The organism is Burkholderia sp. AU28863 (assembly GCF_002223195.1).
In the GTDB taxonomy this organism is placed as follows: domain Bacteria; phylum Pseudomonadota; class Gammaproteobacteria; order Burkholderiales; family Burkholderiaceae; genus Burkholderia; species Burkholderia sola.
Window position 1 is genome coordinate 510,436 of record NZ_NKFE01000006.1, and the last position, 57,540, is coordinate 567,975.

The 57,540-nt window shown below is 64.4% G+C and carries 48 protein-coding genes and 2 pseudogenes (1 of these 50 only partly in view); 30 read left to right on the forward strand and 20 right to left on the reverse strand.

The window, feature by feature from the left end; genetic code table 11:
* Positions 1 to 171: 171 nt before the first annotated feature.
* The 3 genes from CFB81_RS28955 (at position 172) to CFB81_RS28965 (ending at position 2,757) form a co-directional block, all read left to right on the forward strand.
* Complete coding sequence (locus CFB81_RS28955; RefSeq protein WP_089437424.1) at positions 172 to 1,209, forward strand: NAD(P)H-quinone oxidoreductase; 1,038 nt, start codon at positions 172 to 174, stop codon at positions 1,207 to 1,209.
* Positions 1,210 to 1,346: 137 nt separating this feature from the next.
* Positions 1,347 to 2,330 carry a LysR family transcriptional regulator gene (locus CFB81_RS28960; RefSeq protein ID WP_089437425.1) on the forward strand — a complete coding sequence of 328 codons (984 nt, stop codon included), beginning with the start codon at positions 1,347 to 1,349 and terminating at the stop codon, positions 2,328 to 2,330.
* A 49-nt stretch (positions 2,331 to 2,379) separates the two neighbouring features.
* A complete protein-coding gene (locus tag CFB81_RS28965) occupies positions 2,380 to 2,757 on the forward strand; it encodes a BON domain-containing protein (protein ID WP_089437426.1) in 378 nt (125 codons plus the stop codon).
* 108 nt (positions 2,758 to 2,865) lie between these two features.
* On the opposite strand, the gene CFB81_RS28970 is transcribed toward CFB81_RS28965, so the two are convergent.
* On the reverse strand, positions 2,866 to 3,021 hold the full coding sequence (locus tag CFB81_RS28970; protein WP_006483086.1) for a DUF3309 family protein: 156 nt from the start codon (positions 3,019 to 3,021) through the stop codon (positions 2,866 to 2,868).
* 200 nt (positions 3,022 to 3,221) lie between these two features.
* On the opposite strand from CFB81_RS28970, the gene CFB81_RS28975 reads away from it, so the two are divergent.
* The 6 genes from CFB81_RS28975 (at position 3,222) to CFB81_RS29000 (ending at position 8,827) form a co-directional block, all read left to right on the forward strand.
* Entirely contained in the window at positions 3,222 to 3,896 is a 675-nt protein-coding gene (locus CFB81_RS28975) for a histidine phosphatase family protein (protein ID WP_089437427.1), read from the forward strand.
* Positions 3,897 to 3,915: 19 nt separating this feature from the next.
* Positions 3,916 to 4,947, forward strand: a complete 1,032-nt coding sequence (locus tag CFB81_RS28980; protein WP_089437428.1) for a phosphotransferase — start codon at positions 3,916 to 3,918, stop codon at positions 4,945 to 4,947.
* A 79-nt stretch (positions 4,948 to 5,026) separates the two neighbouring features.
* Entirely contained in the window at positions 5,027 to 5,791 is a 765-nt protein-coding gene (locus tag CFB81_RS28985) for an SDR family oxidoreductase (protein WP_089437533.1), read from the forward strand.
* A 7-nt stretch (positions 5,792 to 5,798) separates the two neighbouring features.
* A complete protein-coding gene (locus CFB81_RS28990; protein ID WP_089437429.1) occupies positions 5,799 to 6,557 on the forward strand; it encodes an SDR family NAD(P)-dependent oxidoreductase in 759 nt (252 codons plus the stop codon).
* Between the two features lie 40 nt (positions 6,558 to 6,597).
* Positions 6,598 to 7,842: an acyl-CoA dehydrogenase family protein gene (locus CFB81_RS28995; protein ID WP_089437430.1), complete on the forward strand. Its 1,245-nt coding sequence runs from the start codon at positions 6,598 to 6,600 to the stop codon at positions 7,840 to 7,842.
* 79 nt (positions 7,843 to 7,921) lie between these two features.
* On the forward strand, positions 7,922 to 8,827 hold the full coding sequence (locus CFB81_RS29000; protein WP_089437431.1) for a LysR family transcriptional regulator: 906 nt from the start codon (positions 7,922 to 7,924) through the stop codon (positions 8,825 to 8,827).
* Between the two features lie 15 nt (positions 8,828 to 8,842).
* Here CFB81_RS29000 and CFB81_RS29005 read toward each other — a convergent pair whose 3' ends face one another.
* The 5 genes and pseudogenes from CFB81_RS29005 to kdgT all read right to left on the reverse strand — a co-directional run bounded on the left by CFB81_RS29005 (position 8,843) and on the right by kdgT (position 14,198).
* A complete protein-coding gene (locus CFB81_RS29005; RefSeq protein ID WP_089437432.1) occupies positions 8,843 to 9,964 on the reverse strand; it encodes a J domain-containing protein in 1,122 nt (373 codons plus the stop codon).
* 108 nt (positions 9,965 to 10,072) lie between these two features.
* Positions 10,073 to 10,222: pseudogene (locus CFB81_RS29010) on the reverse strand (DUF4148 domain-containing protein); the annotation flags it as partial.
* Between the two features lie 58 nt (positions 10,223 to 10,280).
* On the reverse strand, positions 10,281 to 12,665 hold the full coding sequence (locus CFB81_RS29015; RefSeq protein WP_089437434.1) for a DNA polymerase II: 2,385 nt from the start codon (positions 12,663 to 12,665) through the stop codon (positions 10,281 to 10,283).
* Between the two features lie 79 nt (positions 12,666 to 12,744).
* Positions 12,745 to 13,041 carry a hypothetical protein gene (locus CFB81_RS29020; RefSeq protein ID WP_089437435.1) on the reverse strand — a complete coding sequence of 99 codons (297 nt, stop codon included), beginning with the start codon at positions 13,039 to 13,041 and terminating at the stop codon, positions 12,745 to 12,747.
* 137 nt (positions 13,042 to 13,178) lie between these two features.
* Complete coding sequence (gene kdgT, locus CFB81_RS29025; protein ID WP_089437436.1) at positions 13,179 to 14,198, reverse strand: 2-keto-3-deoxygluconate transporter; 1,020 nt, start codon at positions 14,196 to 14,198, stop codon at positions 13,179 to 13,181.
* Between the two features lie 237 nt (positions 14,199 to 14,435).
* Here kdgT and CFB81_RS29030 point away from each other — a divergent pair, with 237 nt between their 5' ends.
* Positions 14,436 to 14,807 carry an SH3 domain-containing protein gene (locus tag CFB81_RS29030; RefSeq protein ID WP_089437534.1) on the forward strand — a complete coding sequence of 124 codons (372 nt, stop codon included), beginning with the start codon at positions 14,436 to 14,438 and terminating at the stop codon, positions 14,805 to 14,807.
* Between the two features lie 18 nt (positions 14,808 to 14,825).
* Here CFB81_RS29030 and CFB81_RS29035 read toward each other — a convergent pair whose 3' ends face one another.
* Positions 14,826 to 16,430, reverse strand: coding sequence for an EAL domain-containing protein (locus CFB81_RS29035; protein WP_089437535.1), 1,605 nt, complete (start codon positions 16,428 to 16,430; stop codon positions 14,826 to 14,828).
* Positions 16,431 to 16,854: 424 nt separating this feature from the next.
* Between CFB81_RS29035 and CFB81_RS29040 the strand changes: the two genes are divergently transcribed.
* Positions 16,855 to 17,151, forward strand: coding sequence for a hypothetical protein (locus tag CFB81_RS29040; protein WP_089437437.1), 297 nt, complete (start codon positions 16,855 to 16,857; stop codon positions 17,149 to 17,151).
* A gap of 22 nt (positions 17,152 to 17,173) precedes the next feature.
* Here CFB81_RS29040 and CFB81_RS29045 read toward each other — a convergent pair whose 3' ends face one another.
* Positions 17,174 to 17,482, reverse strand: coding sequence for a hypothetical protein (locus CFB81_RS29045; protein ID WP_089437438.1), 309 nt, complete (start codon positions 17,480 to 17,482; stop codon positions 17,174 to 17,176).
* 149 nt (positions 17,483 to 17,631) lie between these two features.
* Between CFB81_RS29045 and CFB81_RS29050 the strand changes: the two genes are divergently transcribed.
* Positions 17,632 to 18,315 (forward strand): YcxB family protein, encoded by a 684-nt coding sequence (locus CFB81_RS29050; RefSeq protein WP_256976360.1) that lies wholly within the window; start codon positions 17,632 to 17,634, stop codon positions 18,313 to 18,315.
* 89 nt (positions 18,316 to 18,404) lie between these two features.
* On the opposite strand, the gene CFB81_RS29055 is transcribed toward CFB81_RS29050, so the two are convergent.
* The 3 genes from CFB81_RS29055 to CFB81_RS29065 all read right to left on the reverse strand — a co-directional run bounded on the left by CFB81_RS29055 (position 18,405) and on the right by CFB81_RS29065 (position 22,326).
* Complete coding sequence (locus tag CFB81_RS29055; protein WP_089437440.1) at positions 18,405 to 20,024, reverse strand: histidine-type phosphatase; 1,620 nt, start codon at positions 20,022 to 20,024, stop codon at positions 18,405 to 18,407.
* 182 nt (positions 20,025 to 20,206) lie between these two features.
* On the reverse strand, positions 20,207 to 20,641 hold the full coding sequence (locus CFB81_RS29060) for a phosphatase (RefSeq protein ID WP_089437441.1): 435 nt from the start codon (positions 20,639 to 20,641) through the stop codon (positions 20,207 to 20,209).
* A 326-nt stretch (positions 20,642 to 20,967) separates the two neighbouring features.
* Positions 20,968 to 22,326 carry an NAD(P)/FAD-dependent oxidoreductase gene (locus CFB81_RS29065; RefSeq protein ID WP_089437442.1) on the reverse strand — a complete coding sequence of 453 codons (1,359 nt, stop codon included), beginning with the start codon at positions 22,324 to 22,326 and terminating at the stop codon, positions 20,968 to 20,970.
* 100 nt (positions 22,327 to 22,426) lie between these two features.
* Between CFB81_RS29065 and CFB81_RS29070 the strand changes: the two genes are divergently transcribed.
* Positions 22,427 to 23,380, forward strand: coding sequence for a LysR family transcriptional regulator (locus CFB81_RS29070; RefSeq protein WP_089437443.1), 954 nt, complete (start codon positions 22,427 to 22,429; stop codon positions 23,378 to 23,380).
* A gap of 22 nt (positions 23,381 to 23,402) precedes the next feature.
* Here CFB81_RS29070 and CFB81_RS29075 read toward each other — a convergent pair whose 3' ends face one another.
* Positions 23,403 to 23,597 carry a hypothetical protein gene (locus CFB81_RS29075; RefSeq protein WP_069617554.1) on the reverse strand — a complete coding sequence of 65 codons (195 nt, stop codon included), beginning with the start codon at positions 23,595 to 23,597 and terminating at the stop codon, positions 23,403 to 23,405.
* Between the two features lie 193 nt (positions 23,598 to 23,790).
* Here CFB81_RS29075 and CFB81_RS29080 point away from each other — a divergent pair, with 193 nt between their 5' ends.
* Complete coding sequence (locus CFB81_RS29080) at positions 23,791 to 24,714, forward strand: AraC family transcriptional regulator (protein ID WP_069617555.1); 924 nt, start codon at positions 23,791 to 23,793, stop codon at positions 24,712 to 24,714.
* A gap of 134 nt (positions 24,715 to 24,848) precedes the next feature.
* Entirely contained in the window at positions 24,849 to 25,742 is an 894-nt protein-coding gene (locus tag CFB81_RS29085) for an NAD(P)H-binding protein (RefSeq protein ID WP_089437536.1), read from the forward strand.
* A gap of 83 nt (positions 25,743 to 25,825) precedes the next feature.
* Here the strand turns inward: CFB81_RS29085 and tssE are convergent, their stop codons facing one another.
* The 6 genes from tssE to tssK form a co-directional block, all read right to left on the reverse strand.
* Positions 25,826 to 26,251, reverse strand: coding sequence for a type VI secretion system baseplate subunit TssE (gene tssE, locus CFB81_RS29090; protein WP_089437444.1), 426 nt, complete (start codon positions 26,249 to 26,251; stop codon positions 25,826 to 25,828).
* A 15-nt stretch (positions 26,252 to 26,266) separates the two neighbouring features.
* On the reverse strand, positions 26,267 to 28,990 hold the full coding sequence (gene tssH, locus CFB81_RS29095; RefSeq protein WP_089437445.1) for a type VI secretion system ATPase TssH: 2,724 nt from the start codon (positions 28,988 to 28,990) through the stop codon (positions 26,267 to 26,269).
* 136 nt (positions 28,991 to 29,126) lie between these two features.
* Complete coding sequence (locus tag CFB81_RS29100) at positions 29,127 to 29,612, reverse strand: Hcp family type VI secretion system effector (RefSeq protein WP_069617558.1); 486 nt, start codon at positions 29,610 to 29,612, stop codon at positions 29,127 to 29,129.
* A gap of 108 nt (positions 29,613 to 29,720) precedes the next feature.
* Positions 29,721 to 31,355 (reverse strand): OmpA family protein, encoded by a 1,635-nt coding sequence (locus CFB81_RS29105; RefSeq protein WP_089437446.1) that lies wholly within the window; start codon positions 31,353 to 31,355, stop codon positions 29,721 to 29,723.
* An 83-nt stretch (positions 31,356 to 31,438) separates the two neighbouring features.
* Positions 31,439 to 32,170 carry a DotU family type IV/VI secretion system protein gene (locus CFB81_RS29110; RefSeq protein WP_089437447.1) on the reverse strand — a complete coding sequence of 244 codons (732 nt, stop codon included), beginning with the start codon at positions 32,168 to 32,170 and terminating at the stop codon, positions 31,439 to 31,441.
* Positions 32,167 to 33,519 (reverse strand): type VI secretion system baseplate subunit TssK, encoded by a 1,353-nt coding sequence (tssK, locus tag CFB81_RS29115; protein ID WP_089437448.1) that lies wholly within the window; start codon positions 33,517 to 33,519, stop codon positions 32,167 to 32,169. Before tssK ends, CFB81_RS29110 begins: the two co-directional genes overlap by 4 nt.
* A 598-nt stretch (positions 33,520 to 34,117) precedes the next feature.
* On the opposite strand from tssK, the gene tssB reads away from it, so the two are divergent.
* The 15 genes and pseudogenes from tssB (at position 34,118) to tssJ (ending at position 55,390) form a co-directional block, all read left to right on the forward strand.
* Positions 34,118 to 34,630: a type VI secretion system contractile sheath small subunit gene (gene tssB / locus CFB81_RS29120; RefSeq protein ID WP_069230479.1), complete on the forward strand. Its 513-nt coding sequence runs from the start codon at positions 34,118 to 34,120 to the stop codon at positions 34,628 to 34,630.
* Between the two features lie 73 nt (positions 34,631 to 34,703).
* The gene (gene tssC / locus CFB81_RS29125; RefSeq protein ID WP_089437449.1) at positions 34,704 to 36,236 is read left to right on the forward strand and encodes a type VI secretion system contractile sheath large subunit; all 1,533 of its coding nucleotides are present in this window, start codon (positions 34,704 to 34,706) and stop codon (positions 36,234 to 36,236) included.
* An 82-nt stretch (positions 36,237 to 36,318) separates the two neighbouring features.
* A complete protein-coding gene (locus tag CFB81_RS29130) occupies positions 36,319 to 38,679 on the forward strand; it encodes a type VI secretion system Vgr family protein (protein ID WP_089437450.1) in 2,361 nt (786 codons plus the stop codon).
* 7 nt (positions 38,680 to 38,686) lie between these two features.
* Positions 38,687 to 39,634, forward strand: coding sequence for a DUF4123 domain-containing protein (locus tag CFB81_RS29135; RefSeq protein ID WP_124504620.1), 948 nt, complete (start codon positions 38,687 to 38,689; stop codon positions 39,632 to 39,634).
* Positions 39,635 to 39,688: 54 nt separating this feature from the next.
* A complete protein-coding gene (locus CFB81_RS29140) occupies positions 39,689 to 42,511 on the forward strand; it encodes a T6SS effector BTH_I2691 family protein (protein WP_089437452.1) in 2,823 nt (940 codons plus the stop codon).
* A 2-nt stretch (positions 42,512 to 42,513) separates the two neighbouring features.
* The gene (locus tag CFB81_RS29145; protein WP_089437453.1) at positions 42,514 to 43,287 is read left to right on the forward strand and encodes a putative type VI secretion system effector; all 774 of its coding nucleotides are present in this window, start codon (positions 42,514 to 42,516) and stop codon (positions 43,285 to 43,287) included.
* Positions 43,284 to 44,050 (forward strand): annotated as a pseudogene (locus CFB81_RS29150) (putative type VI secretion system effector). The gene CFB81_RS29145 and the pseudogene CFB81_RS29150 overlap by 4 nt, the downstream one beginning before the upstream one ends.
* Complete coding sequence (locus CFB81_RS29155) at positions 44,047 to 44,802, forward strand: putative type VI secretion system effector (protein ID WP_089437454.1); 756 nt, start codon at positions 44,047 to 44,049, stop codon at positions 44,800 to 44,802. Before CFB81_RS29150 ends, CFB81_RS29155 begins: the two are co-directional and overlap by 4 nt.
* Positions 44,803 to 44,929: 127 nt before the next feature.
* Complete coding sequence (locus CFB81_RS29160; RefSeq protein ID WP_089437455.1) at positions 44,930 to 45,181, forward strand: PAAR domain-containing protein; 252 nt, start codon at positions 44,930 to 44,932, stop codon at positions 45,179 to 45,181.
* Between the two features lie 10 nt (positions 45,182 to 45,191).
* Positions 45,192 to 46,436, forward strand: coding sequence for a hypothetical protein (locus tag CFB81_RS29165; protein WP_143328646.1), 1,245 nt, complete (start codon positions 45,192 to 45,194; stop codon positions 46,434 to 46,436).
* Complete coding sequence (locus tag CFB81_RS29170; protein WP_256976361.1) at positions 46,433 to 50,212, forward strand: ImcF-related family protein; 3,780 nt, start codon at positions 46,433 to 46,435, stop codon at positions 50,210 to 50,212. The genes CFB81_RS29165 and CFB81_RS29170 overlap by 4 nt, the downstream gene beginning before the upstream one ends.
* A gap of 8 nt (positions 50,213 to 50,220) precedes the next feature.
* On the forward strand, positions 50,221 to 51,801 hold the full coding sequence (gene tssA / locus CFB81_RS29175) for a type VI secretion system protein TssA (protein WP_089437457.1): 1,581 nt from the start codon (positions 50,221 to 50,223) through the stop codon (positions 51,799 to 51,801).
* A 9-nt stretch (positions 51,802 to 51,810) separates the two neighbouring features.
* Positions 51,811 to 53,625 (forward strand): type VI secretion system baseplate subunit TssF, encoded by a 1,815-nt coding sequence (gene tssF / locus CFB81_RS29180; protein WP_089437458.1) that lies wholly within the window; start codon positions 51,811 to 51,813, stop codon positions 53,623 to 53,625.
* Positions 53,622 to 54,731, forward strand: coding sequence for a type VI secretion system baseplate subunit TssG (gene tssG, locus CFB81_RS29185; RefSeq protein WP_256976362.1), 1,110 nt, complete (start codon positions 53,622 to 53,624; stop codon positions 54,729 to 54,731). Before tssF ends, tssG begins: the two co-directional genes overlap by 4 nt.
* Before the next feature lie 131 nt (positions 54,732 to 54,862).
* Positions 54,863 to 55,390 (forward strand): type VI secretion system lipoprotein TssJ, encoded by a 528-nt coding sequence (tssJ, locus tag CFB81_RS29190; RefSeq protein WP_256976373.1) that lies wholly within the window; start codon positions 54,863 to 54,865, stop codon positions 55,388 to 55,390.
* A gap of 148 nt (positions 55,391 to 55,538) precedes the next feature.
* Here tssJ and CFB81_RS29195 read toward each other — a convergent pair whose 3' ends face one another.
* Together CFB81_RS29195 and CFB81_RS29200 are read right to left on the reverse strand one after the other, a co-directional pair.
* A complete protein-coding gene (locus CFB81_RS29195) occupies positions 55,539 to 56,747 on the reverse strand; it encodes a benzoate/H(+) symporter BenE family transporter (protein ID WP_089437460.1) in 1,209 nt (402 codons plus the stop codon).
* Positions 56,748 to 56,922: 175 nt separating this feature from the next.
* Positions 56,923 to 57,540, reverse strand: the 3' portion of a protein-coding gene (locus CFB81_RS29200) for a fatty acid desaturase (RefSeq protein WP_089437461.1). It continues 408 nt past the right edge of the window; the window shows 618 of its 1,026 coding nt (coding positions 409-1,026); its start codon lies off the right edge, out of view; it ends in the stop codon at positions 56,923 to 56,925.

The following is a 57,540-nucleotide window of genomic DNA, read 5'->3' on the forward strand; positions in this document are numbered from 1 at the left end:
TTGCATTCCCCGACCGGTAATTCGCTGCGTGCCCGCACGCGGCATCGCCCATAGACTGGCTTCACATACATGGCGATGCCGCGATTCGGGGATGGCCCGCGAATCGGCCGCGCATCGACGAACGTTGAGGATCATATCGTGATGGATGACGCGAACCCCCTTCCCACCCACATGACCGCGATCGAAATCGTGCGGCCCGGCGGCCCCGACGTGCTCGTACCGGCGACGCGCGCCGTACCGGTGCCGGGCGCCGGCGACGTGCTGATCCGGATTCACGCGGCCGGCGTCAATGGACCGGACGTGTTCCAGCGCAAGGGGCTGTACGATCCGCCGCCCGGCGCGTCCGACATTCCCGGCCTCGAAATTGCCGGCGAAGTCGTCGCGGTGGGGCGCGACGTCACGCGGTTCGCCGTCGGCGATCGCGTCTGCGCGCTGATTCCCGGCGGCGGCTACGCGGAATACGCGGTCGCGAACGAGAGCAACACGCTCGCGATTCCCGATGGCCTCGGCATGGCCGAGGCGGCGGCGCTGCCGGAAACCTTCATGACCGTCTGGCTCAATCTGTTCCAGCGCGGCCGGTTTTCGGCCGGCGAAAGCGTGCTGATCCACGGCGGCGCGTCGGGGATCGGCACGACGGCGACGATGCTGGCGAAGGCGTTCGGCGCGTCGACGATCATCACGACCGTCGGGTCGGATGTGCAGCGCGACGCGAGCATGCGGCTCGGCGCGGATCTCGCGATCGACTATCGCAGCGAGGATTTCGTCGACGCGGTCGCGCGCTTCACGGGCGGCAAGGGCGTCGACGTGATCGTCGACATCATCGCGGGCGACTACGTCGCGCGCAATTTCGCGGCGGCCGCGATGAACGGCCGCATCGTGCAGATCGGCGTGATCAACGGGCCCGCGAAGGCGCTCGACCTGTTTCCGATGCTGACGAAGCGGCTCACGCACATCGGCTCGACGCTGCGCTCGCGCACTTACGCGGAAAAGGCGCAGATCATTCGCGAGCTCGAGGAGGCCGTGTGGCCGCTGATCCGGCAGGGCACGGTCAAGCCTCAGGTCTACCGGCTGTTCGATCTGCACGACGCGCGCGCGGCGCACGAGCTGATGGATTCGGGGCGACATATCGGCAAGATCGTGCTGGCGACGGCGGCCGCGGATGGAGCGATTCGGGCTGGCGTCGACGCAAACGCCAAGCATTCCACATGATCGGCCCACGCTTCAGCCCCCCGGTCGGGGGGCTGAAGCCGCGGCGCGGATGGCCCGACAATCGGTGACACCGAATGCGTCGCCGCGCCTGCCGGCGCGTCGCGTGGATGCAGCACCGGACTGGACGATGAGTCGAAATGGACATGCTCGAGAACATGCGGACGTTCGTGCGCGTCGTGCAGGCCGGCAGCTTCACCGCCGTCGCGAAGCAGACCGATGTGGCGACCGCACAGGTGTCGCGGGCCGTCGCGAGCCTGGAGGCGTATGCGCAGATTCGTCTGTTGAACCGGACCACACGGAAGATCGCGCTGACCGACAGCGGGCGCCGCTATTTCGAGCGCCTGCAATCGATCCTCGGCGATGTCGACCAGGCGAATGCCGAGGCGCGGAACGCGCGGGTCTGCCCGTACGGACGCCTGCGCGTGCATACGATGCCGGGGCTCGGACAGAGTCACGTGACCGCGTTGGCGGTCGCCTATCAGGCGCGCTTTCCCGAAGTCGCGATCGAGATGACCTACTCGCAGCGGATGCCCAATCTCGTCGAGGAGGGCTACGACGTATCGGTCGTCACGGCCGCGAGCTTGCCCGACTCCGCCTGCATCGCGCATCCGTGCGGCACGTCCTTCAGCGTGCTGGTCGCGTCGCCGGCATACCTCGCCCGCTACGGCGCGCCGTCCGGGCCCGCCGACCTGGCGCGCCATATCTGCCTGCGCCTCGATACGCCGGCGGAAGCGAACGACGAATGGCTGCTGCACGGCCCTGGCGGCCAGACTGCATCGCATGCGGTAACGGCCGCGCCGTTCCACGCGAATGCGCCCGAGGCGCTGTCGATCGCGCTGCGCGCGGGGCTGGGCATCGGCTCGCTCGCGATCTATTCGGCGATCGACGACCTGCGCAGCGGGCGGCTCGTGCGCGTGCTGCCGGACTACCGGTTGACGATGCTCGACGTGTACGCGATGTATGCATCGCGCCGCTTTCTGGACGCGAAGGTCCGCACCTTTGTCGATCATCTGCGCGCGGCGCTGTCGCCCGCGCTGAAAGCCGACGCGCGCGCGCTCGACGCGCTCGCGGCGCCGCACGGCCGCGAGCGTGCCCGCGCGGTGTCCGATGTCACGGCCTGACGGCCGGGCCCATCCGTCGTACCCATTCGTTCCTGTCGAGGAGAATCCGATGAAGTCCCGTTTTGCAATCGTCGTTGCAGGTTTCGTTGCGCTGGCGCCGTTGGCCGGTCACGCGCAGTCCGCCGCGTCCGCTGCGTCCGCCGAGCAGGCGCCGTCGGCCGCTGCGTCGCCGCGCGCGGCGAAGAAGGCCGAACGCGCGGCCGACCGCGCGTTCGCGAAGAAGGTTCGCCAGGCGGTCGTCAGGGCGCCCGGCGTGGGTAATGCGCAGATCACCGTGTTCGCGAAGGCGAAGACGGGCGATGTGACACTGGCCGGGCAGATCGCCGACGCGTCGCAGGATCGGGCCGCGGTGGACGCGGCTCGCCAGGTGCCGGGCGTGACATCGGTGAAGAGCAAGCTCCAGTTACGCCTGGAAGGCGGCCAGTAACGGGCAGGGTTGATGGCATCGGGTGCATGTCTTTGCGGGTCTCGTCGTGTAAAGAATCCACGTCGAAGGTCCGGGAAGGCGCGCACCCGTGTCGCCGGTGGCGCGGCGTCAGATGCGACCCAGCAGCACCAGTATCACGACAATGACGACGATCAGCCCGACGGTCCCCGATGGCCAGTAACCCCAGCTTCGGCTGTGCGGCCATGCAGGAAATGCTCCGATGAGCAGCAGAATCAGAACGATGATGAGGATCGTACCGAGCATCGCATCCCTCCAGAATTTATTCGACACGGTGTGCGCTGTCGCAATTCGCGTGCCGCGACGGCACGATGAAAACCGGCGCAAGCGCATCGTCTGGATCCGCATAATTCATGCGATGAATACTGATGGATTCAGAAAATAAATTTCAAAAATGTGCACGCGGTCGCTATGCTGGGCCTTCGGTTTTTCCTCGGGCGAGCGCAATGGCTGAACTCTTTCTGGTACGGCACGGGCAGGCGTCGTTCGGTACCGACGACTACGACCGGCTGTCCGGCGCCGGCGACCGGCAAGGCGTGTGGCTGGGCGAATACTTCGCACGGCAGGGCCTGACGTTCGACCGCGTGATCTGCGGCACGATGAACCGCCATGCGCAGACGGTCGCCGCGATCCTGCGCGGGATGGGCCGCGAAGGCGTCGCCGTCGATCGCCATCCGGGCCTGAACGAATACGATTTCCACGGATTGTTCGCGGCAGCCGCCAGCGACTACCCGGAGATCGCGCGCCTCGCGGCCGGGTCGATGAAGGATCATTTCCGCGCGCTCCGTCAGGTGCTGCAGCTGTGGGCCGAGGACAAGCTCGGCGATGCGGCCCCCGAAACCTGGGCCCATTTCCAGCAGCGCGTGGCCGACGCGCGCGCGGCGATCCGCGCAGGCGGCGGCCAGCGCGTACTCGCGGTGAGCTCCGGCGGCCCGATCGCGGTCACCGTGCAGCAGGTGCTCGCGGCGCCGCCGTCGAGCGCGATCGCGCTGAACCTGCAGATCCGCAACAGCAGTCTTTCGCAGTTTTTCTTCAACGCCGACGCGTTCCACCTCGCGTCGTTCAACGGCATCCCGCATCTGGAGGATCCCGAACGACACGCGCTGCGAACCTACGGCTGACCCACGAACGATCGCGACGATGACGAACCCTTCCCAGCAACTCGACGTAGCCCGCCTCACGCGCTATCTGGAAACGCACGTCCCGGGCTTCGAAGGCCCGGTCGACACGGAGAAGTTTGCCGGCGGCCAGTCGAATCCGACTTTCCTGCTGAATGCGAAGAGCGGCCGCTACGTGCTGCGCCGCCAGCCGCCGGGCGAGCTGCTGAAATCCGCGCACGCGGTCGACCGCGAATTCCGCGTGCTCGCCGCGCTGTCGGGCACCGCGGTGCCGGTCGCGCACCCGTATCACCTGTGCGAGGACCGCGACGTGATCGGCAGCCTGTTCTACGTGATGAGCTTCGAGGATGGCCGGATCTTCTGGGATCCCGCGCTGCCGGAACTGCCGAAGGCCGATCGCGCTGCTTGCTACGACGCGCTGCTGCAAACGATGGCCGCGCTGCACGATGTCGATGTCGACGCGGTGGGCCTCGCCGACTACGGCCGCCCGGGCAACTACTTCGAGCGGCAGATCGGCGTGTGGACGAAGCAGTATCGCGCGGCCGAAACCGGACGCCTCGACGCGATGGAGACGCTGATCGACTGGCTGCCGAAGGCGTGCCCCGAGGACACGGGCCGGCCCGCGCTGGTGCATGGCGATTTCCGGATCGACAACCTGATGTTCGCGCGCGACGGCTATCGCGTGCAGGCCGTGCTCGACTGGGAACTGTCGACGCTCGGCAACCCGCTCGCCGATCTCGCGTATTTCTGCATGTGCCTGCGGCTGCCGTCGGGCGGGCAGGTGCGCGGGCTCGCGGGCCAGGATCGTGCCGCACTCGGTATTCCGGACGAAGCGGCGATCGTCGCGCGCTACTGCGAATTGCGCGGGATCGCGCCGATCCGCGACTGGCACTTTTACCTCGCATTCAGTTTCTTCCGGCTCGCGGCGATCGCGCAGGGCGTGAAGGCGCGCGCGCTGCAGGGCAACGCATCGAGCGAGCAGGCGCTGCGCGTCGGCGAAATGGCCGGCCGGCTGGCCGAACTGGCCGTCGGCGTGATCGACGCGCATCGCTGACCTCGCCGCGAATTGCCACGAATCGCCACGGCCATCACGTGGCGGCACGACCACACAATCCATGGAGGAGCACAGCAACATGGCAACGAACCTGTTCGACCTGACGGGCAAGATCGCATTGGTGACGGGCGCGAGCCGCGGCATCGGCGAAGAGATCGCGAAACTGCTCGCCGAGCAGGGTGCGCACGTGATCGTGTCGAGCCGCAAGCTCGACGACTGCCAGGCGGTTGCGGACGCAATCGTCGCGGCGGGCGGCCGCGCCGAGGCGCTGGCGTGCCACGTCGGGCGGCTGGAGGACATCGCCGCGACGTTCGAGCACATCCGCGGCAAGCACGGCCGCCTCGACATCCTCGTGAACAACGCGGCCGCGAACCCGTATTTCGGGCACATCCTCGATACCGATCTCGCCGCGTACGACAAGACCGTCGACGTGAACATCCGCGGCTACTTCTTCATGTCGGTCGAGGCCGGCAAGCTGATGAAGACGCACGGCGGCGGCGCGATCGTCAACACGGCGTCGGTGAATGCGCTGCAACCGGGCGACCGGCAGGGCATCTATTCGATCACGAAGGCGGCCGTCGTCAACATGACGAAGGCGTTCGCGAAGGAATGCGGGCCGTTCGGCATCCGCGTGAACGCGCTGCTGCCGGGCCTCACGAAGACGAAGTTCGCAGGCGCGCTGTTCGCCGACAAGGACATCTACGAAGCGTGGATGACGAAGATCCCGCTGCGCCGTCACGCGGAGCCGCGCGAAATGGCCGGCACCGTGCTGTATCTCGTGTCGGACGCGGCGAGCTACACGAACGGCGAATGCATCGTCGTCGACGGCGGCCTGACGATCTGAGCGCGCGATGAAACTCGACAGCTACGCCGGCCAGGTCGTGATGATCACCGGCGCCGAGAGCGGCTTCGGCGCGCTGCTCGCGAGCGAGCTCGCCGCGATGGGCGCGCGGCTCGCGCTCGGCGACCTGAACGGCGACGCGCTCGAACGCGTGGCCGCGCCGCTGCGCGCGGCCGGCGCCGACGTCGTCGCGCAGCACTGCGACGTGCGCGTCGAAACGGACGTCGCCACGCTGGTGCAGGAAGCCGTCGCGCGCTTCGGGCGGCTCGACGTCGGCATCAACAACGCGGGCATCGCGCCGCCGATGAAGGCGCTGATCGACACCGACGAAGCCGATCTCGACCTGAGCTTCGCTGTGAATGCGAAGGGCGTGTTCTTCGGGATGAAGCACCAGATCCGCCAGATGCTCGCGCAGCGCGAAGGCGTGATCCTGAACGTCGCGTCGATGGCCGGGCTCGGCGGCGCGCCGAAGCTGGCCGCGTATGCGGCGTCGAAACATGCGGTGGTCGGGCTCACGAAGACGGCCGCGCTCGAATACGCGCGCCACGGCATCCGCGTGAATGCGGTGTGCCCGTTCTACAGCACGACGCCGATGGTCACCGACAGCGAGATCGGCGAGCGCCAGGATTTTCTGGCGCAGGGCTCGCCGATGAAGCGGCTCGGCCGCCCCGCCGAAATCGTCGCGACGATGCTGATGCTGTGCGCGAAGGACAACACTTATCTGACCGGGCAGGCCGTCGCCGTCGACGGCGGCGTCTCGGCCTTCTGAACCGAACGAACGGAAACACGAAAATCTCGAGGAGTCGATCATGGACTTTGGCTACACCCCGAAAGTGGAAGCACTGCGCGAACGCGTGAGCGCATTCATGGATGCGCTCATCGTGCCGCGCATCCGCCAGTGGAACGAAGAGGTGCACGCGGGCAAGTATCCGGTGTCGTTCATGGAGGAACTGAAGGAGCGCGCGAAAGCGGAGGGGCTGTGGAACCTGTTCCTGCCGCACCTGAAGGACGACGAGCCGGGCACGGGGCTGACGAACCTCGAATACGCGCCGCTCGCCGAAATCATGGGGCGCGTGAGCTGGGCGTCGGAAGTGTTCAACTGCAACGCGCCGGATACCGGCAACATGGAACTGCTGCACATGTTCGCGACGCCCGAGCAGCGCGAGCAGTGGCTGCTGCCGCTGCTGCGCGGCGAAATCCGCTCGGCGTTCGCGATGACGGAGCCCGACGTCGCGTCGTCGGATGCGACCAACATCACGACGCGCATCGAGCGCGCGGGCGACGAGTACGTGATCAACGGCCGCAAGTGGTTCATCACGAACGCCGCGCATCCGAACTGCAAGATCTTCATCGTGATGGGCAAGACCGATCCCGAGGCCGAATCGCACCAGCAGCAGAGCATGATCCTCGTGCCGCGCGACACACCGGGCGTGACGGTCGTGCGCAACATCACGGTGGTCAATCACTACGCGCCGGAAGGGCACTGCGAGATCACGTTCGACAACGTGCGCGTGCCGGCGCGCAACCTGCTCGGCGAGGAAGGCAGCGGCTTCGCGCTCGCGCAGGCGCGCCTCGGGCCGGGCCGCATCCACCACTGCATGCGGTCGATCGGCGCGGCCGAGCTGGCGCTGGAGCTGATGGTCGACCGCGCGCAGTCGCGCGTCGCGTTCGGCAAGCCGCTGAACCGGCACGGCACCGTCGGCGAATGGATCGCGCGCTCGCGCATCGAGATCGACCAGGCGCGCCTGCTGGTGCTGAAGGCCGCGTGGATGATCGACAAGGTCGGCGCGAAGGCCGCGCGCAAGGAGATCTCGATGATCAAGGCGCTCGTGCCGACCGTCTATACGGATGTGTGCGATCGCGCGATGCAGGTATTCGGCGCGGCCGGGCTGAGTCCCGATACGCCGCTGGCCGACCTGTGGACCTGGGGCCGCGCGCTGCGCTTCGCCGACGGCCCGGACGAGGTGCACCTGCAGGCGATCGCGCGGATGGAGATCAAGGACGGCGAACCCGGTTCGACCTCGCCGTACCTGACGCCGCCGCCGCGCGGCTGAGCGGGGCGCCGCGCGGGAGAGCGACGTGGGCGAACGGGAGGCGCACGCCGTATTAAGATGCCGGCAAGGAGATCCGGCGATGCGCCTTTCGAAGATTGATCTGAACCTGTTCGTCGTATTCGAGGCGATCTACAACAAGCGCAACCTGACGCGCGCGGCCGAGGTGCTGAACCTCACGCAGCCGGCCGTCAGCAACGCGCTGGCGCGGCTGCGCAAGACGCTGAACGATCCGCTGTTCGTCAGCACGCCGGCCGGGATGATGCCGACGCCGATGGCCGAGAACATCGTCGGCCGCGTGCGTGAGGCGCTGCAATTGCTCGATTCGAGCGCGCACGAAGGCGACGTGTTCGATCCGGCTTCGTCCGAGCGCGTATTCCGGCTGAGCATGAGCGACCTGACCGAGGCGCTGCTGCTGCCGGCGCTCGGCGAACTGCTGCAGACGCATGCGCCCGGCATGCACGTGCGCAGCTACACGATGGACCGCCGCGAGGTCGCGACCGCGCTCGCGAACGGCTCGGTCGACATCGCGATCGACGCGCCGCTGATCGGCGATCCGCATCTGCACCAGGCGCTGCTCGTGCAGGACCGCTACGCGTGCATGATCCGCGACGATCATCCGTTCAAGGGCGACACGCTGACCATGGACGACTACCTGTCGATGGGCCACATCCACGTATCGAGCCGCCGCAAGGGCAGCGGGCACGTCGACGCGGAACTGACGCGGCTCGGGCTGCGCCGCAACATCCAGATGCGCGTGCAGCACTACATGGTCGCGCCGCTGATCGCGATGCGCGGCGATCTCGCGCTGACCGCGCCGCTGCGGCTGCTGCAGCGCTATCCGGCGCGCATCCTCGAACTGCCGTTCGAGATGCCGGGGCTCGATTACTTCTGCTACTGGCATCGCAGCGCCGACCAGGATCAGGGCAGCCGGTGGCTGCGCGAGCAGTTGATGGCGTTGATGGGCGGGGTGGGGGAGGGGCGGTGACGTGAGCGCGCCCGCTCAATACGAATCGTCGTCGAAGCGAGACGACGCCGGCCGGCGCTTCATGTCTTTCAGCCAGCGCCCGACCTGATCCGGGTCCTCGAACTCGCGCAGCGCGACGCTCAGGTCCTGGTTGCTCCGCTGCGTGCCGGCGATGTCGCGCGCCAGCATGCGCAGCACGGTATCGGGCGCGACCTTGGTGGACGACGCGATCCCGTACGTGCGCCGGAAGTCGTTCTCGACGTGCACGATCTCCTGATCGAGTTCGCGCAACTGTTCCTCCAGGATGCCGTTGTAGCGCGTGAGTCGCGCTTCGCCGAGGCCGTCGATCGCACGCCGGTCGATCTGCTCGATCTCCAGCTGGAGTTCGAGCAGGTGCAGCAGGTTGCCCTTCTCGTAGGCGCGGTTGACCCGCTGCATCAGCACGGTCTTGCGCTGCTGTTCCTGCGGGTCGGTTTCGCGATCGGGATGCAGCGCGCTGGCGAGCTTGCGATAGATCTCGCGGATCGATTTGTTCGATTCGGCCTGCTCGGCTTCGATCCGGGCCTGGGCGGCCGATTGCTTCGTTGCTTTCTTGCGCTTCGCGCGCTGCGCCTCGCGGGCCGCGTGGGCGGCCATGTCGCGCTCGAACTGGGCGTCGAGTTCGGCCTGCATGCGCTCGGCAAGCTCGTCGGGCGAAAGGGCGTCGAGATTTTCTGGCTGTTCGGGCTCGGGTTCCTGTTCCGGCTTCGTCGGTGCAGGCGCAGCCGCCGCGCCGCCGCCATCGGGGGACGCGGCATGCCGGTTGTAAATAACCTTCAGCGCCGCATCGTCGCTGACGTTCAGCACATCACCCGCCATATCGGCGATCAAGTCCGACAGCGTGCGCTGCTCGGCCTTGCTCAGGCCCTTCTGCAGGAACGCGTCGTCGAGCAGATGGATCAGCCGGATGCGCAGCGCCGTCGCTTCCTGTTCGAGTGGCAACAGCCCGTCGACGAATTTCTTCTGGAACGCCGGCATCACGGCTTCCCACGCGCCGAGCCGCTCGCGCCGCTTTTCGATCTGCTCGACGAGCGTATTGAACGTTTGCTGGGCTTTCGACAGGCTGGCTGTCTCGTGGCCGGGGGCGATGGCGACCGCGGCACCGCGACGTGCGGTCATGATGAGTGTCCTCCGGCCGCGGCGGGACGCGCGGCAGGCCGTATTTTAGCCGCATGCCCGCGGGGCGGCGCGGAATGAGGGCGCTTCCCCGCGGCGATCGGCGGCGCGTCAGCGCTTCACGGCGGGCACGGCCGACGCGCTGGAATCCGCGCCCGGGGAGCCGTTCGGCCCGTAGGCCGCTTCGGCATTCCTCTGTTCGGCGAGGCGCTTCGCGGCCAGGCGTTCCTGCGCGGCGACGATGTCGTCCGGATAGCTGTTGCGCTGCCTGAAGGAAATCGGTTGCAGGCACAACCGGGGCAAGCTGGAGTGCGGTCCGTCAGTCGCCGAACAACTGCCCCTGCCCGGAGATCACGCGTTCGAAATCGTCGCGCAGAAACGGCAGGATCGCATCGGCGACCGGCTGAAGCTGGCGGCTCAGGTAGAACGCATAGTCGATCGGCGAGCGCATCGTCTCCAGCGGCTCGGGGCCGGCCGTCGTCATCACGTAGCTGATCCAGCCGCCGCGCTGATACTGCAGCGGCCGGCCCTGCGCGTGATTGAACTCGTCGGCGATCCGCGCCGCGCGCACGTGCGGCGGCACGTTGCGCTCGTATTCGCGCAGCGGCCGGCGCACGCGCTTGCGGTAGACGAGTTGATCGTCGAATTCGCCGGCCAGCGTGCGCCGCACGTAGTCGCGAATGAAATCCTGGTACGGTTCGCGGCTGAACACGCGCCGGTACAACTCCCGCTGGAATTGCTGCGCGAGCGGCGTCCAGTCGGTGCGCACCGTTTCGAGCCCTTTGAACACGAGGTCCTCGCCGCCGTCGGCCGTCGCCGCGAGGCCGGCGTACCGCTTCTTGCTGCCTTCTTCCGCGCCGCGCACGGTCGGCATCAGGAAGCGGCGGTAATGCCGCTCGTATTGCAGCTCCAGCGCGCTGTCGAGCCCGAACCGTTCGCGCAGATGGGCTTGCCACCAGCGGTTCACGTGCTCGACGAGCGCGCGGCCCTTGGCGCCGGCGTCGTCATCGTCATGCGCGCGGCCGAGCCACACGAACGTCGAATCGGTATCGCCGTAAATCACTTCGTAACCCTGGTCTTCGATCAGTTGGCGCGTGCGGTGCATGATCTCGTGGCCGCGCATCGTGATCGACGACGCGAGGCGCGGGTCGAAGAAGCGGCAGCCCGTCGAGCCGAGCACGCCGTAAAACGAATTCATGATGATCTTCAGCGCCTGCGACAGCGGCGCGTTGCGCTGCCGTTTCGCTTCGTCGCGGCCTTCCGACACGCGGCGCACGATGTCGGGTAGGCAGTGCGCGGTGCGCGAGAAACGCGCGCCGAGAAAACCGGGCACCGACGCGTCGTCGCCGGGATGCGCGAGCCCTTCGATCAGGCCGACCGGATCGATCAGGAACGTGCGGATGATCGACGGATAGAGGCTCTTGTAGTCGAACACGAGCACCGAGTCGTACAGCCCGGGGCGCGAATCCATCACGAAGCCGCCGGGGCTGTTCTGCCCCGTCACGTCGCCGAGGTTCGGCGCGACATAGCCGAGCCGGTGCATGCGCGGCAGGTACAGGTGCGTGAACGCCGCGACCGAGCCGCCGGTGCGATCGGCCGCGAGGCCCGTGACGCTCGCGCGTTCCAGCGCGAAGGACAGCAGGTCGGCCTTGTCGAAGATGCGCGTGACGAGTTCGCAGTCCTTCAGGTTGTAGCGCGCGAGCGCGGGCTTGTCGTGATCGAAGCGGCGCTGGATCTCGTCCATTCGCTGGTACGGGTTGTCGATCGACTTGCCTTCGCCGAGCAGCGACTGCGACACGTATTCGAGGCTGAAGGACGGGAAGGTCCACGTCGCGGATTTCAGCATGTCGATGCCGTCGAGGATCAGCCGGCCGGCCGCGCCGGCGAAGAAGTGCTCGGGCTGCTGGCCGTGCGCACGCCAGTCGAGCACGCTGCCGCCGCGCCCGAGCTTCAGCGGGATGCCGTATTGCTCCGCGTGCGCATGCAGGATGCGCAGGTCGAACTGCACGAGGTTCCAGCCGATCACCGCGTCGGGGTCGTGTTCGTTGAACCAGTCGTTGAGTCGCGCCAGCATCGTGGCCCGGCTGTCGCAGTAGTCGAGGTTGAAGTCCAGCGCGCTCGCGCTGCCGCTTTCGTCGCCGTTCGGCGGGCCGAGCATGTAGACCTGGCGCTGCCCGCAGCCTTCGAGCGCGATCGAGTACAGCTCGCCGTGGACGCTGGTTTCGATGTCGAGCGACACGCAGCGCAGCACGGGGCGGTAACCGGTTGCGGGCTTCAGCTCGCCGGCCGTGAGCGTGCCGTCGCGGCCGGGCTGGCCGCGAAACTGGACGCAGGCGGTGATGAAGCGCTCCATCGCGTAGCGGTCGGGCGGCTGCACGTCGGCTTCGTAGACGTCGACGCCGGCGGCGGCGAGCCGCTTCTGGAGCCCGGACAGATGGCGGTAGCGCTTGCAATAGAGGCCGACGACCGGGCGCTGCCGGAAGTCGCGCAGTGTGAGTGGGCGCAACTCGGCTTCGCGCTCGTCGGCCAGCATCCGTTCAGCGAGCGCCTGCTGTTCGGCCGGGATGAACGCGACGGCTTCCTGCGGGCGCAACCGCACGCGGCGCGGACCGTGTTCGGTGGCCAGCCAGAACTCGATCTCGATGCCGGATGCGGTATCCCGCCAGTGGCGGGTAAGGATGAAGCCCTGCTCGAACGCCGTCAAAACGCTTGCTCGTGGTGGATGCCCAGGGGGCGGATTTTAGCGCCTGGAAGCGCTTCGCGCCGGCGGCGGGCCTATGGCATCAGGTGGCAGGAAGGCGGCGCGTGATGCGCCATCCTCTGCGGGCCGCATCGATCGGCCGCAGCAACCAGCGGCGCGCGACGATCGCGTGGCGCTTCTGCGTGACGTATTCGTCTACCGCGAGTTCGAGAGTGTCGTCGCCGACGCGGGACAGTGTTGCGGGGGCGCCGGAGCCGTCTGCAAATTCGACGACGGCGGGATGCGGCTTTGCGGCGCGAGGTGCATCGCGGTCGAGCGTCACGATGCTGCCTGGGTAGAGGTGCGAATGGCTTGTACGCAGCAGGATGGCGGTGGGCATGGAAAGCGCTCCGGAAAACGTCGGCTTGGGCAACGTGAGCCCGATTCCGGAGCCTATGGGAAGGTGAGCGTGTGCAGCGTCATGGCCGGCGGATGCTGGGATGTTCGGTGCTGAGGCCGGACCCGAACCGGCACCCGTCAAACATGCCCCTCATGCTCGATCGCCCCGCCATGCCCCGCGCGTGCCGCGACCCTCACCGGCACCCCTGACGCCCTGGCCGCCCGCTTCGCCCACATCGCCGTGAGAATCGGCACGAGAATCGCCGTCACGAGGCACGCGGTCGCGACGATCGCCGTCGCCGCCGGCACCGTCGGCTTGAACTTCGGAATCATCTCGCCGATGATCGCCGGGTTCGCGACCGCGGCGCCAGCCGTCGACGACGCGGCCAGCCCGGCCGTCCCGTTGCCGCCGCCCACGAACTTGTCGGCGAGAATCAACGGTACACCCGTCACGACGATCACCGCGAGCCCGAGCGCGATGCCCGGCAGCCCGCTCTTCGCGATCACGTTGAGATCGATGCCGTTGCCGAGCGCGAAGCCGAAGAACGGAATCAGCGGGTGGACGCAGCGCCCGAACAATTCGCGCAGTTCCACATCGAGATTGCCGAGCGTGAAGCCGATCAGGAACGGCAGCACCGCGCCGACGAAAAGCCGTGTCTCGAACACCGCGACACCGGCCGCGCCGAGAATCAGCATGCTGACGAGCGGGCCCGATTCGATCGACATCAATACGAACGCACCGGCTTCCTCCTTGGTGCCGTACTGCTGCATCACGGCCGCATAGAGGCCGCCGTTGGTCATGTCCATCGATGTGGTGATCGCTAGCAGCGACAGGCCCGCGAACAGGCCCGTGCGGATACCGTCGTCGGGGATGAATCGTGCGGCGATCACCGTCGCGAGCCACGCGACCACGATTTTCGTCGCGAGCAGCGTGCCCGATTTGCGCAGCACGACGCCCGTCGCGCGCAGGTCGATCGTCGCGCCCATGCAGAAGAACCAGACGGCGAGGATCGGCACCGTGCCCGCGATCAGGCCGTTGGTGAACGAGCCGAAGTACTTCCCGGCATTCGGTGCGAACGTGTGCACGCACGCGCCCAGCAGCATCGGGACCAGCATGAGGCCGCCCGGAATGCGGTCGATAGCCTGTTTCAGCTTCACGTCTCCTCCGTGGACGTCGATGCGTCCCGTTGTCGAATGATGTCTGCTGACTGACTATAGGACAGGATTCGGAACGGTGGCCGGTTTTTATGCGTTTCGACGGTAGTCGTAACATCCCGAAGCAGTCGGCACCGTAGCGACGAGTCGAAGTGACGACGGTCGCGCAGGATTGCGCGTGCGCCGGCCCCGAACCGGCAAACCGAAAAAACGATAAGGCGTAGAGGGCGAACGATGAAGATGAAAATGACGATGCGCATGGGCATCGCGATGCTGGCGCTCGTCGCGAGCCTGGGTGCGAACGGTGCATACGCAAACAGCGCGGTCGATTGCGGGAAGCTCGACGCAGCCACGAGCGGCCCCGACGACAACTTCCGGCCGCCGGCGTTCGGCACGGTCATCGGCGCGGGGCGCGCGTATTTCCATTCGGCGCCCGACGCGCAGTGCGTGACGAAGCGGACCTTCATCGTCCCCGGCGATTCGGTGACCGTCTACAAGTCGCACGGGCGCTGGTACAACATCATGTACGTGAACGGCAAGACCGGCGACGACTTCGAAGGATGGGTCGAGCAGGGGCGCGTGCGCCTCGGCGGTCAATACGGCGCGCAGTAGTCGCCGCCGGCGTCGCGGCTACATCGGCGCCGATGCGACATCGCGCTTCAGGTTCTCTGCGCGCAGCGGCCGCTGGTACAGGTATCCCTGCGCGTACTGGATCCCGACCGCATGCAGCGCGCGATGCTGGGCTTCCGTCTCCACGCCTTCCGCGATGATCTTCATGCCGTAGTGATGCGCGACGGCCGCGATCCCCTCGATGAGCTGCGCGCTGCCGCTGTCCAGCTGCGAGACGAACTGTCGATCGATCTTCACGTAGTCGAAAGGGAAGCGCGACAGCATGTCGAGATTGCTGTGATGCGTGCCGAAATCGTCGATCGCGAACTTCGCGCCTTTGGATCGCAGCGCCAGGAAGATCTCGGTGGTGCGCGCGTTCTTCTCGAGCAGGATGCGCTCGGTGACTTCGAGCACCAGCGTGAAGCCGGGCGGCAGCGCGCGGATCGTTTCCTCGACGACGGCCACGAACCGCGTGCGCTCGAGATCCTGCGGCGCCACGTTCACGGCGATGCGCAGCGGCGCGGACGGCGTCAGCGCGGTCAGCTCGGACACCGCCGTGCGCAGCACGAATTCGGTGACCTTCGGCAGCAGCGTGCTCGATTCCACCTGCGGGATGAACACGGCCGGGCTGATGGCCCCCCACTTCGGATGGTGCCAGCGCAGCAGCGCCTCGACGCCGACCGTCCTGCGCGTCTGCACGTCGACGATCGGCTGGTACACGACATGGAACTCGTTGCGTCTGAGCGCGTGGCGCACGGCCTTCAGCAACAGCCGCCGCGGCGCCATCGCGAGCAGGTAGGCGGCCATCACGAGGCTGTCGGCCAGCAGGACGATCGTCGCGCAGATCAGCCGGTCGTGGCGCTGGACCTGTGACGCGTAGCGCGCCGATGCGACGACCGACACCGTGAACGGCCAGCGCTGCGACGCAATCGTGCTGCCGCCCGTGGGGCCTGCGTCCGTGTCCGGCGCGAACCTCCCGTGCTGATCGAGGCGGCCCGACCCCGCGATCGACAGCGTCGCCGTTTCCGCCCCGTTGGCGGTGCCGAGGGCGAGCGCGTCGGCCACGTAGTCGCCTTCGATCAGGTACAGGACGCCCGCGCCGCGCGCAGTGGCGCGGAACGCGTACAGCACCGGAATGCCGTGCTGGAACGCCGTCTGGCGCAGCAGCGTGACGGTCATCGATCCCGGTTCGGGCTCGCGCGCATACTTGATGAGCGGCACGTCGATCGAACCGAGCGCCGACGAGCACATGACGCGGCCGTCGTTCACCAGCGCGACCGCACGCAGATAGCGCAGGCGAGTGCTCACTTCGGCCAGCGTCCGGAACACCGTCGCGCACGGCTTCCCGACGAGCGCGGTCAGCTCGTCCGCGTGTCGGAGGCGCACGCCGTCCAGGATGCGGTCCACGGAAGCCACGATGTCGTTGGCCACGGCGCGCTCATGCGCGGTGACGGTATCGCGTGCGTAGCGGTCGGCCAGCACGATCGCGAACGCGGGCACGAGCACGCAAATGATCACGGCGGCGAAAAGGACGACGCGCGGCCACGCGCCGCCGCGGTGGAAAAGATGTGTCGAGCCGGGCGGGAGCGCCCGCAATCCCGCGGTTGCCTTTGGTGTTGTACGCATGGCGTGGCAAGTCGAACCAGTCGGTGCGCCGACGGCGTGCATGCCGCATGCCTGATTCGGACCATGCGGCTTGCGCGCCGGTTTCGGGACGCCGGCCGAGTCGACCGTCGCGACGGCATCCGCTCGGCCAGTCGCGATCAGCCATTCATCTGGCAGCATTCCTCAATAACATGCGTGCATTCGGCATGTATATCGACGCAACGTACCGAAAAAAGCCCCGGCCGCACGGTGCGTGCAGCCGGGACAAAGACACCGTCTCTTGGCACGAGGATGGTGCGCGGCAAGTATAAGATGTGGCGCGCCATTACGTAATATTGTTGTCTAAAAATTGATGCCGTTTCGGGATTGCGTATCGAAAGGAAACATTTCAATAGGGCGCCGTGGTCGGCAGTTTGCCGCCATCGCGTCAAACCGGAGCGTTGCGATGGAAGAAAATGCCGCACCGACGGTCATGGTGACCGATGGCGCCGCCGCGGCGGACGGCGGGTCACTGTGGATCCGGATTTCGGTGGACGGGGAGGCCCGCGACTATTCGCTCGATCGCGCGCTCACGTCGCGCGGTACGCCGCGTTACGACAGTATCCGCGGCGCGCACGGCGTGTTGTCGGAAGGAGAACGACGGGAATTGCGGGTGCTGCTGGCGCGCATCGCCGACCCCGCGATGTGGGCCGGCATCGTCGGTACGTTCATCCAGGTGCTGACGCGCCCCGACGAGCCGTGAACGATGCAGTGCCGGCGGCGAGTCAGAAATTGTTGCGCATCTGGTGGAGCAGGCCGCTGGGCGACTGGTGCGTATCCACGGCGGTGAGGACATCGGTCAGGAACCACGGCAGGTTCAGCTGCGTATCGGAATCGCCGACGCAGACTCGGATCGGCGGCGCGCTGGACGGTGAACGGGCGCCTTGCGCGGCATCCCGCGACGGCACGCAATTTTTCGCGTAGGCCTGAGCGTGAACCGGCGCGACGCCGGAGGACGCACCGGCGAATGCCGGCGCGGACACGCCGATGGTGGCAAACAGGGTCAGGGCAGCGGCAAGGGCGGCGCGTTTCATTAAGGTTCTCCGGCGATGCTCGTTCGACCATGCGAGCCGCCGCGAGTTCGTCGGCCAAGATATGAGTCACCTGCCCGAACAGACTGCTCGGCCGCGTGCAACGCCGGCCGCCCGCGTCGGTCGCTCGCCGCACTGGTGTCGTTCCGCGCATGTATATTGTCGCCGTGCATCGATCGGCCGACGACATCGCGCGGCTTCGTTTGCACGTCACCGCGCGCGCACTGCCAACCTGCCGGAGCGCGGTGCTCGCGGTGAAGCGCCAAGCGCCATTACAAGAACCAGAGAACGTTCCGAGCCCGCCCATGAGCGATACCGAAGCCGTTTTTCAAATAACCGCGGATGATCTCGTCCACGCATACCGCCTGCATCTTTGGCGCAGGTACAACGCGAAATACCTGCTCAAGTCATTTGCGATCGTTACGATCGTGTACGTTGTCCTGCTGGTCGGCGGCCTCCGGCTGGCAAGCGGACATTTTCCTGAATGGCGCTATGTCTGGATGGCCGCGGGAATCGCGGCTGTTGTCGCGATCGGCGTGCCCGTCCTGAATCATCTGATATTGCCGCGCGCAGGCCGCAAGATTTACGATCAGCAAAGGACGCTTCATCAGGTGCACACGGTCATTTTCCAACGCGACCGGTTCATTGTCGAAACGCCGACTTCGCGCGACGACATTCACTATGCGGATCTCATTCACTGGAGCGAGGATCGTCAAATGATCCTGCTGTATCAGTCATCGGTGATGTTCCGCGTGGTACCGAAGCGCGTGCTGGACGACGGACAAGTGGCGTTCCTGCATCGAGTGCTGCTTCAGAACGGCGTGCGCAAAGTCTAGCGCGCCGTGGAGCGCATGACGAAGTCCGGACGGCCTGCGCCGTCCGGGTTGCAAAGAGCGGTTCGGGTCAGAAAGCCCCGGACATCACATCACTGATACCCGTAACACTGCTTCAACCCCGCGTAGTCGTAGAAGTGGCTGCCCGGCGCGATCTTCGCGCCGTCGCACGCGGCCTGGAAATCCGTCTCGCGCTCGTTGTACAGCATCTTCACGATGAGCCGCGACCCGTTGCGATAGACGTCCCACTGCATGTTCGCGGCCATCGGCGACACCTGGTCGCCGCGCCACGGGTTGTTCGCATACGTGTACGTCTGTGCCTGCGGCGTCGGCACGAACACATTCTTCAGGTTCATGACCGACGCGAACGGAATCACGATCTCCGCGTGCGTGAAGCGCAGCTTCGCGGCGTGCGTCAGGTCGCCGCGCGCGATCGCGTCGACTTCGCCGAAGAAATCGTCCTGCAGCACCTTCGCCATCCGGTATGTCGCCGGGTTCGCTTCCTGGATGCCGGGGCCCTTCTGGTAGTAGTCCTCGGCATCCTGCAGATACGCGAGATACTGCGCCTGCGCCGCGCCGATGTACTTCTCCATCGTGACGCCGCCGGTTTCCGCGGTCATCGCCGGCGCGACCTGCAGCAGGTTGTACAGCACGTTCACCGCATCGACGGCGGTTGCGATCTTCGTCTTGCCGTCGCCCTTCAGCGTGTTGGTGAACTTGCCATCCGTCGACGTGAACGCATAGGTGCCGGTGTTCGCGAACGTGTAGCTGTCGGAGCCGAGCTTCGCGATGAAGGCCGGCGACACGAGCGCGGACAGCACCGTTTGCGCGACGTCGGCCGCCTGCGGCGCGGCCTTGATCGCCTTCAGCTTCGCGGCCACCGTCGCGTCGTTTGCATAGGCCTGGTACGTCTGGCTCGCCTGATAGGTCGCGTAGTACGGATCGCTGGTGTCGGTCACGAGATCGGTGGCCGGCTTCAGCGAATGGAAATACAGCAGGAAACGGTTGGTGCCGGCCGGCTGCGCGACCGGTGCGCTCGCAGGATAGCCGGCTGGCGCGGCCGGCAGCGTGATGGCCGACGCCAGTGCCGGCTGCGCGGCAACCAGTGCCGCCGAGAAATACGTCGAACTGTCGACCGCGCGATCCTGGCCGGAGTTGACGACGACTACCTGCCGGTTGCCCGTCGCGAACAGCGCGGGTAACCGCTGCGCGAGACGCGCGGCGAGTTGCTGATGCTCGCGGATGCCGGTTTGCGTGAGGTTGCCGTACCCGGGTGTCGAGATGCCTTGTACGCCATAGCCGAGCAGCGCATTGGCCTTCATCATCGCGTACGTGTCGGCCTTGAGCTGCACGCCGAGCGGCGTCAGCGCGCCGTCGGCCTCGGCCTTGACCAGCATCGCGTAGATCGCGCCGTCGTATTTGAAGCCCGACAGCCCGCGCGAGCCGTGACGGGCGACGAGTTCGGTATAGACGGGCGCATAGCCGGCCGGCGGTGCTTCGTACGTCGCGGCGTCCTGCTGCGGGCGGTACGGCGTCTTCGTCTGGTAGTAGGTCGCGGGTGCCGGGGGCGGCGTGGGTTGCGGCTGCGGTGCGGGCGCCGTGCCGTTGTTGTCGGCCGACGCGGCGGGCGGTGTCGAATCTTCACCGCCGCAAGCGGCGAGCAACAGGCAGGCAATCGCGAGGGCGGCGGCGGTGCGGGTCGGGCGTGTCATCGTGGCGGGCAACGGACGGGACGAAGCGCATGTGCGTCGTCCCGTCTTCGGGGGAAGGTAGTCGAGCCCCGAAGTGTTGCAAGCGACTTTGACAGCAGAATGTCAGGATGCGGTCGGGCAATCCTCGGATCGCCGCCGGATCGACGTGGATGGCCGGCCGCGGCCGGCCCGTGTGTCGGCGTTCAGTGCAGACCGGCCGACGCGATCGAGCGCACCGTATCGGTGATGTTCACGCAGCGCGACAGCCCGAAATGCTCGGCTTCACGGCGTTCCGGTTCGCTGCTCGCGATCCCGACCGCGCGCTCGCGCGGCACGCCGAGCGCTTGCAGCGCGACATCGAACGGATGCTGATTCGATCCGGAGTCCTGTTGATTCGTATCCGTGACGACGACCGAGAAACGGTCGAGGTTCGCGCGGCCGAACTGGCCTTCGAACATGTCGTTGAGCCGCGCGGCCGGCAGCGTCGTGACGAGGCCGAGCCGATAGCCCTCTTCCGATGCGCGGTCGAGCCACTGGATGATTGCATCGCGCTGATGGCGCGATTCGCGCGAATCCGGGGTTGCTTCGATTTGCGCGAATGCTGCGTCGAGACGGGTGACGATGGCTTCGATGACCACGGTGATTCCTTTTCAGAAACGTGATGATCCGTTCGCCGACGGGAATGCCACACACCTTAGCGTCGATCCGGAAAACGCGACCAATTAATATTTTTAGCCGACTCATACGATCCGACTAATGAATGAGGTGGCAAGCCAGAGCGGGCGCGGGTTGCGTGTCGCGCGGCATGCCCCGCATGAATGGCGTCATGTAGACGATGTTCTACGTGATGCACCAGCGTGGCGCGCATCGTGAATGCATCGCGCATATGCATATAAAAAAACGGCGTATCGAGCGATGCCCGCCCGATATGCCGCGTTGCGATGCCGTGCGCGAACCGATGCAATCAATGCAGCTTGATCGACGGCTGGTTACGGCTTTGCAGCCAGTGGCTCAGCGACTGGAACAGCGCGCGCTTCATGCCGACCACGCTGAACAGATGCTTGCGATACAGGAACTTGTACAGCCCGATCGCAGCGAGCCCGTCGACGATCAGCGAGCGCGAGCGTACGCCGATGTCCGCCTGATACGCGGCGCCCGCCTGCCCGAGCGACACGACGGTGCCTGCGTCGTGGAACGTGAAGCCGGCCACCGGCTTGCCGGCGATGCGGCGCGCCAATGCGTTGACCAGATACACGGCCTGCTGGTGCGCGACTTGCGCACGCGGCGGCAGGCACCCGCTTGCACCGGTCGACGGGCACGCGGCGCAGTCGCCGAACGCATACACGTGCGGATCGTCGGGCGTCTGCAGCGTGTCGGTCACGATCACCTGATTCGACCGGTTGAGCGCGATGTCGCCGATGTTTCGCAGCATCGCGGGGCCCGCGACGCCGGCTGCCCAGATCGTGATGTCGCTCGCGAGCCGTTCGCCGGTCGCGGTCGTCACGGCGTCCGCGCCGACTTCCGCCACGCGCGTATCGGTCAGCACGTCGACGTTCAGCGTGCGCAACTGCGCGTGCATCTTGCCGGCCAGCCGTTCGTCGAGCGCCGGCAGGATGCGCGGGCCACCTTCGATCAGCCGGATGTGCACGTCGCGCGCGGACACCAGCGCCTTGAAGCGATACGTCGTCAGTTGCTGGATCGCGTGCCGCAATGCGGCGGCCAGTTCGACGCCCGTCGCGCCCGCGCCGATCACGTTGATGCAGATGGGCGCCGCGCGCCGTGCGGGCTGCTGCTCGGCGACGTGATTTGCCTTCGTGCAGGCGGCAAGGAACTTGCGGCGGAAATCCTCGGCGTGGTCGAGGTTTTCGAGCGGCAGCGCGTGACGCTCGGCGCCCGGCACGTCAAAGAAGTTCGTCACGCTGCCGACCGCCAGCACGAGATCGTCATAGTCGAGTGCCCGCTGCGGCAGGATTTCCGTGCCGTCCGCATCGTGCACGGCCGCGATCGTTGCCGTGCGCGCCGCGCGATCGACCCGCTGCAGCGCGCCCTGCACGAAGCGGAAGCCGTGGCGCTTCGCCTGCGCTGCGTATTCGATCGTGTGGGAAGCCGGATCGCGATGGCCCGATGCGGCTTCGTGCAAGAGCGGCTTCCAGAAGTGCGTCGGATAGCGGTCGACGAGCACGACGTCGGCCTGTCCGCGGCGTCCGACCGTATCGCCGAGGCGCGTCGCGAGCTGCAGGCCGCCGGCGCCGCCGCCGACGATCACGATGCGCGGCACGCGCGGTGCGCGGTCCGTTGCAAGGGTGGGCGTGGTGTTGTCCATGTTGGGCTCCCGCTGAATGACGATTCGGATGACATTGCTCAAGAACCGACGATATAGTTTCGTACCCAGTCGAACAATTTAATGTTTATAAGCGACTCATATGTATTCACTTATAGGAAAGACCGCGACGTTCCGGCAGTTGAAGGCGCTGGACATGATCGCGCGGCTCGGCAGCGTGTCGCGCGCGGCGGAGGAGCTGAACCTGACGCAGCCGGCCGTGTCGCTGCAGGTTCGCCTGCTCGAGGAGGCCGTGGGCGCCGCGTTGTTGCAGCGGGTGGGGCGTGGCGTGCAGCTGACCGCGGCCGGCGAGATCGTGGCGCGCTACGCGCGCGAGATCCTGCACCTGTGGAGCGAGGCCGGCGACGAAGTGGCCGCGCTGACGGGCGATCTCGGCGGCACGCTGCGGATCGGCGCGATCACGACGGCCGAATACCTGATCCCGCCGCTGCTCGTCAAATTCACCGCGACGCGTCCGCACGTGAAGACGTATTTCAAGGTCGGCAACCGCGACGACATCATCCGCATGCTCGCGACGCATGAAATCGATCTCGCGGTGATGGGCAGCGCGCCGAAGGAACTGCGCACGCACGCGGTCGAGTTCGCGAAGCATCCGATGGTGTTCGTCGCGGCGCCCGGCCATCCGCTGATGCAGCGCAAGCGCGTCGCGCTGAAGGATCTCGAATCCGCGCACCTCCTCGTGCGCGAGCGTGGCGCGGGTACGCGCTCGACCGTCGAGAGCCTGTTCAAGAACGCGGGCTATCGCTTTCATGTCGGATCCGAACTGTCCAGCAACGAGGCAATCAAGCAGATGGCTGAAGCGGGCCTCGGCGTCGCCTTCCTGTCGTTGCACGCGTGTGCGCTCGAACTGCGGACCGGGCTGCTCGGGCAGTTGCCGTTTCCCGGCAATCCGATCGAGCGCGAATGGTATGTCGTCACGCTCGCCGACCGGCGGATCTCGCAGGTGACGGGGCTGTTCCGCGACTTCCTGATCAAGCTGGGCGCGCCGGTGATCGACGGCGCGACGGTGGCGTCGCACGAGCGGCGACGCAAATAGATCGAGTGTGTCGACCGGCCGGTCAGACGAGCCCGAAGTCGTCGTTGCTGTCGGGAATCGACGCGAGCAGCCGTTCGAGCCGGTACCCGCCGACGACGCGCAGGCACCACATGGCGATGGCGGTGCGGCCGTTGCGGGAGTCGGGGCCGGATGAAGGGCGGGCGGCGGACGGCGAGGGCGCGATGAACGCCGCGCGTAGCGGGCAGTATTGGGGCATGACGGGGCTCCGTAGGTGTCGGATGACGCGATCGTAGGCTTCGGGGCGCCCGCCGGCGCGCACGCAAGGATCGTCCCGAGCAGAAACGGATGATCTTTTTCTGCTTGATTCGACGGCGGCCGCGCACGGCCGGCACGCCGGCCCGAAACGCGTCACAATGCGCGTTCGGCACCTGATCTGGTGGAGACCATCAATGAGCGATCCGATTCTTGCCGCGCCGACGGACAACGGCGTCCCCGTCAGCCTGCGCTCCAGCCGCGGGCTCGGCTGGCGCGGCTTCGGCGCGTCGCTGCTGGAAATTCGCGCGGGCACGTACCGGATTCCGGCGGCCGAGCACCACCGGATCGGCGTGCATATCGGCGCACCGGTGCGCGCGGATTGCGTGTGCGACGGCGAGCGCGTGTCGCGCATCCAGGCGCACGGCGACGTCGACGTGATTCCGGCCGGCCTGCCCGGCCAGTGGACCGACAGCGCCGACTGCCGGATCCTGCACATCGCGCTCAGCGACACGTTCGTGCGGCGCACCGTCGAACAGCTCGAACTGAAGCCGTCGCACGCGCAGATCCGCCGGCGGCTGCAGGTGCGCGACCCGCGGCTGCAGCACATCGCGTGGGCAATGGCCGCCGAACTCGAAGCGGAAGACGCATCGGATCCGCTCTACGCGGAAAGCCTGTGCACGGCGCTCGTCGCACGGCTGGTCGACGGCCAGCCGGCGTTTCGCGAACGCCGGCGCACGCTGGCGCCGAAGGCCGCGGCGCGCGTGATCGACTATGTCGAGGCGAATCTCGACCGGCGCATGACGCTGGCCGAACTGGCGGCGCTCGTGTCGATCAGCGTGCCGCATTTCAAGGTGCTGTTCCGCGAAACGCTCGGGATGCCCGTGCACCAGTACGTCGTGCGGCGTCGGGTGGAGCGCGCGAAGGCGCTGCTGCTCGAAGGGCGGCTCAGCATCAGCCAGATCGCGCTGGAAGCCGGGTTTGCGCATCAGAGCCACATGGCGAACTGGATGAACCGCGTGCTTGGGGCGACGCCGACGGAGATCGCGCGGTCGGGCGCGCGGGGCGGGTTGCGGCTGGCTTATGACGGTGAGGATGGCGGGAAGCCTTCGCGTCGTTAGCGTGACGACGAAGGCGCGGGCCATGCCTGCGCTTGCATCGCGTCATCCTTTCCTGTTCGACTCATCCGTCCGTGCGCGCTTTCCCGGCCTCGCATGCCGACAATCACAACACTTTCATCCATCAGGAGCGAATCGTGTTCGTGATCTTCGGAGCATCCGGCAACGTGGGCCGGTCGACCGTGACAGCCTTGCGCGACGCAGGCCATTCCGTGCGCGCGGTGCTGCGCGACACACGCCATCGTGAACGTTTCGTGCAGCTCGGCTGCGATGTCGCGATCGCGGACCTGACGGACGCGAACGCGATCGCCGCGGCGATCGACGGCGCGCAGGCCGTGCAGATACTGTGCCCGGTGCCGACCGCCGATCCCGATCCGGCCGCGACGATGACACGGACGATCGATGCAGCGACCGCCGCGCTCGCCGCAAACCCGCCGCCGGCATTGCTTGCGTTGTCGGACTACGGCGCGGAGCTTGAAGGCAATACGGGTATCACGCGTCTGTTCCATGACTTCGAGGAACGGCTGAAGCCGATCCCCACTCGACTGACGCTGCTGCGCTCGGCCGAGCATCTGCAGAACTGGGCGCGTGTGCTGCCGGTCGCGCTCGGCACCGGCGTGCTGCCGAGCTTCCACCATCCGGTCGGCAAGGCGTTTCCGACGGTCTGGGCGCCCGATGTGGGCGTCGTCGGGGCGCGGCTGCTGCTCGATGCACCGGAAGGCGGGAGCGGGCCGCGCATCGTCAGCGTCGAAGGGCCGCGGCGGGTGAGCGTGACGGCGATCGCGGATACGTTGGGCGCGGCGGCGGGCCGCTCGATCGTCGCGCACGAGTTGCCGCGCGATACGTGGAACGCGGTGCTGTTGCGTGCCGGGCTCAGCGAACGTCATGCGCAGCTGATCGTCGATCTGTACGATGTGCATAACGCCGGGCGGATCGATGTGGAAGCCGACGTGTCGGAGCGGGTGTACGGGACGACGACGCCGGAGGAGGCGCTTGCTGTTCTAGTGCGCGCACATGCGGCGACGGCGTGACGCAGGTAACCGGCATCTGGCGTCGATTTCGATGGACCGGGATTCGCAAGTCGCGAAACCGGTCCGGACCTCGGGGAGCACTTTTAATCGTGCCCGGTACTCCGGCGTTTCAACCACATACGTCCGGGCGGCTCGAAATACGTGCCGAACCGCACGAGTCCGGCCTTCTTCAGATGGCATGTCATTTCAAAGCTCACCAGCACGCCGGGATCGTCGTTTTCGAGGATGGCGACGTCGATGGAGCGGATACGAGGCTCATATTTCAGGAGTGTCGCCTCCATCTGCTGCTTGAGCATGTGGGCTGACGCGGGCAGCGCCTTGTAAATGTTCGTCAGATCCGGCAGACCATAGTCCGGCAGATGCTTCAGCGCGCCGGCACGCGTGTTCAGGATGCGCTGCACATTCTGCTGGACGCTCATGCACTCGAGTGTTCGGTCGTCGTAGGCATCGAGCGGCTCACCGCCGATCTGGCCCAGCAGCATGTCGTGGAGAGAGGGGCGCGCCTGCATGGTCCTGGCCTCCGGTTACGCGGTCGCGCGGGTCGGCTTCGCCGCGCCCGCCGCGGCGTTGTTCCGGTCAATGAAATCGATCGTCACGCTCGCTTCGGCCGAGCTCGACAGCACGATCTTTTCCGGCGCGGTACCGGCAGCCATCCGCGCAAGCAGTTCACGCGACACGTTCGGCAGAATCCGCTGGTTGAGGAACGCATCGACGTTGCGCGCACCGGACTCGCGCGCGAGGCAAAGCTCGGCCATCGTGTCGATCAAGGATTCGTCGCACGCCAGCTCGACGCCGTGTTGCCGGCGCAGGCGGTCGGCGACCTTCGACAGCTTGAGCCGAACGATCGACGCGAGTGCGGCGGCATCGAGCGGCCGATAGACCAGCGACTGGAAGCGCGCGAGCAGCGCGGGCTGGAAGTGCGCCACAAGCTGCGGGTGGATCGCCTCGAGCAACGCCGCCTGGGAAATCTGCGGATCGTCGGCGGTCATCTCGTCAATCCGTGCGCTGCCGAGATTGGACGTCATCAGAATCACGCAATTGCGGAAGTCGATCTCGCGCCCTTCGCCGTCGCGCATCATGCCGCGGTCGAACACCTGATAGAACATGTCGAGCACGTCGCGGTGGGCTTTTTCGACTTCATCGAGCAGCACGACACCGTACGGCCGCTGCCGCACGGCTTCGGTGAGGATGCCGCCGCGGCCGTAGCCGACATAGCCTGGTGGCGAGCCTTTCAGTTGCGACACCGTGTGTGCTTCCTGATATTCCGACATGTTGATCGTCGTGAGCGCGACCTCGCCGCCGAACAGCAGGTCGGCCAGGGCCAGCGCCGTTTCGGTCTTGCCGACGCCCGATGGTCCTGCGAGCAGAAAAACGCCGAGTGGTGCATGTTCATGCTTCAGGCCCGCCTTCGCGGTGCGCAGGCTCTCCGCGAGCGCGGCGAGCGCATCGTCTTGTGCGACCACGCGCGTCGCCAATTGCTGTTCGAGGTTCAGCAGGCTCGGCAATTCGTCTTCGACGAGGTTGCCGACCGGCACACCCGTCCATTCCGCAACGACACGCGCGATGGCCGCTGCATCGACATCGACGGAGATCAGCGGGGCGTTGCCTTGCCGGTCGGCCAGTAGGCGCTTGATGTCATCGAGCTGGCCGTGGCTGGATGCCGAGCCGCCGTTGGCGATCTCCTCCCGACGCTGGTGAACGAGGCGAACCAGCTCGAGTTCGCCGACATGGCGCGCCTGCAGGCCGGTCAGGATGTTCCGCGCGTCGGTCAGCGCGTGCTCCAGCGCTACACGCCGCGGCGCAACGTCATCGATACCGGCCTGCGCGTCCGCGTCGAGCGTCGCCAGTTCGAGTTCGAGGGCAGAGACTGTGGCGCGCGCACGCTGCAGTTCCGCTGGCGGGGATTCAAGCCCGATTCGCACCCGTGCGGCAGCGGTATCGATCAGATCGACCGCCTTGTCCGGCAGCTGACGCGCCGGAATATAGCGTCGAGAGAGTTTCACTGCCGCGGTCAGCGCTTCATCCCGAATGTGCACGTTATGATATTCCGCATAGCGGTTCTTCAGGCCTCGCAACATCAGGCAGGCCGCATCGTCGTCGGGTTCGCCGACCTTGATGATCTGGAAGCGGCGCTCGAGCGCGGCGTCGCGCTCGAAGAATTCCTTGTACTCGGACCATGTCGTTGCCGCGATCGTCCGCAGTTCGCCGCGCGCGAGCGCCGGTTTGAGCAGGTTCGCGGCGTCGGCGCCGCCGGCGGCATTGCCCGCGCCGATCAATGTGTGCGCCTCATCGATGAAGAGCAGGATCGGTTCGGGTGAAGACTGAACCTCGTCGATGACGTTCTTCAGGCGTTGCTCGAATTCCCCTTTCACCCCGGCACCGGCCTGCAGCAAGCCCAAATCGAGTGTCAGGATGCGCACGTCGCGAATCACGTTCGGGACGCTTGCCTCGGCGACGCGCAGCGCGAGCCCTTCGACGAGCGCGGTTTTGCCGACGCCGGGCTCGCCGACCAGGATCGGATTGTTCTTGCGCCGACGCGCGAGCACGTCGACCATCTGCTGGATTTCGCGATCGCGGCCGAATACCGGATCGATCGCACCGCGTCGAGCCTTGTCCGTCAGATCGATCGCGAAGCGGGAAAGGGCATCACCGTCCGTGGTTCGCCGGGGCGCGAGCATTGCTGCCGCGACGGGTGCGGCCGATTCCGGCGTCTGATTGGCTACGGGGACGAACGGAGGGTCATCCGCACCGGTTTCGACATCGTTCGCGTGCGAGCGCTCGCATGAACGATGCGCAAGACGCGGCAGGACGCGCTGGATCTGCGTGCTGCTGACGGACAGCAGGGGCCACGCGTTTTGCGCACGCAGTACGTGGGGCCGATCGACGATCGCCTGCAGCAGATCGCCAGACCGGATGGTCGCGTCGTCTGTCTCGGACGCTGCGCGCACCCATGCGTCCTGCAGCACGGTCGCCAGTTGCGGAGACAATGCCGGCTTGCCCCGAAGATTACGTGGAAGATGTTCGATCGATGCGAGCAGCGCATCCCAGACGACGTCGAGGTCGATACTGTAATGCCGCAAGATCGCCGGGATGTCTCCGTCGCCGGCCTCGATCAGTTTCAGCAGCCAGTGCTCGACGGTGATCTCGTCCGCGAGACGCGTCAGGCATAAGCTCACGGCCGCTTCGAGCGCCTTCGCGCAGTGCGGATTGAGTCGGCGGAGCAGGTGGGTCGTGTCGCGCGGGGTCATGTCGATGTCCGAAGAGGGGAGGGGCGACGCGCAGTCGTTGGCCGGACTGGGTCTCGAGAACATGAAGGCCAGCCTGACCCGGCCAGGCTGGCAAAGGAACCGCGCGAGGAGCCGGCGGTTCGACCATCGATAGGGATCAGGACCGCTCGTTCCAGGTGTCCTTGTGGATAATGTTGCCGTCCTTGTACGACCAGGTGATCGTTTCGTAGCGAAGCTCCACGTTTTCGAGGTGGTTGTGCTTCTCGTAGGCCGGATTCTTGATGTCGTGCATGACCGGATTCACGGCGACGATCTTCACGTTGTCGAGCTTCGTGTTGAAGTATTCCTTCTCCTTGCCCGCGTCGTCGATCTTGTACCACTTGATCTCGACCGACTTGAGCGTCTGGCCGCTCGTCACGGCCTTGTACAGATACGGCGTCGACGCGTCGGTTTCCTTCGTCAGCGTGATGGGTTTGTGGACGCGCGTGCCTGTCAGCTTGCCGGTATTGCCGTCGGTCGGGATATGCACGCCGTGATCGAATGCGACGAGTTCGACGCTGCCTTCGCGTTCCTGAACCGTCACCGAACCCTTGATGTCGGCGCCGCCGTCGTCCTTGAGCCACATGTAGGCCGGAATTGCCATTGCCTTGCTCCTTTATATTTCACTGTACGCACTACTAAACTCGCCAGGAGCGAGCCCCTGAGCTTGAGAATCCCGAAGCGGGTTGCTTCGGGGGCTGAACCTGGATCGCTACCTTCCCGTGTCGGGTACCAGGGTAATTTCCACGCGACGGTTTCTCGCGCGTCCGTCAGGCGTGTCGTTGCTCGAGAGCGGGCGCGTCATGCCGTAGCCTTGAATCGCAAACCGGGTTGCGGAAATACCGGATGCGTCGACCAGCCAGTCGCGCACGGCTTGCGCGCGGGCGGCCGAAAGCTTCAGGTTGCTGTCCGGATTGCCCACGTTGTCGGTGTAGCCGGCGACGAGGATGCGTTTATCGGGGTGCGCTTGGATCATCTCCAGTGCGCCGACCATCGCACGGTTCGACCCGGGCTTCAGCAGCGCCTTGCCACTGTCGAACAGCGACATGCTGTCGAGCGAGACGACAGCAGGAGGAGGTGGCGGCGGCTCGTACGAGGCGATCGCGCTGTTCAGCACGGGCATCAAGTGCGCGCCCCGATACATGCCGAACGACAAGCGCAGCGGAACACCGGTGCGCGCGTAGCGATCGAGTTGATCGCGATCGGCCACGAGCGCCTGCAGTGCGTCCCGCTTTGCCGCGTCGTGCTTTGCCGGGATATTCGAATAGCGGGCGAGATCGGCGGCGATGCGATCCAGCAGCGCTTCGTTGTTCCTGGCCGCACCCCAGAATGCGATGGCAGCGGCGCAGGCGAGCACGGCGAGTGCGTGGCCCGTGGCGGCCCGGCGCGGAGACATCCAGTATCGTCGCGGCATCGCTTCGATCAGCGACTGCGGGAGCGGCCACGGCGTCGGCGAGGAGATGGCGTTGACACGCGCCACGTGCGTCCGCATTTCGACATCGCGTTCCCACAGGTTTCGGGGCGTACTCGCCGGTCCGCAGTCGATCCAGCCGGTGCCGAACAGCGCCCATGGTGCCGCCGGCTGTTGTCGGTCCGTCAGTGGGCCGACAACCACGCGTTGCGTCCAGCCGACGATTGAGGCCAGCGCGGCGGCGCGTGCCGCCGCGACGCAATCGCCGGACGCGCGCTGGACCTGGTTTTCCGCCGCGCGGACCACGGATTCGAAACGTTCGCCGACCGCCATGCGGGCGGCCGACGACACGCCGTACCACTCTGGCGTCGAGGGGTCGACGGGGCCGGTGGTGAGCCGCTGGTAGACCGCGACATAGCCCGGTAGTCGCGTACCCAGCACGCGGGCGGCATCGGCGACGGCCTGCCGTACGGCACGCAGGTTGTGGGTCAGCGTGTCGATTTCCGCATGCAGCGCAGGCGCGACCGACAGCACGACGCCGTCCGGGGCTCGCCCGTCGCGCCACTGCCTGACCGCAACGGCCAGGCGCGGCAGATCCTGAGGGCGATCGACGCGCAGCCAGATGCCGCCGTCGCCCACGTGTGCGTGCCGGACTTCTCCGGCACGGTCGAACAGCGCGGGCAGACCATCGCCGGTCACCAGCACGAGCGGCATGCGTGTGCGCAGCTTCACCGGAATGTCGGCCGTCGCTTCGCCCAGCGCGGTCAGCACATGTGCGCCCTGGCGACGCGCGCGGGCAAGCTTGCGCGTACACCAGAGCATCAGCGCGAAGGCGGCACTCCCGGCAATGGCCGAAAGTGCCCAGGCGGCGTCGGAGCCGAGCGGAAGTACCAACCAGATCACCGCGAACGCCAACACGGTTGCAAACGCGACCATGAGCCGCGACGGATAGCCGAGGCCTTCGTGCGTGCAGTCAGGTGGCCGCTTCGATTCCGCGGACCGAACAGGCGGGGTGGATCTCACGGGCGAACGGCTTTTGCCGCCACGAGATGCGCGAGCTGCCCGTCGAGCGTGGCCGACCAGACACCCCATACGATCGCGGCCGCGGCACAGGTGAGCCCCGCGATCGCCCACGGGGACAGCCGGTAGAACCAGTCGGACACACGGCGTCCCGCGCGATCTGTGATGAACGGCTGATCCAGGGCGGGCCGCAGCGTTTCCAGCCTCGCATTCAACGCCGCGATCAACGCAGTCCGCTTGGCTTCACCATCGCGCGCGTACCGGCCGACGAATCCCAACCCAAGGATGGCGGAGTAGCATTCGAGCAAAGCGACGGGCGGGGCGGGCTCGCTCATCCGGATGTCCAGGCGCTCGAATACGCGCTCACCGGCTTCATGCAGGTTGAATTGTTCCACTTGCAGCGGTTCGCGCTCCCATGCGGATCGGAATTCCCCGGGAAGGTGCCGCAGCGCGACCTCGTCGAGCAGCCCGCATTGGGCAATCAGTGCGTCGTTGCGCACGTCGTCCGAAAAGCCTCGGTGCCGCAGCGCGCTCGCAAATTGCTCGACCAGCTGCTTGCACCGAGCACGCAACGCGACCGCGTCCTGAGTCTGTCCGCCGGAGGCCAGCGTCGTCACGAGCAGTGCGGTGTCGCGCAGCAGATCGCGCATCCGGTCGCCGTGCGGGTTGCCGGCGCCCGTCGCGTTCGGCAGCAGGGCGGTGTCGCTTCGATTGGAGGTCAGGGCATTCATGAACGCAACACAGCGTAGAGTTCGAGCGACGCGTCCGGTATCGACGCGGGCAGATAGATTTGACAGGCTCGCGCGGCGAGCATCTTCGCGTGCACGGCACTGGACGCGTCCAGCGCGAAATAGTGATTGTCCAGACGCACCGGGATCGCGCCGGGCACGCGCTGGACGGCCTTGAGCGGGACGCCTAGCAAGGCCGAATTGATGATGTGTTCGACGTCGTCGGGGGCGCCGATCTTGCATAGCCGTGGAAACTGTTCGACCAGTTCGAATGCGGGCATTGGCGCGCTGACCGACAGATACCAATCGACGGAATCCGCGACGATCCGTTCGTCGAGGAACTGGCCGGTCCATGTGGTCGGCCCCTTGCGGATGAGGCCGATCGACACGACTCTTGACGGAATGATGGCGTCGAGCAGCGTGCGGATCAGCGATTCCAGTTTCGCGAATACCTCGTCGGCGTGCACATGGTCGTACACCGGAATGTCGGTGAGCTCCGCTTCGGTCGAGAACGTCATCAGCGCGCTCGTCAGTTGCGCGAGTGCCGTGTACAGATGCTCCGGAGGGCGGCTCGGATGCGTGGCGAACAGTCGCAACTGCGGCCATGCCGCGTGGATGCAATGAAGCAGCCAGAAGAGTTGCACGTCGGCCACGCCGTATTCCGCGACGTCGGTCATGCGCTCGCTACGACGCGCACCGAGCGCGAGGGTCCTGGCGTGAAGGATGTCCGTCAGACGATTGATTCGCTCGACGTGCAGCGGATGGCTGGCGAGCGTCAGGCACGGCGGCACGAAGTGTCGATCGACCTGGAACTGGCCGCCGGCGCCGCGCGTCAGTCGCGCGATCGCACAGACCGTGTCGTCGGCGTGCGACTCGAAGTCGAACACGAGCCGTACTGCATGCCGTTCGACTGCGATTTCGGCTTCGGCGGTCCCGTTCAGGTCCGTGACCTTGACGAATTCACGGTAAGCGCGCCGCGGGCGGGCGAGTGACGTCTCGTCGAAACGGCAGTTGCTGCCATTTGCATCCGGCAACGCGAGCGCTGCGAACACGACGACGCTCTGCATGTCCGCTGGCACGCCTTGCGTCAGATCGCGCGCCGGCGGCAGCGTATCGGCGACGGTCGTATCGATCGGCGTGCCGTCCGGAAAACACAGCCGCAGGCCAGCGAGTTTCAGGCGCCCTGTCGACAGCGCTTCTTCGTCGACCTCGACGGCAAGCGTTCCCCATGGCTGTGCGACAGCCGTGCAGGCGTACTGACGTAGCGCAAATTCAGCCCATCTATCCTGTTGCTGAAAATGCTGTTGGGTCAGGATGAGGCCCTCGTGCCATAGCGGCTTCGCGATTCGCATGGTCTCTCGTGTGGTTTGTTTGTTCGTTATTCGGGTCAAGGGCGTAACCTATACACGACCTCTTTTTGAACGTGCAACCAATTTTTCGAATAACCATATTGTTCGGTTTACTAATTGAAAGGTGTAAAGTGTGAACGAATTTCACAATCGGTCGGGTGGTTATTTTTGGGATATATGGTTGCGTGGACGAATGTGAGAGGCGCGGAAAACGATGGCAAGCGATCGATTGGAAACGCATGAGCCGCCATGTAACAAGGAAGTGCGGCGGAATTGCCGGTCGATTTGAGTATCGTCATTCGGCTCGACCGAAATTTATCTCGAAAATATCGGATGTCTTTTGAATTGCAAATTGTTTCAGAATGTTTGCGATTTTTTGCATTTGATCGTTGTGGTTTTTTGAACAACGCGCTTTGACTCACTCGGAATTTGCCGTGTATAAGTCCCATGCGATTTCGTCGCGCGAACGGAGACCATGCGATGAAATATCGATCGGGACACGGTGCACATTGCATCCACGCGCGACATATCGAAGAGACCATCGTGCCGAACACGCGGTGCGCCCGACCTATGCTTGACCATCACTAAATAAGGATTGCAAATGGATAGCTTCCAGAGAGAAATTCCGAAGAGTCGCGTCTCGATTACGCTGGATTTGCATACGGGCGGGGCCCAGAAGAAGGTCGAGCTGCCGTTGAAGCTGCTCGTCGCGGGCGATTTCAGCGCGGGCCGCGAACAGGCGCCGCTGGCGGAGCGCAAGAAGGTCAATATCGACAAGAACAACTTCGACGCGGTCCTGGCCGACCATGCACCGGATCTCAAGATCGCCGCGGAGAACACCCTGGCCGGCGACGGCTCCGAACTGCCGGTGAATCTCTCGTTCCGTTCGATGAAGGATTTCGAGCCCGAGCAGGTTGCTCGCCAGATTCCGGAACTGCAAGCGATGCTGGCGATGCGCAATCTGCTGCGCGACCTCAAGTCGAATCTGCTCGACAACGGCATGTTCCGGCGCGAGTTCGAGAAGATCCTGAAGGACAAGCGCCTGTCCGACAAGCTGCGCGGCGAACTGGGACAAATCGCGACGGCCACCCTGCAACAGGAAGGCCATGCGTGAGCGCGGCCGGCCCAAGACGGCCGTCACCGCCTCCCGCAACCACGCAGCCATACCAAACGTGACTGAGAGAAACATGAACCAGAATGAATCGCGCCAGGGCGCCACGGAAACCATCGCGCTCGACAACGACAGCGTCTATGCCGCGCTGTGCAACAAGATCAACCTGAAGCCGGTCGCCGAGGCGCGGCCGATGGAAGCGTTCCGCGACAACGACGCGTTGTCGGAAGCGTCGGCCGACGAACGGGTCGCACGCGGCATGGACGCGCTGCTCAACCTGATCGCGAAGGAAAGCAAGCCGGTCGACCGACTCGACAAGTCGCTGCTCGATTTTTACATCGGGCAGCTTGATCGGCAGATCAGCCGCCAGCTCGACGCGGTCATGCATGCACCGGATTTCCAGGCGCTCGAAGGTCGCTGGCGGGGCCTGAAGATGCTCGTGTCGCGCACGGACTTCCGCAAGAACGCCCGCATCGAGGTGCTGGATGTATCGAAGGATGCGCTGCAGCGCGACTTCGAGGATTCGCCGGAACTGATTCAGAGCGGCCTGTATCGTCTCACGTACATCGAGGAATACGACACGCCGGGCGGCCAGCCGATCAGCGCGATGATCAGCGATTTCGAATTCGGGAACGCGCCGATGGATGTCGCGCTGCTGCGCAATATTTCGAAGGTCGCGGCTGCGGCGCACATGCCGTTCATCGGCTCGGTGGGCGCCGCATTCTTCGGCAAGAAGTCGATGGAAGAAGTGGCGTCCATCCAGGACATCGGCAACTACTTCGATCGTGCCGAGTACATCAAGTGGAAAAGCTTCCGCGACACCGACGATGCGCGTTACGTCGGCCTGACGATGCCGCGCGTGCTCGGCCGTTTGCCGTACGGCAAGGATACGACGCCGGTGCGTGCATTCAACTACGAAGAAGCGGTGAAGGGCCCGGACCACGACAAGTATCTGTGGGTCAACGCGTCGTTCGCGTTCGCGGCCAACATGGTACGCAGCTTCGTCAGCAACGGCTGGTGCGTGCAGATTCGCGGCCCGCAGGCGGGCGGCAAGGTGGAAGACCTGCCGGTTCACCTGTATGACCTCGGCACCGGCGTGCAGCCGAAGATTCCGACCGAGGTGCTGATCCCGGAAACGCGCGAGTTCGAGTTCGCGAATCTCGGCTTCATTCCGCTGTCGTTCTACAAGAACCACGATTTCGCGTGCTTCTTCTCGGCCAGCTCGACGCAAAAGCCGGCGCTGTACGAGACGAAGGAGGCGACGGCCAACAGCCGCATCAATGCGCGCTTGCCGTACATCTTCCTGCTGTCGCGCATCGCGCACTACCTGAAGCTGATTCAGCGCGAGAACATCGGCACGACCAAGGACCGGCGTCTGCTCGAGCTCGAGCTGAACAACTGGATCAAGGGGCTCGTGACCGAGATGAAGGATCCGGGCGACGAGCTGCAGGCGTCGCACCCGCTGCGCGAGGCGAAGGTGACGGTCGAGGACATCGACGACAACCCGGGCTTCTTCCGCATCAAGCTGTTCATCATCCCGCACTTCCAGGTCGAGGGCATGGACATCGGCCTGTCGCTCGTGTCGCAGATGCCGAAGGCCAAGGGCTGATCCGCCGTTTCATGCATGACCCGCCGGGACGCTGATGGCTGCCCGGCGGCGCCGTGGTGTTCGTGCACCTGAGAGAAAATCCATGTCGATGATACTGCCGTCGCAGGCTTATGAATTGAAGCTGGCGCCTCATCCGGCGCCGACGTCCGTGCTGCGGTTCACGGGCCGGGACGCCGTGAGCGAGCTGTACCGCTACGACATCGAATTCACGAGCCCGATGGCCGGTATCCCGATGGATCAGGTGGTCGGCCGTCCCGCTAAATTCATCATCGCGCCGGTCGATCCGAACCTCGACTATCTGCGCAGGATGTTTGGCGAGAATGCAGGCCAATTCAGCACGATGTCGCCGGCTTATACGATTCACGGCGTCATCACGCAGTTCGACGAGTTCGGCAGTTCGGCCGATCAAACCCACTATCGCGTGCGGCTCGAGCCGAAGCTCGCCGACTTGAACCGGGGTGTGACGAACCGGCTGTTCCAGAAGCAGTCGGTCGAGGAGATCGTGACCGACACGCTACGTCATTACGGCTACCGGGCCGGTGTCGATTTCCTGTTTCGGCTGCGCGGCGAATACAAGCGGCGCGAGTACATTACCCAGTATCACGAAACGACATTCGCGTTTATTCAGCGCCTTTGCGCGGAAGAAGGAATCTGGTTCCGCTGGGAGCAGAAGAAGGATCACGCTGTGATCGTGTTTGGCGATGATCTGGATGCCTACGCACGCAAGCAACGTACCGTGTCGCACCGGCGAGACTCGGGGCTCGAAAGTTCCAGTGCTGACGCGATCAAGACGTTCGAGAAGCGGACCCGCCGTGTACCTGAAGCTGTTCGTCTGCACGACTACAACCATCGGCAGGCCGGTGTGTCGCTGCTGGTCGAGGAAAATGCCGCGCGCGACGACACGACGACGAGCGGCGTCGATTACCGCTGGGGCGAGCATTACGAGACGCCGGAAGAAGGTAAGGGTGTGGCCCGCCGACGTCACGAGGCGCATCTCGCCGCACAGATCACGTTCAAAGGAACGGGTAACCCGTTCTGGCTCGAAGCCGGTGAAGTCATGCGGATCGAGCCGAACCCGGCCGACGCGAAGCATGGGGTCTTCATCACGGAGGTTCAGTCGCAGGGCGGTCGCGATCAGTCGTATTGGATGACGTTCGAGGGGATTCCGTCCGATCGTGTGTGGCGCACGTCCATCGATGCGATCAAGCGACCGGCGATTGACGGGATTCTGCCCGCGCGAATTACCTCTCCTGGGGATTACAAGTACGCATATCTGACCGAACAGGGCTGGTATGTGATCAAGCTGCCGTTCGATCTCGATGAGTGGAGTCCGGGCGGCACGAGCCGGCCGGTGCGGTTCGCGAAGCCGTATAGCGGTGACGACTATGGGCATCATTTTCCGCTGATCGATGGGGCGGAGGTGGCTGTTGTTTTCACGCAAGGTCATCCGGATCGGCCGGTGATTATCGGGGCGATGCATGACAGCCTGCATCCGGATCTCGTCAACAGTCGGAACCATACCCGGAACCTGATCCGTACCGCCGCGCGGAACGAGATGCGGATGGAGGATAAGGAGGGTGTCGAGCATATTCATCTGACGACGCCGTTTCAGACCAGTGAGCTCAACCTTGGGCACATGGTCGACGAACACCGGGAGGAACGCGGGCAGGGTGCCGAACTGCGAACGGACGAGCATGTAGCGATGCGGGGCGCGAAGGGAATACTGATTTCGGCCGATGCCCAGTATGCGGCACAGGGCAAACAGCTTGCCATGGAGCCGGCCGAGGGACTCCTCGAACAGGCGTTGCAGCAAATGCAGTCACTGGCCAGCGCAGCGGAAGCGTCTCAGGCCATTGCGGCCGATTACGAAAAGCAAAAGGCGTTGTTCGACAAGACCCTTAACCAGCTTAGGAGGGCCGGCATTCTCATCAGCGCACCAGCGGGTGTTGGCCTTGTATCGGGGGACCACATGCAGTTGAGCGCCGACCAGAATCTCATTGCTACGGCGGGTGGCAATGCCGACTTCGGGGTTATCAAACGCTTTACAGTCGCTGCCGGCGAGGCGATTTCCCTGTTCGCCCAGAAGCTCGGCCTGAAATTCGTCGCGGCGAAGGGGAAGGTCGAAATTCGCGCCCAGACGGACGCAATCGACATGACCGCGATGAAGGACATCACGATTTCGAGCGCCGAGGGGCGGCTCGTCATTTCGGCGGCCAAGGAGATCTGGATCGGAGCGGGCGGCTCGTACATCAAGATCAACGCGAACCGCATCGAGAACGGCACGCCGGGCGATATCCTCGAAAAATGTGCGTCGTGGGACAAACCCGGCGCCTCGTCGATGCGCCTTCCTGCGCCGCAGCTTGCCGCTGGCGATCTCAAAGGGTGCGCGTGGCGGTCTGCCACCGCAGCGGCTGACAGTGCATCCAGCGTCGTGTTGGACTGAGGTGGTCATGCACATCGAAAACGAGACGATTGCACCGATGGCCGGCGCTCAGGGCTGTGATGATCTCGTCCACACTTTGCACAAGGCAATCGTGACGCACGGGGGAAAGTGTTTGCTGGTCGTTGATCCGTCATTGCGGGCGCTCGATGACAACCCGATCGAAGGAGTCCTCTTCAGCCAAGCGAAGCGCGCTTCGGTCCCGGTTGAGCACAACGCCGTTGCGCCGGAACATTGGCCCTGCCTGATCGAGCTGGATCTTACATCTGCGACCGGCGCCGCGCTCCTCGCGAAAAGCGTGCGAGTGGCCCTTGCCGACCGTCTGCCGGAATCCGTTGCACGCGGTCAAGGGCAGCGGATTGGAGGATGGCTGGTGGGTACGGAATCATTGCAGGAGGTGGTCGATCACTGGTCGGACAGCCTCCTCCAGGTTGATGACCAAGGCCGTCGATGCCTGCTGCGATTCTACGACGCACGCGTGCTGGCGCTGATGTGGCCGGCCCTCACACCCACGCAGCGTCGGCGCCTGCTGGGTCCGGTTCAGACGTGGTACGCCCTTGACGCGTGCGCCGAGCTTGCGACTTATGCCGCGCCCGGCCGCTCGCAATCGGATCTCGAGATTGAAGACGCACAGTGGATCGAATTTCATCGGCACGCCGTTGTTAACCGGGCGCTGGCGCTGTTCATGAATGACGTCGAACGCCAGCCCGTCCGGCAGGAGGTTCAGGCGGCAGTGGACAGTGCCGGTCGCGCCGAACAACACGGTTTGCGGGACCGCGAGGACAAGATCGCGTTCGTGGGTCATGCGCTCGCCTGGCACCCGAGCTTCGACGCGCATCCAGCTATGGCGGCCGTGCTCGAGAAGGTCTCCCGGGGCGATCTGTACTGCGCCGCGGCGAGTGAACTGGATCCACGCGTCGTCGAGGAGATTCGGCGCGGGACCTGGTTCCTGGCCTGAATAGCCGGACATCCATCAATGCAGCCACTTCGATCTACCCGCACGCATACTGATATGGCAACGAACTCGAGACCTCCCTGCAACAACTGCGAAAAGGGGGGCCTGCCGATCCTGCCGGTTCGCTATACCGTGCTGCCCAGGACTATCTCCGCGAAATTGCCCGCCGGCATTACGGGGGAGGGCATCACTGGCGTTGCGTTGACCGAGCACAACTATGGCTTACGCACATTGCGCGAGGGCTGGCTTTACCTTTTTTACGCCCAAGGGCCACGCGGGAAAAACTACTGGGAGGCCTACCGAATCACGGCGGATGGTCGCCTCTGGAAGCAGTCGCTCCCGCTGCCTGTCGAGCCGGTCACGCACCCGGCCTGCGCGAAGTCCGGCCACGCCGTCCCGATGGATATGATCGCCATCGAGCAACCGGAAAAATGTGGGGAAGTCTATCTCGCCTTCTCCGAGCATAGCTGGCACACGAAGATCTTCGATCTCTACGCCCAGAACGCAACACTTCGCAAGGAACGGATGCAATGTATCGAGCCGGCGAAATGGATTGCCGGCGGCACCAACAAACACGCGGCAGTGGCAACCGAGCAGAGCGTCGATACCGTCGTCGAATATATGCCCGGCTTCAATCCGGCGTTGTTGCAGCCTTCGATGACCGAGAAGCTCAGCGACGAAACGGGGCGATACGACCCGAAGCTCTTCAGACGCGAGGCGACGCGCTATCCGCTTCACATCCGACAGGCGACACCGGATTCGGCGAGTAAGGCGTTGGTGGCGATGATGCACGACGTCGGCAAGATTTCGGCGGCCCGGCACTATCCCCCGATGGTATTCGCGCTGTGGGATGCGATTGGAAACGTGCACGAGCTGAACGGCTTCCGAAACGATGCCGGCAGCATGCTCGGCATTTACGTGCGCGAGCGTGCCGTGCAAATCGATGCGATGCAGTCGATCGACGCGGCGGAAGTCGCGGTGCGTAATGGCGCAGTGGCCTTCAAGAGCAAATGGCGCTCAGCGATGCAGGCCGGCGTGGAAGGTCTCATGCGGTCGGGCGGAGGCGACGGGATTCCGGTATTTCAGTCGACGAAAGAGATTGAGGCGTCGCAGAAGCGTATCGAGCAGGCGGGTGTCATCAGTCCAGCGGAAGCCAAGGCGATCGGTGAAGCGGAATGGCCGAAGTACGTGAAAAAGCTGCATCCGTCCAAACTGCCGTCGTTCCGGCCGTGGTTTGCGTCGGTGCAAACGGCGGTCGCTGCGATACAGGCGAACCGTAGCGCGGACGTCGGTGCCTGGTTGAAGGCCCCGCTGCTGTTGACGACGCTGCACGACTACTACGAAGACCACGTAGAAGATGGCAAGGCGTTCGCGGAGGTCGTCAGCGACGCGATTACGGGCCTGCCGTCGGAGGAAAAGGGCGAAAAGCTGGTGTCCGATCTGGTCGACAACATGGACCCGACTCAGCCGGCAAGTCTCGTGTGGCGTGCCTTTGCGGGCAATCAAAAGCAGGCCAAGGTCGAGATCAAGCAATTGTTGGCCGAGGCCACGCAATACAAGACTACGACGATGGAGAACGTCGCCGAGTGGTCGGAGAGGATTGCGAAATACCTAGAGAAGGTGAAGTCATTCGGGGAATACTGGGAGAAGATGAAGGAGGTGAAGGAGCACGAGCATCCCGTCTCCGCTACCGAGGCTGGACTGAAGAAGCTGAACGTGGATGGGCTTATGACCGGAATCGCGCCTTCATTGTTCAAGTGGACCGGGTTCGGGGTGGTTGGCGACTGCGCAGGGTGGTGTCTATTGCGTGGGGCGATGGCGATGCGCATCGGATTTAGTCGGGCCGATGCGATTGATCTGATGAAGACAACTGTAAAGGTCGAGGGACCCATGCGCCTGAAGTTCCAGGGCGAATACATGGCGCTTCGTCTACAGGGCGTTCCGGCCGCGAAAGCTTCTGCACGGGCATTGGAATCCCTGGCGTCCGACGAAGGTGGCAAGGTCCTGCGGGCAAAGTGGGCCGCTCTCAAGGTTACTGACGCGGGCCCGGAAGCAGCGGGCGGCGCGCGGCTCGCGGGCACGCTGGCTGTGATCGAAGTAGTGTCATTCGGAGCGGCGCTTGCAAAGAGGAATAAGTCCGGCGACGACTATGTTGCGCTGTTTGCCAGTGGCTTCTCGTCGACATCGGCCTGTCTTCAGGTTTCAGCCAAGGTGACGACAGCATTGGCGAATGATGCCGTACGGTCGCTTGCTAATCTGAAAGCAATCACTGGATGTTTGAGTGGAGTTTCCTCGTTGCTTGGTGTCTATACAGATTCGAAATCTGCGTATCTGAGCGCGAAGGAAGGCAACGGAACATTGGTTTTCCTCTACCTTGTGAAGGCTGCTCTAGGGTTCGCAGCAGGGGGGGCCAGCTTCCTGACGGCCTTGACTTCGTCAGCGCCGCTTATTGCTCGCATTGCGGGGCCAGGCGCGACAGTTTTTATCGGTAAGGCAAGTGCCGGGATCGCAGGGGCAACCGCCTATGCAAAGGCCGCCGCCAAGGGGGTCGAATCTGGCGCTCGGAAGGCTGCCGCCGAGAAGGCATTTGATGTTGCGACGAAGGTTGGTGTGCAAGAGATTGTTGTGGCTGCCGGCGAACGCACATTTCTAATCGGTACCGGGCGCATTGTACTTTTCCTGGCCGGATGGGAGGTGGCGGTCGTGATAACGATAGTGCAAATCTTGATCTGGTATTTCTCGGACAACGACCTCCAATCGTGGATGAAGAACTGTTGGTTCGGTAAGTCACCGAACTCGCCACCGTGGGAAGCAGAAGAACAGCATAAAGGATTCGAGAAGGCGATGGAATCTATGGGACTTCAGGCACGCGAGGGCTAGGAATGACAACGGAAAGTATTTCATCTGCGCCGACGCGCCTATTGAAAGGTCGAATTCGTAACCTGAGAAAGACGCGCCGCAGTCAGGACTTTTTTTTCACATCTTCTGACCGCGCCAGAATGGGCGCAACGGCAATTGCCGCCGGGCTTGCCGGTCTGGGTGGCATCGCCACCGGCCTCAGTGGTATGGCTATGGATACGACGGAAGAAGCGGACTTGCTGGAATTCGATCTGGACGGAAAGCCCATCCGGGCGTGGGTATGGCAGTCAGTCTTTAACGAGGGCGATGAGGTTGAGGTCGTGGCGGAGCAGGCCGAAACGCACTGGCAAGGCTATGGTCTATACCGGCCAGGTGATGCCATCGTCGCGTTGCATCCCCATTGCTCGCGCGGGCGCTATGCCCACTACAGGGCAGCATTCAGGATATATCTGAAATGTGTAGTCCCGCTTCTTATTGCTACTTTGACGATGATTTTCGGTGTGGGCTATTTGATGGATGGCAGTAAGTCAATTATGGTGTTGGTGAATGTGTTTCCAGAACTTTTGGGAGGGACAGTAGCTAGCGCGTTGATATTTGGCGGTATTGCATACAGTGTATCCAGAAAGTTAATGGGTTTCGTTAAATTGGCGGAAGGTATTTTTGAAGGCTTCGGATGGCACAACGTCAAGTCAATCGATCTCCCGGCTAGTACAAAAAGGAGCAAGGAGCCGGGAGATCCAGCAGCGCTCGGAGTGCTGTATTTTCGATATTCTGATGCGCAACCGGATAAAGAATGAAGTTTTCTGCCATAGATGCGTCCTCGACTCGCCTGCTGAGAGGTCGAATCCGTAATCTGCACAAGACACGGCGCACTCAGGATTTCTTCTTTACGGCTGCTGACCGCGCCAGAATGGGCGCAACAGCGGTTGCCGCTGGGCTTGCCGGTCTGGGTGGCGTCGCAACAGGCCTCAGTGGTATGGCTATGGATACGACGGAAGAAGCGGACTTGCTGGAATTCGATCTGGACGGAAAGCCCATCCGGGCGTGGGTATGGCAGTCAGTCTTTAACGAGGGTGATGAGGTTGAGGTCGTGGCGGAGCAGGCCGAAACGCACTGGCAGGGCTATGGTTTATACCGGCCAGATGACGCGATCGTCGCGTTGCACCCCCATTGCTCGCGTGGGCGCTACGCGCACTACCGGGCGGCATTCAGGATATATCTGAAATGCATGATGCCACTCATTATTATTTTTTTATGACTGTCCTCGGTGTTGGTTATTCAATGGAGGATAAGGGTTTTGATTGGCTGGGTCTTTTGCCGATGTTTTTGGCAAGTGCCTTGACTGGGTCAATGATATATGGCGTCATTGCCTATCGCATCACTCGAAAGCTCATGGGTTTTGTCAAATTAGCAGAGGGAATTTTTGAAGGTTTCGGATGGCGCAACGTCAAGTCAATCGACCTCCCGGCTATTTCAAAAAGAAGCAAGAAGCCGGGAGATCCAGCAGCGCTCGGAGTGCTGTATTTTCGATATTCTGATGTGCAACAGGATAAAGAATGAAGCTTTCTGCCATAGGTGCCTCCTCGACTCGCCTGCTGAGAGGTCGCATCCGTAATCTACACAAGACACGGCGCACTCAGGATTTCTTCTTCACAACTTCTGACCGCGCAAAAATGGGAGCGACTGCGATTGCAGCCGGACTTGCTGGGCTAGGTGGAATTGCGACCGGCCTAAGCGGTATGGCTATGGACACGACGGAAGAAGCCGACTTGCTGGAATTCGATTTAGACGGGAAAGCCGTGCGAGCATGGGTATGGCAATCCGTGTTCGACGAGGGTGACGAAGTCGAAGTAGTGGCGGAGCAAAGTGATGGATTATGGCAAGGATATGGAATATTCCGTGTCTGTGATCGAATTGTCGCGCTGCATCCTCATTGCAGCAAAGGTCGGTATGCACATTATAAATCGACATTCCGTTTGATTGTAATGTCTTTTTGTGTTTTGTATGCGGTTATGTGGACTATTGGGATTTTTATGATGCTTGTGAAGCATGATGGCGATTATAGGTCGTTTATTGAATTTATGCTGGTTGGTGGAGTTGCGGCATTCGGTGTATATGGGTTCATAGGGTACAGAGTGTCGAGGAAGTTTATGGGATTTGTTCGATTGGCGGAAGGATTTTTTGAAGGCTTCGGGTGGCGTAACGTCAAGTCCATCGACCTCCCAGCTATTACAAAAAGGAGCAAGAAACCGGGGGATCCAGAAGCGCTCGGAGTGCTGTATTTTCGATATTCTGGTGAGCAGGCTCGATAGAGAATAATGGTTTCTGCCATATTGGTCTATCCGATGCGCCTGATTTAGGCGCCATTCTGCAATAAGGCTGCACGCGAGGCTGCGCATTGGCACGCCTTTTAATACATAAGAGCAATGGGGAATATTTATGATCGATCTTATTCGACTGGGCGATTCTACCGATCACGATGGCAAAGTCGTCAGCGCATCCGAGGCCATGCGCTTTGACGGTCGCTGGGTTGCCCGCAAGGGCGACGAAGTGTCATGTCCCAAGCATCCTGACATCAAGCCCAACCTCATTATCGATGGCGACGAGTCGATGACGGACGACGGTGTGCCCGTTGCACGGCACGGCTATCGGGCGATGTGCGGTTGCCGCTTGATTTCCAGTCTCATCTAAACGAAATCGCATGCCAGTCATTCTTCCGCTTGAGCCCGGAGTTGATTCGGACTCGCCACGCCCACCGAATGCGATCGTCTGGATTGCAATTTTCGCGGTGTTCATGGTGGGCGGAATCGTCATCGCACTCCTGACGTGGCCCAAGACCGATCCCACCAACACCCCCTGGTTCTGGATTCGACTGCTCGTATTGCCTGCGGTCGTATTCGGCCTGGTGTTCGGATTGCGGCTCCTCTACTACGAACAGGAACTGGAGCGGTTGAAGGCCGAGGCCGACGCGCGCACGAGGGATACGGAGAAAGCCATCCGGTTTGCAAGCGAACCACTGGCCGTACTGGGATGCGCTTACCTGAGCGGACTGGGTAGCACCGATCTGGCGAGCAAGGTCGTGCACGGCGACACCGCGCTCGAAGCGCAGACTGCCGCTAGTGGTGCTGAAGGTGTGCGTCATACCGCGCTCGAATCCATCCAGGGTGAAACGCTCGCGGCGCGCTATCGAGCCTGCTTTGACGAACTGGTTGCCATGATGAAGTCGAAGATCGAGGCGCTGCCGCACGATGTCCCGCTGGACGTCCGACTACATGTTCCGGATGGGCCCGAGCGTGACGTGCAGCTAGACGAATGGCGCGAAAGCTGGCGTCAGTCGTCGCTCCGACGTGCGGAACCGACGCTGCTGCCTGCGGAGCAAGGCCTCATGGCGCTCGACGAATGGCTGGATATCAAAGGGGGGCCCTCGCTCGAAAAATTCGCGTTGTTCGTATCGGTGCAACTCCACGACACGCCGCCGGAAGGAAGCGGGGAAGCCGCGGTTGCAGTCCTGCTGGGCTGGGCTCCTCTCGCGGCGAGGCGCGGATTTGATGCGGCCGCGATGCTGCATCGGCCGGTCGATACGCTGGCCGATGATCTGCCTCGGGTCATCTCGAAGGCGGCGTTGTGGGGCAATGCTGCGGTGCAGGACGTGAAGGATCTGTGGGAAGCAGGACTGGACAACGGGGATGCATCCGCCCTGCTCGACGCGGCATCCGCGGCGAAATTGGGCGCGACCGTGGGCACCGGGTTCGAAGGGCTGCGCGATCTCGACGCCGCCGCTGGGCATCCCGGTATATGCGCCGGGTGGCTCGCGGTTGTCGCCGCAATTGAACACGGTGCGCGGGCGGGCAGTCCGCAATGCATTGCCTGGCGCGAAGGCGCGCTGCGACTCGCGGTCATTCAGACCATCGCACAAGCAGGAGAACAAGTGGAAACAAACGCATGAAGGTACGCAAAATCTCCGGCTACTGGGTTGTCGTGCTTGCCGCGACGATCGGCGCGGCAGTCATTGCCTGGTTCAACGGTTCGACCCTTGATCCGTCGCCGGTTCGTCGGATCGTTGCAGTGGCGTTCATCGGCGTGCTCTTGCTGGCGCTACGGGGACAGTTGGCAGGCGGATGGCGGACCGTGGCCAGCCACGCGCCTGGACGATTGGGCGCTCGATATGACCGCGATCCCGCCGCTCGCGTTGGAGCCCCGCAAAAGGAAAATGCGAATACCCTCAACGCACGCAGAGGTGCGAATTTGCGCGATGCACTGCGCGACCGCCATGGATGGCGCTGGCGCTATCGCGCGCGATGGGTGCTGATTGCCGGTGATGAACCGCTCGTGAAGCGTCTCGCGCCGGGTCTGATCGAAACCGGCTATGCAATATCCGGCGGTACAGTCCTACTGTGCGCCAAGCAAATCCGCGACACGCTCGATACCGAATGGCTCGACCAGATCCGCCGCCTGCGCCGTCGTCGTCCGATCGATGCAATCGTGGCAGTCACACGTAACCGCAGTTCCGTCGATACCCCATTCGACACCGACAATCTGTCGCAGCGGCTCGCACGCCACGCGCGTGCGCTACGTTGGGCCGCGCCGGCCTATCTACTCAATGTGACGGATTTCGGCAGCGAAGCGTCGAGTCCCGACGAGGCGATCGGCTTCACCTGGGCCAACGCGCGCGTCAGCTCGGATGCGATCGACTCGTCGCTGCAAGAGTTGACTGACAACCTTGCGGATGCCGGTGTCGTGCGCCTCACGAAGGATGCAGGCGACCGCTACCCGGCTGAGCTGTCGCAGCACATTTCGAACCTTGGAAGTGCGCTGTCGGGCCTGGTGCTACAAACCTCCCAATCACGCATCTGGCGGCACGCGGTCCACGGCCTTCTGTTCGCACCGCTATTCAAGGAACGGGAACTCGCACCGCCGCAGGCACCGGCCAGCGCGAACGATGACGACCCGCCCGTCGACCCACCACACCGCACGATATGGCAAACCGTCGCTGAACACAGTCGCAAGGTCCACGGCCGCCGCGTAGGCTTCTCGTTGTCGACCGCGGCCGCGTGGTTAACAACCGGCCTGCTCGGCTGCTGGATCGCCGGCACGATGCTGTCTGGATTCGTCAACCGTGCAACGATCCAGAGCACCGCAGACACGATCGCCAATCTCTCCACGGTTCAGGACCGTACACAGGCGTTGCAATCCCTGAACACGTTGGGCCAACAGATCGATACGCTCGAAGTCCATCAGCGCGAAGGCGCACCCTGGTCATCGCGATTCGGCCTGAATCGCGACAGCGCGCTTCTCGACGCGTTGTGGCCGAGCTATGCCGGCGCGGCGAACCGCATCCTCATCGCCCCGATCCGCCAGACGCTCGAAGCGCGCCTGCAACAGCTCGCATCCCTGTCCGACGCTCAGATTGCTGACGGCGGCGGCGCACAGACCCAGGCCGCCTATGACACGCTCAAGGCCTATCTGATGCTCGCGAAGCCGGAGCGCGCCGTCGCTGCCTTTCTGATGCCGCAGCTTACCGCGACGGCCGTGCCCGCGCGCCCGTCCAATTCGCCTCTGTCTGCGGGCGCTTGGGAGGACCTGCGTCTTCACGCTATCGCGTTCTTCGCCAATCATCTCGGCCGCGCCCCCGCATCAAACGCTTCGGCGTTCGCAAGCACACCGAACGCCAACCTGATTGCGTCAGCCCGCCAGACAGTGATTGGTGTGCGGGGCATCCAGAATTCGACGGACGCGCTCTACCAGCAGATCATCGACGAAGCGACGCCGAAATATCCGCCGGTTTCTCTCGCGACGCTGCTCGGCGACACGACCAGCCGAGGCCTGTTCAATACGACCGCGACCATCCCCGGTGTTTTCACGCGTGCGGCATGGGACGAGCGCATCTCGAAGGCGATCGACGACGCAAGCGCCAAGCGCGACGTGTCTGGCGACTGGGTGTTGCGGCCCGAAGGACACGCCGTTGGCGCATCCGACAATAAGGACAGCAACCACCCTCCACCGACATTGAAAGCCGAATTGCGCCAACGCTACTTCGACGACTACGCGCGCGCATGGGCAGTGTTCCTCAACAGCTTGCGCTGGCAATCCGCGCCAACGCTGTCAGCCACGGCCGACCAATTGACGCTGCTGGGCGACTCGCAACGTTCGCCGCTCGTCGCGCTGATGAACGCGATCGTCTACCAGGCGGGCGCGGGTGCGAGCGCCCAGTCGCTCTCCGAGAGCCTGATCAACAAGGCGCAACAACTGGTCGGCGCTGACGAAAAGGATCCGTCGAAGCAGGCTCAACCGCCGCTCGCGCCGCTTGCCTCGGCCTTCGGCCCGATCCTGCGCCTGACCGGCAGCGATCTGGCATTCGGCGCGCCTGCCAACGGCAAGGCCGCCACGCAACTGGCCGCGACCGGCGACCTCAGTCTCGCTCGCTACCTCGAGCGGGTCACCGCGATGCGCCTGAAGGCATCGCAGATCGTCTCCGGCGCCGATCCGGACGCGATCGCGCGGCTGGCCGCTCAATCGGTCCTGCAGGGCAAGACGTCCGATATCTCGGACAGCCGCGACTACGCGAGCCGTGTGGCTGCAAGCCTGGGCGAGCAGTGGGCCGGCTTCGGCGCGCTGTTTCGCGCGCCGTTCGATCAGGCGTGGCAGGTCGTCGTGCAGCCGGCCGCATCGAGCCTGAACGAAATCTGGCGGACGGCGATCCTGGCCGACTGGAACAAGTCGTTCGGCGGCCGATATCCGTTCTCGGACGCCGACAACGACGCGTCGCTGCCCGAGATGGCGCGCTTCATGCGGCCCGACAACGGCGTGATCGCACAGTTCGTCGCCACGCAGCTCGCCGGCGTGATCGAGCGGCAGGGCGATCGGTGGGTCGTCGCGCAAGGCGCCGATCAGGGCGCGCTCACGATCGATCCGGTCTTCCTGAGCGGTCTGAACAAGCTCACGCGGATTTCGACCGTGTTGTTCCCGTCCGGAGACGCGCGCGTACGGTACGAACTGCAGGCCGTACCGACGCCAGGCGTCACCGGCATGAACTTCGTGCTGTCCGGGCGCGAACTGCGCTACTTCAACCAGAAGCAGGAATGGGTGCCGTTCGAGTGGCCGGGCCAGTCGCTTGAGAACCTGTCGCATATCGAATGGCAGACCGAGCAGGGTGGATTGCGCACGGCGCTCGACTCGCAGGGGCGCTTCGGCCTGATCCGGTTGCTGGAGCGTGCGAAGGTCGCACAGCAGGACAACGCGCGTTACTTGCTGAGCTGGATGCCAGACACGAGCCGGGGCATTCCGCTGAAGGTGCAATTGCGCGCCGAAGCGGGCGCCGGGCCGCTCGACGTACTCCAGTTGCGCAACTTCGCGCTGCCGGCACGGATTTTCGTGACCGGGGCGGCGGGTACCGGGCCAAAGCTGTCGACAGCCAGTCCGCCGCCGTTGCCGGCTGCGGCAATCGCCGCGGCAAAGCATGCTGCCGTACCGTTGCCGCCGGGACTTCCGGTGGCGATGTCGTTGCAGGATGAGCCGATACCGGCGACGCCGGCGCCTCGTCGAACTGCCGCGGCGGAATCGGCGCGAGCGAACGCGCAACCGGCTACGTCCGGCATGAAGTCGCCCACGGCCGATCCGGGGATGACGGTGTCGTCTCTGGCGACAACGTCGATGTCCGCCGACGCTTCCTCCAAACCATTCGGACACGCCCTCCAGTTGTTGGGCGACGCATTTGCGTTTTGAGACTTGCGATGACGCTAGCCAATTTCGTAAAGACACTCGTCGGCGGTCCACGCCTCGATTCGCTGCATGAAGCGCGCCGGAATACCTGGGCGGCATGGCTTGTCCCGATACCGGGGGAGCACGCGCATGGCCGCGATCCCGGTTACGAGGATGCATTCTTCGAACTGAAGGACGAAGCGACCAAGCTGTCCGGAATCGACGACGGCCTGATTACCCGAGCATGCGAACAGCTTCTCAAGGAAACCGGAAAGGATCTGCGTCTGGTCGGTTACTACGCATTTGCGCGGCTGCGTCAGGATGGTCCCACCGGGTTCGCCGACGGACTCGAGCTGGCCGCGTCGCTGGTCGACCGGTTCGGCGAGACCTTGCTGCCCGCGCGCGCCGAGGCAAAGCGGGCGGCGCTGGAAATGCTGTCGACCGCGCGAATGATCGAAACGCTGGACAGCCGCGGTGACTTCGGCCCCGCGGATCGCGAGCGCGCGATTGCAGCGCTCGAGGTACTCGTCACCCGCACCGGTACGTGGTCCGACGCCGCCCGTCCGAACCTGCATCCGCTGGTTGCCCGCTTCGGGAACAAGGACGAACCGGTTCGCAACGTGAGCCCGGACATGGCGATGCCGCAGACGTCCGCCTCAGCAAGCGTATCGAGCGGATCGATCGCATCGGCGCGCGACCTGCTCGATCATGCCCGCGCGATGTCGGCATGGCTGCGCGATCAGGAAAACGGCTATTTGCCGTCGGTGCGTATCGCGCGCAGCGTGCGGTGGGACACCTTGCACGACGTGCCGCCGTCGGATGCCGTGTCGCACACGCGTCTGACGCCGCCACGCGCCGAGTTGCGCCAGCAACTGAAGCGGCTCGTGCTGCAGAAGCAGTGGCACGAACTGCTCGAGCGCGTCGAAGGGGCGTTCATGGAAGGCGTGAATCACCTGTGGTTCGACCTGCAGTACTTCCAGCATGTCGCGCTCGATCACGTCGGCGCGCCCTACCACGCATGGAGCGACGTGCTGCGCGCGGACTTTGCGTTGTTCCTGGAACGATTGCCGGGCATCGAGCGGCTTGCGTTCAGCGACGGCACGCCATTCTCCGACGACACGACGCTCGAGTGGATCGCCCGCCACGCGGTGGTGCGCGACCTCGAAGCGGGCGAGACCGTTGCGCCGTTGCCGGTGTCCGCGGATAGCGAAGGCGATGCGGGCGACTGGCCGGAGATCGAGGCGCAGGCTCGCGAGCAGGTCGTGCGCGACGGCGTCGAGGCCGCGTTCGCATGGCTCGATGCGCTGCCCGGCATGAAGACCGAGCGTCACCGTTTCCTGCAGCGGCTCGTGATGGCGCGCGTGGCCGATCATGCCGGTAGACCGGATACGGCCCTTGCATTGCTGGTCGAACTCGACACGTCGTCACGCTCGCTGCCGGTGATGCGCTGGGAGCCTGCGCTGGCGTTCGAGGTCAAGCAGCAACTCGTGCGCGTGTTGAAAGCGACGAGCAACCGCAAGGACGCCGACAAACCGACGCTCGCGCGCCGCATCGGCGAGCTGCAGGCGGAACTTACCGTGCTCGACCCGGCTCGAGCGCTGACTCTTTCGTAACGAGAATTCATGGCAAACGACGATCCCATCCTGCGCTACTACGAAGCGGAAATGCGCTATTTGCGCGAGGCCGGCAAGGAATTCGCGAAGGCGCATCCTGATCGCGCGCGGCTGCTCAACCTCGACCGTGTCGGCGATCGCGATCCGTACGTCGAGCGGCTGTTCGAGGGTTTCGCATTCCTGACCGGGCGCCTTCGGCAGAAGCTCGACGACGAGTTGCCGGAGCTGACGGAAGGGCTGGTCACCCTGCTGTGGCCGCACTACTTGCGCATGATCCCGTCGTTGTCGGTCGTGGAACTCGTTCCGCTGTCGGAAAAGCTTCAGAAGACCGAAGTCGTGCCGGCGGGCGCGTCGATACGCTCCGCGCCGATCGCCGTACCGCCGCCCGCTGGCGCGGAAGGTTTGTCACCGAAGGCCGTGCAATGCATTTACAGGACCACGCAAGCGGTCACGCTGCAACCGGTCACGATAACGCATGCCGCGCCGACCGTGCGGCACGACGGCCGCTCGGTCATCCGGCTCGGCTTCGCGCTGGGCGGGTCGGCACGCCGGATGGAAACGGATCTGTCCCGGCTGCGCCTGTACCTGAATGCGGATCTGCCGACGGCGTTCGCGATGCACCTTGCGCTCACGCGCCAGGTCGACACGATTCAGTTGCGCATTCCGGAGATCCGCGATGGCGAGGCGATGCCGCTCGCCGGCGTCACGATCGAGCCGGCCGGCTTCTCGGTCGAGGAGCGACTGTGGCCGAAGGCCGACGCGGCTTTCTCCGGCTATCAGTTGCTGCTCGAATACTTCACGTTCCGCGAGAAATTCCTGTTTGTGGATCTTTGCGGACTGGATGTCACGAAGCTGCCCGACCGTACCACCCGGTTCGAGCTGGAGATCGTGCTGACGCAGGCCTATCCGTCGGACCAGCGCTTCAGCGCGGAAAACGTGCGGTTATTCTGCTCGCCGGTGATCAACCTGTTCGAGCTGGATGCCGAGCCGATCGAAATCGACCATCACGAAACCGAATATCGCGTGGTGCCGGCGGGCCATCAGGGCGAACATGTCGAAACGTATTCCGTCGACGCGATCGAGGCATTCGACCACGAAACGGCCGAGCGGTATGAATACGTGCCGTTTGCGACGTTTCGTCATCGTGGCGGCATGCTGCGCCACGAGGCGCCGGAGCGGTATTTCCATTCGCGCGTGCGCTCGGGCGCGGCGGGGTTGCACGAAACGTGGGTGGTGCTCGGTGGTCATGCATGGGAAACCAGGGAGGCGCTGCCCGAGGAAAGCCTGTCGTTGCGCGTGACGGGCACGAACGGGCTGCTGCCGCGCAAGGGGCTGCGGGAAGCCAGTCTCGACGAACTCGCGACCAGTTCGCAGAACGTCACCGGGGTGCGCAATCTCGTCTCGCCGACGCTGCCGCTGTATCCGCCGACGGAAGACCGGTTCCAGTGGCGTGTGCTGTCGCACCTGGCGCCGAACTTCCTGTCGATGATGAACGCGGAAGTGCTGCGCGGGGCGCTCGCGCTCTACGACTGGACGGATGACGAGCTGAACCGTCGACGGCTCGCGGGCATCCTGTGGGTGTCACAGGCACTGATCGAGGAGGTGTCGGGCGGCTCGGTCGAGCGCGGCGTGCTGATCGAGATCACGCTCGACAGCCATGCGTTCGCCGGGGACGGTGACGTGATGCTGTTCGGCGAACTGCTGCATCGGTTCTTCGCGCTCTACGCGGACATCAACCTGTTCACGAAGCTCGCGATCGTCAGCCTGCCGTCTCAGGCACGCATCGAATGGCCGCGGAGCAAGGCCGAGCGGGCTCCGCTATGAAGCTGCACGACATGCCGAATCTTGACCCGCTTGTCGCGTCGCTGCTGGCGCGTGCACCGCGAATGAACTTCATGCAGCTGTGCCGGTTGCTCGAGGTGCGCTTTCCCGATCAGCCCGGGTTCGGTACACGCGACGCGCTCGAGCATGAACCGGTTCGCTTCCGGCCGCGACCGCGGATGGGTTTTCCTGCGAGCGAAGTTGCATCAGTCGAATTTGACGATGGACCGGACACGTTCCGGCCTGGCTTACCGCCGATCGTGCGCACGACCTTCATGGGGCTGTACGGCGTCGATGCGGCGATGCCGTCGCACATGGTCGACGAGATCGTGCTGCGCGAGGAAGGGCACGAGGCGGTCGAGGCGTTTCTCGACCAGTTCAATCATCGGTATGTCACGTTGCTGTATCGCGCCTGGCGAAAGTATCGCTATCCCGAGCACTTCAGGCCTGGCGGCATCGATGCGCATTCGCGCAACCTGTTGTGTCTGGCCGGGTTCGGCTGGGGTGACAAGCCGAAGCGCGCCGGCCTGCCCGATTCGCGGATGCTGGCGTTGCTGGGGCTCCTGATCCAGCGCACTCGCACGCCGGAGGGGCTGGCGGGCGTCGTTGCGCTGGCTATTCCGCGAGTCGAGGTTCGGGTCGACGAGTTCTGGCCGGTCGTGACGTCGACGGGGCGGCCGCGGCCGCTTAACGGTGCCGGGTCTGCGGTCGGGAAGTCGGGGACCAGTCAACGTAACGGGTTGGGCGGAGGCTACGTATTGGGAAAGCGGATGGCGTATCGAAGCCGGGCGGTACGGGTGACGTTGCGGCCGGCCGACGCTCGGCAGGCGCAGGACCTATTGCCGGGTGCAGGGCTGCATCGCGATTTGATGGCCTTTGTGCAGTTATATGTCGGTGTCAAGGCGGACGTACACCTGCGTATGGAGGTGTCGTCGCGATACACGCCGGAACCGGCGATCGGTCAGGGAAATACCGGGCCGGTGCCTCGGCTCGGCTGGACGACCGTGCTGCCCGCTGACGAGGAACGTATCGTCAATATTGCGCTCGGTGTTTACGAGGCTTTTCCCACACCGGATCCGAATCCACACCTTTCCGCATCGCATGCTTGACCAGGAACGACGCATGGCCTTCAGATTTGTCGGTTCAGTTGCTGCATTCATTTTTCTGCTATTGCGTCCGGCCGACAACAGCTGACACCAATACGCGCATGACCTACACCATGCATTGCCGAGGCAAACCAATGTCCATTCGTTTTGCGGTTTCAATCTTCTCGTCCTCCTTGCTGCTGTCCGCATGCGGCGCCTGGCAGTCCGTCTCGGACGTCTCGTCGAGCGCGTATCACGCGGTGTTCTTCAAGCAGGTCAAGGTGCTCAACGTCGATCTGTCCGCTCGGGAGGCATTGAATCCTGATGACGCCGGCCGCGCAACGTCGGTCGCGGTGCGCGTGTATCAGTTGAAGGATCGCAAGATGTTCGATGGTGCGTCCTACGAGGATCTGCTGAAGAATGACCGGACGGTGCTTGCGCAGGACCTGCAGGCCAACCTTGCCGCGGTGTTGAATCCGGGGGCGTCGGCAAGCCTTACGCAGCCGATGCAGGCCGATACGAAATACGTCGCGGTCGTGGCGTTCTATCGCAGCCCGGGCAATGGCGACGGCTGGAAGTACGTGATCGAAAAGAAGAAGCTCGACGCGGACAAGCCGTTGAAACTCGAGCTTGTCGATCAGCTTCTGTTGGCCAGCGGCGCGATTCGCAACACATCGAGGTAGTGCCTGACTGGCCCGGTGTCTTGACGATCCTTGAAATGCAAAGGACATGACCTGACCCGCGCACTCGATGAACCGAATCGCGAGAGCCGACGAACCCGGGCCCGGAACGCATTGCATCGAGTGCTCGAGGGCGATGTCATGCGCGGGCTCAGTCCTTCTGATGCCCCCGCATCCGGCTCTGCACCGCATACGCCACCGACCCGATCACGATCCCCCAGAACGCCGACCCGAGCCCGAGCCACGTCATCCCCGACGCGGTCGCGAGGAACGTGATCATCGACGCGTCGCGATGGTTCTCATCCTCGAAGATCCCGTGCACGTTCGCGCCGATCGCACCGATCAGTGCGAGCCCCGCCAGAATCGTGACGAACGCCTTCGGCAGCGCGAAGAACAGCGTGACGATCGTGCCCGCGAAGAGCCCGCCGATCAGGTAGAACGCGCCGTTCGCGAGCCCGGCGACATACCGCCGCGCCGGATCCTCGTGCGCATCCTTGCCGGTGCACAGCGCCGCGGTGATCGCCGCGACGACGATCGTGATCCCGCCGAAGCATGCGACGACGAGCGACATCACGCTCGTCGCGGTGATGATCGGCCGCGCCGGCGTGTGATAGCCGGACACGCGCAGGATCGTCATCCCCGGGAGGAACTGCCCGGTGAGGCTGACGACGACGAGCGGCAGCGCGAGGCTGAGCGTCGTGCCGAGCGTCCATTCGGGGGCGATGAAGAGCGGCCGCGCGAGGCTCGGCGACACGTTGCCCAGATGCGTGATCCCGAGCAGCGTCGCGAGCGCGGTGCCCGTCAGCAGCACGAGCACGATGCTGTAACGCGGCAGCAGCTGCTTGAAGATCACATACGCCGCGATCATCCCGAAACCGAGTACCGGCTGCGCGGTCGCCGCCGAGAACGCATGCATGCCGAACGGCAGCAGGATGCCGGCCATCATGCCGCACGCGATGCCGCGCGGGATGTGGCGCACGAGCCGGTCGAAATAGCCGGACACGCCGATCGCCAGGATGATCAGTGCGGCCGTGATGTAAGCGCCGATGGCCTGGTTGAGCGTCAGTTGCGGGAACAGGCCGACGAGCAGCGCGGTGCCCGGCGCCGACCACGCGGTGACGACGGGCACCTTCAGCTTCCAGCTCGCGAACAACCCGGACACGCCCGCACCGATCGAGATCGCCCAGACCCATGAAGTCACCATTCCGTTGGACGCATGCGCGGCCTGCGACGCCTGGAAGAAGATCGCGAGTGGACCTGCGTAGGAAATCAGGACCGCGAGAAAACCTGCGGTGATCGCGGAAACGGACCAGTCGTTGCCGAGCGTGCGAATCGCGCCGGAAGGGGTGTTGGGTTGCATCGTCGTCGGGGAAGGCGGCGCGCGGCCGTGCGGCAGAGCCGGGGCGAATGATTGTTGGAAGCCCCGGATGAGCCGCCATTCTGCGCATTGCCGACGCAATTGGCAATTCGCAGGCGGCGATCGGTACTGTCGGCTTTTCGTAAGGATCGGTGCCGAAACGCGGAAACTTCTGACGTCACGTACTGATCTGCAACACCCTGTCGACGACCGCCACCTTGATCCCGCTGCCCGTCGACAGCGATGCCGTGCCTTCGTCGAACGGATGCACGGGCGGATCGGTCGGCGTCCACGCATGGCGCGCGAGCAGCGCACGATACCCGCCACGGATCACGAAGCCGCCGCATTTCTGCGCATACGCGTCGCGACGCATCCGGTATGCGCGCGGCAGGTCGTACCACGGCAGCTTCGGCAGGTCGTGATGGACGAGGTGATAGTTGTTGTTCAGGTACAGCAGCCGCATCGCGAAGCCGGCTTCGTTGATCGTGATGCGCGCCTTCGGATGCGGCGCGGCGCGATGTTCATACAGCGAGCGGATCATCGCGAGCGACAGCGCGGGCCACGTGACGGCCAGCAGGTAGTACCACCACGGCACGCCGATCGCCGATTGCAGCCACGCGAGCAGCACGGCCACGCAGGCAACGTGAGTCGCCCACATCGGCAGGTAATGGAAATCGCCGCGCAGGAACGCGGCGAATGCGTCGCGGAACGTCGCGGCGATCGCGAGCGGCGGCCCGACGACGATGCGCCCGATGAAAGTCTTGCGCGCGACCGTCAGCGCCCGGCGCCAGCGCGG

What these genes read in the sequence shown, in the direction of transcription:
- CFB81_RS28955 (WP_089437424.1), top strand. Translation starts at nt 172, where the DNA reads ATGACCGCGATCGAAATCGTGCGGCCCGGCGGCCCCGACGTGCTCGTA.
- CFB81_RS28960 (WP_089437425.1), top strand. Translation starts at nt 1,347, where the DNA reads ATGGACATGCTCGAGAACATGCGGACGTTCGTGCGCGTCGTGCAGGCC.
- CFB81_RS28965 (WP_089437426.1), top strand. Translation starts at nt 2,380, where the DNA reads ATGAAGTCCCGTTTTGCAATCGTCGTTGCAGGTTTCGTTGCGCTGGCG.
- CFB81_RS28970 (WP_006483086.1), bottom strand. Translation starts at nt 3,021, where the DNA reads ATGCTCGGTACGATCCTCATCATCGTTCTGATTCTGCTGCTCATCGGA.
- CFB81_RS28975 (WP_089437427.1), top strand. Translation starts at nt 3,222, where the DNA reads ATGGCTGAACTCTTTCTGGTACGGCACGGGCAGGCGTCGTTCGGTACC.
- CFB81_RS28980 (WP_089437428.1), top strand. Translation starts at nt 3,916, where the DNA reads ATGACGAACCCTTCCCAGCAACTCGACGTAGCCCGCCTCACGCGCTAT.
- CFB81_RS28985 (WP_089437533.1), top strand. Translation starts at nt 5,027, where the DNA reads ATGGCAACGAACCTGTTCGACCTGACGGGCAAGATCGCATTGGTGACG.
- CFB81_RS28990 (WP_089437429.1), top strand. Translation starts at nt 5,799, where the DNA reads ATGAAACTCGACAGCTACGCCGGCCAGGTCGTGATGATCACCGGCGCC.
- CFB81_RS28995 (WP_089437430.1), top strand. Translation starts at nt 6,598, where the DNA reads ATGGACTTTGGCTACACCCCGAAAGTGGAAGCACTGCGCGAACGCGTG.
- CFB81_RS29000 (WP_089437431.1), top strand. Translation starts at nt 7,922, where the DNA reads ATGCGCCTTTCGAAGATTGATCTGAACCTGTTCGTCGTATTCGAGGCG.
- CFB81_RS29005 (WP_089437432.1), bottom strand. Translation starts at nt 9,964, where the DNA reads ATGACCGCACGTCGCGGTGCCGCGGTCGCCATCGCCCCCGGCCACGAG.
- CFB81_RS29020 (WP_089437435.1), bottom strand. Translation starts at nt 13,041, where the DNA reads ATGCCCACCGCCATCCTGCTGCGTACAAGCCATTCGCACCTCTACCCA.
- CFB81_RS29030 (WP_089437534.1), top strand. Translation starts at nt 14,436, where the DNA reads ATGAAAATGACGATGCGCATGGGCATCGCGATGCTGGCGCTCGTCGCG.
- CFB81_RS29035 (WP_089437535.1), bottom strand. Translation starts at nt 16,430, where the DNA reads ATGCGTACAACACCAAAGGCAACCGCGGGATTGCGGGCGCTCCCGCCC.
- CFB81_RS29040 (WP_089437437.1), top strand. Translation starts at nt 16,855, where the DNA reads ATGGAAGAAAATGCCGCACCGACGGTCATGGTGACCGATGGCGCCGCC.
- CFB81_RS29045 (WP_089437438.1), bottom strand. Translation starts at nt 17,482, where the DNA reads ATGAAACGCGCCGCCCTTGCCGCTGCCCTGACCCTGTTTGCCACCATC.
- CFB81_RS29050 (WP_256976360.1), top strand. Translation starts at nt 17,632, where the DNA reads ATGTATATTGTCGCCGTGCATCGATCGGCCGACGACATCGCGCGGCTT.
- CFB81_RS29055 (WP_089437440.1), bottom strand. Translation starts at nt 20,024, where the DNA reads ATGACACGCCCGACCCGCACCGCCGCCGCCCTCGCGATTGCCTGCCTG.
- CFB81_RS29065 (WP_089437442.1), bottom strand. Translation starts at nt 22,326, where the DNA reads ATGGACAACACCACGCCCACCCTTGCAACGGACCGCGCACCGCGCGTG.
- CFB81_RS29070 (WP_089437443.1), top strand. Translation starts at nt 22,427, where the DNA reads ATGTATTCACTTATAGGAAAGACCGCGACGTTCCGGCAGTTGAAGGCG.
- CFB81_RS29075 (WP_069617554.1), bottom strand. Translation starts at nt 23,597, where the DNA reads ATGCCCCAATACTGCCCGCTACGCGCGGCGTTCATCGCGCCCTCGCCG.
- CFB81_RS29080 (WP_069617555.1), top strand. Translation starts at nt 23,791, where the DNA reads ATGAGCGATCCGATTCTTGCCGCGCCGACGGACAACGGCGTCCCCGTC.
- tssE (WP_089437444.1), bottom strand. Translation starts at nt 26,251, where the DNA reads ATGCAGGCGCGCCCCTCTCTCCACGACATGCTGCTGGGCCAGATCGGC.
- tssH (WP_089437445.1), bottom strand. Translation starts at nt 28,990, where the DNA reads ATGACCCCGCGCGACACGACCCACCTGCTCCGCCGACTCAATCCGCAC.
- CFB81_RS29100 (WP_069617558.1), bottom strand. Translation starts at nt 29,612, where the DNA reads ATGGCAATTCCGGCCTACATGTGGCTCAAGGACGACGGCGGCGCCGAC.
- CFB81_RS29105 (WP_089437446.1), bottom strand. Translation starts at nt 31,355, where the DNA reads ATGGTCGCGTTTGCAACCGTGTTGGCGTTCGCGGTGATCTGGTTGGTA.
- CFB81_RS29110 (WP_089437447.1), bottom strand. Translation starts at nt 32,170, where the DNA reads ATGAATGCCCTGACCTCCAATCGAAGCGACACCGCCCTGCTGCCGAAC.
- tssK (WP_089437448.1), bottom strand. Translation starts at nt 33,519, where the DNA reads ATGCGAATCGCGAAGCCGCTATGGCACGAGGGCCTCATCCTGACCCAA.
- tssB (WP_069230479.1), top strand. Translation starts at nt 34,118, where the DNA reads ATGGATAGCTTCCAGAGAGAAATTCCGAAGAGTCGCGTCTCGATTACG.
- tssC (WP_089437449.1), top strand. Translation starts at nt 34,704, where the DNA reads ATGAACCAGAATGAATCGCGCCAGGGCGCCACGGAAACCATCGCGCTC.
- CFB81_RS29130 (WP_089437450.1), top strand. Translation starts at nt 36,319, where the DNA reads ATGTCGATGATACTGCCGTCGCAGGCTTATGAATTGAAGCTGGCGCCT.
- CFB81_RS29135 (WP_124504620.1), top strand. Translation starts at nt 38,687, where the DNA reads ATGCACATCGAAAACGAGACGATTGCACCGATGGCCGGCGCTCAGGGC.
- CFB81_RS29140 (WP_089437452.1), top strand. Translation starts at nt 39,689, where the DNA reads ATGGCAACGAACTCGAGACCTCCCTGCAACAACTGCGAAAAGGGGGGC.
- CFB81_RS29145 (WP_089437453.1), top strand. Translation starts at nt 42,514, where the DNA reads ATGACAACGGAAAGTATTTCATCTGCGCCGACGCGCCTATTGAAAGGT.
- CFB81_RS29155 (WP_089437454.1), top strand. Translation starts at nt 44,047, where the DNA reads ATGAAGCTTTCTGCCATAGGTGCCTCCTCGACTCGCCTGCTGAGAGGT.
- CFB81_RS29160 (WP_089437455.1), top strand. Translation starts at nt 44,930, where the DNA reads ATGATCGATCTTATTCGACTGGGCGATTCTACCGATCACGATGGCAAA.
- CFB81_RS29165 (WP_143328646.1), top strand. Translation starts at nt 45,192, where the DNA reads ATGCCAGTCATTCTTCCGCTTGAGCCCGGAGTTGATTCGGACTCGCCA.
- CFB81_RS29170 (WP_256976361.1), top strand. Translation starts at nt 46,433, where the DNA reads ATGAAGGTACGCAAAATCTCCGGCTACTGGGTTGTCGTGCTTGCCGCG.
- tssA (WP_089437457.1), top strand. Translation starts at nt 50,221, where the DNA reads ATGACGCTAGCCAATTTCGTAAAGACACTCGTCGGCGGTCCACGCCTC.
- tssF (WP_089437458.1), top strand. Translation starts at nt 51,811, where the DNA reads ATGGCAAACGACGATCCCATCCTGCGCTACTACGAAGCGGAAATGCGC.
- tssG (WP_256976362.1), top strand. Translation starts at nt 53,622, where the DNA reads ATGAAGCTGCACGACATGCCGAATCTTGACCCGCTTGTCGCGTCGCTG.
- tssJ (WP_256976373.1), top strand. Translation starts at nt 54,863, where the DNA reads ATGTCCATTCGTTTTGCGGTTTCAATCTTCTCGTCCTCCTTGCTGCTG.
- CFB81_RS29195 (WP_089437460.1), bottom strand. Translation starts at nt 56,747, where the DNA reads ATGCAACCCAACACCCCTTCCGGCGCGATTCGCACGCTCGGCAACGAC.